This is a genomic window from Mesorhizobium delmotii (genome assembly GCF_900149755.1).
GTDB classification, from domain to species: Bacteria; Pseudomonadota; Alphaproteobacteria; order Rhizobiales; family Rhizobiaceae; genus Mesorhizobium; species Mesorhizobium delmotii.
The window spans coordinates 251,385-307,680 of record NZ_FUIG01000026.1 but is presented as its reverse complement, the minus strand read 5'-3'; the positions used below and the strand labels follow the sequence as shown (position 1 = coordinate 307,680).

Here is a 56,296-nt window from a genome sequence, read left to right as displayed (position 1 = left end):
GGCGGCGGTAGCATAGTTTCGGCGGCTATTTGCGCTACAGTCCTGCCGTATTTCTTGTCCTTCGTCAGTTGATCGGGGCTGATCTCTTCATTAGCAGACCAGCCCGCGGGTAATTTAGAAAATATGTAAAGCGCCGTCGGCAGGAGGGAGTGCTGTAGCGTCGAGCAACTTACAATAGGCGGATCTGCGTCGCGCCAATCGTCGTCGTATGATGAAGACCGGGCAGAAGAGCTGTGGCGGGCCAGCGAGGCCCTATCTGCGCAAAAAAAGACTCGCCGCTGTACCTGCCGCTTGGCCATACATCGCCTTGATGCGTGGCATTCCCTTTGCGCGCTCGGCCGCCGCCTCACACAGCCAAGCTCCCCTGCTCCGCCCCCTCGGCGTCCGGGTCGCCCGGTGCCGTCGCCCAGGCCAGCTCGACCAGCGTTACTGTTCGCCTTCCAACCCCGTCGAGCTGGCACACGATCAGCCCCTGTTCCTCGATATAGGTCAGCAGGCGCCGTGCGCGGCGTAGCGAGTGCGAGCCATAGGCGCGGGCGATCGCCGCGTCGCTGGGGCAGGGCCAGCCCTCCTTCGCCGCGCGGGCGATCATCATGAACACGCCCTGCATATCCTCGGGCAGCAGCGAGGCGCGGACCGAGACATCCTGCCAGGCGTCATCCCCTGCCATTTCGGAGCCGAGGCCGGCGCGGGCGCGCGTCAGCATGCGGCGGAAGGCGGGCAGGTCCGGCACGACCGAGGCGAGGCCTTCTATGCGGCAGCGGACCACGAACTCCTGATAGAGCACGCCGATGACCCGGAACCCCGCATCGGGCTGCGCCAGCACGGCGCGCAGGACACGGTCCACGCGCTCACGCCGCTCCGCCAGGTGCTCGGCGCTGATTGGCGGCTCCACCGGTTCGGGGCGGATTTCCAGCGCCGCCGACTTCGCCGCCATCAGCTGATCGAGCAGGTCCGGCGACGACCGGCGCTGCGGCCGGACAGTTTCCGGCGGCGGCGCTGCCAGGATGATCGCGCGGGCATCCTCCAACGCTGCTTCCGGCAGCGGCATCAGGCGCGGCGTGCCATTGCGCGGACTTGTATCGGTGGGGCCGATGCGCAAGCCCAGCGGACGGCGCGACAGCGCCGGGCCCAGCGCCATGAATTGCCCGCGCTCCAGGTCGCGAAACGCCTCCGCCTGCCGCCGCTCCATGCCCAAAAGGTCAGCGGCGCGCGCCATGTCGATATCGAGAAAAGTCCGGCCCATCAGGAAATTGGAAGCCTCGGCGGCGACGTTCTTGGCGAGCTTGGCCAGCCGCTGGGTCGCGATGATCCCGGCCAGCCCGCGTTTGCGGCCACGGCACATCAAATTGGTCATGGCGCCGAGCGAGAGCTTGCGCGCCTCGTCCGAAACCTCGCCCGCCACTGCCGGCGCGAACAGCTGCGCCTCGTCGACCACCACCAGCATCGGGTACCAGTGGTCGCGGGCGACCTCGAAAAGCCCGCCGAGAAAGGCAGCGGCGCGCCGCATCTGGTTCTCGGCGTCAAGCCCCTCGAGATTGAGCACCGTGGAGACGCGGTGGATGCGCGCCCGCTCGCCGGCGCTCTGCAGGCCGCGCTCGGTATGCTCCTCGGCGTCGATCACCAAATGGCCGAACCGGTCGCCCAACGACACGAAATCGCCTTCGGGGTCGATGATGGTCTGCTGCACCCAAGGCGCACTCTGCTCCAGCAGCCGGCGCAGCAGGTGGGATTTGCCGGAACCCGAATTGCCCTGCACCAGCAAGCGGGTCGCCAGCAGCTCCTCAAGATCCAGCGCCGCCGGGGCGCCTGCGGTCGTGTGGCCCATCTCGATCGCAACGGTCATGTCTCGACTCTCCTTGAGGAGAGGGCTTATCAACCGCATCACAGCCCGTCGAGCGCCCATGGCCGGCGGTTCGGTGTTGCACACAGCTCGACGCTGCCGGGACAGCAAGGGCTTGGTGATCGTTGTCAGTTCGCTGACGTAAGCATCACGGGCGCAAGGCGCTGCCGCCTGATCAGGATAATTGCCGAAAAAGCCAGTATGCCGAGCATGCCGACCGCAGCGGTCAACCAGAGCGTTGGTTGGACGCCGATTCCTGCCATCGCCATGGCAAGGGCAAATGGCGCAAGCGCCGAAAAGAACTGACGCGCGGCCGTCACCCAGCCGAGCCGGGCGCCGTAGCGCTCCCGTCCGAACAATTCAAGGGGCAGCGTGCCGCCGACGATGCTGGCGAGGCCCGAGCCCAATCCAAACAGGATGACGAAGGCGATGGCTCCGGGCACCGACGGTGTCGTCGCCAGCAGGGCGACAAGGCCGAGCGGCAGCAGTGTCGCACCGATGACCGCGAGCCAGGTCTGTGCCAGCCGGCCACCGAACAGCATGTTGATCAACCGGCTCGCCACCTGGGACGGGCCGAAAAGCGTGGTTACGACAAGCCCGGCCGAGCCAAGCCCGAGCGCCGTCGTCAGCGGGACCATGTGAACGAGGATCGAGGACAGCACGAAACCCTCGATCGCGAAGCCGCCAAGCATGAGCAGAAACACTCTGCTGCGGTCGCGCCGGGTGAAGGCAGCCGGGCCGCCGGCCAAGCCGATGGCAGCAGGTGTCGCCGAAGCGTTTTTGTCCACCCGACGCGACAGCCGTGCCAGCCAGGCATGGATGGGAAGGCAGATGGCGACATTGATGACGGCAAAGACCAGGTAGACCTCGCGCCAGCTCAGGTATTCGTGCAGTGCCGCCGTCAGCGGCCAGAACAGGGTGGAGGCGAAGCCGGCGATCAGCGTCAGATGGGTGATGCTGCGCTGCGCCTTCGCGCCGCCGATCTGGACGATCGCGACGAAAGCGGCGCTGTAGAGCACGAAGGCGGACGCCAGTTCCATCGCCATCAAGGCCAGCACGAAGGTCACCCGACCGGGTGCTACCGCGCAAGCGACAAGTGCTGCCGCGGCGGCAGCCGAACCAAAGGTCATCACGCGGCCGGCGCCGAAACGATCGGCCCAGCGCCCGGCTGTGGGTGCAAAAAGGCCACCCGCCAGCAGCGACGCCGACAAGGCACCGAAAACCCATTGTTCCGGCCAGGCGAACTCGAGCGCGATCGACGGCACCAGGATGCTAAAACTGTAATAGAGCGTGCCGTAGCCGATGATCTGCGTCAGCCCCAACGCCCAGAGTGCGGCAGCCGGGATTTTCCGGTCGCTCATTGAGCGGCGATCTCGAGATCGCCGCTGCGCACTGCTGCGATCGCTTGCGTGCTGCCGCAGCCGCATCCCGACTGGCCGCTCGCCTTCGCCTTGGCGTCGTCGACGCAACAGGCGTCGACAGCAGACGGCGCCGGTCCGCCGCAGCAACCCTGAGATGATGTGCCTGAATGAGACACGGGCACCGTGCAGACGCCGGTCTCGGGCAACACCAGCTGCACGGCATCGGCGGCAGCCATGTCGCCGGCGAGCGCCGCGGCGACCGAGCGGACCTGCTCATAGCCGGTCAGCAGAAGGAACGTCGGGGCCCGGCCATAGCTTTTGACGCCGACCGTGTAGAAATCGGGCTCGGGGTGGCTGAGCTCGCGATGACCATGCGGCGGGACATCGCCGCAGGAGTGTTCATTGGGATCGATGAGCGGCCCCAGCGCCTTGACACCTTCGAGCCACGGATCGAGGTCCAGCCGAAGCTCCCGGGTCAAGGTGAGATCGGGGCGCTGCCCCGTCGCGGCGATGATCCGGTCGACGGGTCCGAGCGTGCGCAACCCGTCCTTTGTCTGGCCTTCGACAGCGAGACGGCCGTCGACCTCACGGATGGCAACCGTGGCAAAGCCCCTCACCAGCCGCACGCGTCCGCTCTCGGCTAGCTGCCGGACATCCGAACCAAGCTCACCCCGCGCCGGCAGGGCGTCGGCATCGCCGCCGCCGTAGATGCGGACAAGGTCGGTGCTGCGCGTCACCCATAGTGCCGAGGTGCCCGGCTCGGTTTCCGCAAGCCTGTCCAGTTCCAGCAAGGCATTGGCGGCGGAATGGCCGGCGCCCACCACCAATGTCGTGCGGCCTGCATAGAGATGACGGTCGCGTCCCAGGACATTTGGGATGCCGTAGGCGATGCGGTCGCCAAATTCCGTCTCACCTTCGGCCGGTAAGCCGCCCGCACCGAGCGGGTTCGGCGTTTGCCAGGTGCCGGACGCATCGATGACGGCACGGGCGCTGTCCCGGCGCGTGCCTTTCGCCGTTTCCACCAGCAGCATGAACGGCCGCGTCTCCCGCGCCTTGCTCAGAACCTTGTCGGTCCCCCACCGGGAAATGGCGACAACACGGGCATTGGTCTCGGTCGACGGCGCCAGCTCGGGAAGCTTTGCGAGCGGCGCGAGGTACTGGGAGACGATTTCATCGGCCGTGGGGAATGCCTCGAGCTCCGGCATTTGCCAGCCGTGGCTCTCGAGAAGCTTTCGGGCAACCGCATCGACACAATAGCGCCACGGCGTGAAAACCCGCACATGGCCCCAGTCCAGAAGGTTCGACCCAACCGCGGAACCTGCCTCGTAGACCTTGACCGGAAGGCCGCGGCTGACAAGTTGGGCGGCAGCCGCCAGGCCGACAGGTCCGCCGCCGATGATGGCGACCGGGAGATTGCTGTTAGGAACCATGACGCACCTTCTAAATTTCTAGAATTATGGAAATTTGGCTCAAAAAAAGTTAAGCAGCCGCCTCGCCGACAGCCGGGCCGCATGCGGCATCGGCACAACATTCATCGGCAAGAAAGCCAAGGAGATCGTTCATCACAGGGTAATTGGCACGGCAGATCAGCGTCGTTGCCTGGCGTTCCTGGGTGACAAGGCCGGTCAGTATAAGCCGGTGGAGATGATGCGACAGGGTCGACGCAGCGATGCCGAGGGCTTCCTGCAGATAACCGACCGGTCGCCCGGCCTCACCTGCCCTCACCAGCGTGCGATAAAGATTGAGCCGCGTCGGATTGCCGAGCGCCTCGAGCTGTTTTGCTGCTTGTTCGAGTTTCATGGAAATAAGGTAGCCCCGAGACAACGCCGCGTCAATGCTATTTCGAAAATTATCGAATTAATCGTATACCAGTATCCAACCGCAGCCGCTTGTGAGACCGATCAGGATGATCGTCCGAGCGCGCCTGCAGGTCGATCGGCCGGAACTGGTCTTCGTCCACGTTCGGCAGGGAGTCTTCGGATATCCGGTCAGGCAACGCGCTTGCCCTGCTCGTCGATGACGACTTCGCCGTCTTCCTTGGTGAATGGCCCGATATCCGGATTGGGCAAAATTTCGAGAACGGCTTCGGACGGCCGTGCAAGCATGGTGCCGAGCGGTGTGACGACAATCGGCCGGTTGATCAGGATCGGATGCGCCAGCATAAAATCGACGATCTCGTCGTCGGTCCATTTGGGATCGCCGAGATTGAGCTCGGCAAACGGCGTGCCCTTCTCGCGCAGCAATTCGCGCGGCATCATCCCCATCGCCTTGATCAGCTCGACCAGCCGTTCGCGCGACGGCGGGTTTTTCAGATACTCGATCACATCAGGCTCTTCGCCGGACTGCCTGATGATGGCCAGCGTGTTGCGCGAGGTGCCGCAGTCCGGGTTGTGATAGATGGTGATGGTCATTTCGCGGCTCTCATCTGTCTGATTGGTTTGGGCTCACTGAGCAGCCATCCTGCCAAGGCCATGGCAAGCAGCGCGCCGAGGAGCTCGGCGACGATGAACGCCGGCAGGTCTATCGGCCGGATACCCGCGAAGGTGTTGGAAAGAGCGCGGGCGACGGCGACTGCCGGATTGGCAAACGAGGTCGAAGCCGTGAACCAATAGGCTGCGGTGATGTAGAGGCCGACCAGCCAGGGGATAGCATCCGAACGGAAGCGAAGACCGGCAAGAATGGTGAAGACCAGGCCGAAGGCGGCCACCAACTCCGCAATCCATTGTCCGTTTCCGGTCCGCACGGTTTGCGAGATCTGGAGAATCGGCAGTTCGAACATGGCGTGCGCCAGCAGCGTTCCGGCGACGCCGCCGACAATCTGGGCGATCACATAGGCCAGAGCTGCGGTTGCTTCGATTTCGCGCCTGAGGGCAAAAACCAGCGTCACCGCCGGATTGAGATGCGCCCCGGAAATCGGTCCGAGTATGGTGATCAGCACCACCAGGATCGCTCCAGTCGGCAGCGTGTTGCCGAGCAGGGAGAGACCCACGTCATCCGTCAGCCTGTCGGCCATGATGCCCGACCCGACGACCGTCGCGACGAGCATTGCCGTGCCGAGCGCTTCCGCGACGATGCGACGGGGAATGTCTGCCGCCATGAGGTTAGCCGGCCTTCGGTAGATCGCGGCCGATTTCATCCAGCCGTTTCTGTAGGGCGAGCTTGTCGATCGTATTCATCGGCAGGCTGACGAAGATCGAGATCCGGTTGTTGAGCATGCGATAGGCTTCGGCAAACGCCAGATGCTTTTCGGCGTCCGTGCCGTCCACGGCGGCCGGGTCGGGCACACCCCAATGCGCCGTCATCGGCTGTCCCGGCCAGACCGGACAGGATTCATTGGCGGCGTTGTCGCAGACAGTGAAAACGAAATTCATCTCGGGGGCGCCGGGAGCCGCGAATTCCTGCCAGTCCTTCGAACGGGCGAAGGACGTGTCGTGGTTGAGGGTTTTCAACAGCTGGAGCGCGTAGGGATGGACTTCTCCCTTCGGGTGCGATCCGGCCGAATATGCCCTGAATTTGCCAGCACCGACACGGTTGAGGATCGCTTCGGCAAGGATCGACCGTGCCGAATTGCCGGTGCAGAGAAAAAGCACGTTGTATGGCTCGCTCATGGCAGAGTTCCTCCCTTCTAACAGTTGCAAGTCACGGCCTGAATGACCGGCTGGCAGAGTTCTGGCGCGCCGTTGCAGCAATCCTCCATGAGATAGGCAAGCAGATCGCGAAAGCCGGTCATGTCGGCGACGTAGCGGATTGTCCGGCCGTCACGCTCGGCGCGGACGAGACCGGCATGGTCGAGAACCTTCAGATGCGCCGACATGGTGTTCTGCACCGTACCCAGGCGCGAGGCGATCTCGCCGGCGGGAACACCATCTGCGCCCGCCCGGACCAGCAGGCGAAACACCTCGAGCCTTGTGTCCTGGCCAAGCGCCGCCAATGCGAGAAGAGCGATGTTCTTATCCATGCATCCTAGAATCCGGAATTATGGATGCATACGGCGGACATATGACAGACAGATGACGATGGCTGGTCGAAAATCGTCGCTGGATGCTAACTGCAATGGTCCGCAACCGACTGACAGCCAAGACGGGCCAGTTCATGCCGAACGACCTAGTCCAGCTTGAATGTGAAAGGCGCCGCAACAGATGTACCCGCTTTTTCCGGCGGCGGCGCTGGCACTTTGGCACCCTGTAATGCGTCGAGCGCCGCGCGATCGAGATCCGGATAGCCGGAGGAACGAGCCAGCCGGGCGGATAGAACGCGGCCGGATCCGTCGACCGTAAAGGTCACTCGTGGACTACCTTCCTCGCGCCGGGCCTTCGCGGCTCTCGGATAACGCGTGTGTCGCCTGATCCACGCATGCAACTGCGAGTTCCACTTGGACGAGCTCACACCGGATCTCGAAGCCGCTGCTTTGGCCGATTTCGGTGCGGCCGCCCTGGCGGCGGATGTCGCAGCGACACTGGCCGTCGTCCGCGGCGGTGCGGCCTTTTCCTTTTTCGGACGCTTTTTGGCCTCTTTGACCGGCTTCTTCGCCTTGACCTCGGCCGGCTCCTTCGCCTTGGCCTTTGCCTGCTTCTTTGTCTTGGCCTCGACGGGTGCGTCGACCGGTTTCGGCTGCGGCAGCGGAATGACCACTTCCGGCGTGACGGCCTCGGCAACGTCGGGCACGACCTCCTCGAGCGGCGGCTGGTCGACCCGTTCGGCCATGGGCGGCGGCGTGGGCTCGACTGTGTCGGCTGGAGCGGTTTCCGACGGCTCGGCGACCGGTTCTGTCCGTTCGACGGGCGGTTCGGGCGGAGGCTCCGTTTCGACTGTCTCGGGCTCCTCGACCGGCTCCGGCTCATCGGGCGCGATCTCATCCGTCATCGGGGCCGGCATGGCCGGCGTGAGCGCCATCGGCGACAACTCGATCACCTGCGCCTGCGGCGGGCCGCCATCGGGCTCGGCCGGGCGCCAGCCCTGCATCGCATAGCCGATCGCGGCATGCGCCACCAGGACCAGCCCAGCCGCGCCCGCCCACCAGGCAATCTCGCGCACGCCGAAACGCCGCTGATCGGCCATCGGCAGGGCGGCCGCCGGCGACATTATTGGCCCGTCCCGACTTGCGGCGCCGCGGCATCGCCAGGCGCGGTCTCGAGGCCGACCAGCGCGATCTTCAGATAACCGGCGCCCCGCAAAAGGTTCATCACCTCCATAAGTTCGCCATAGCCGACCGCCTTGTCGGCGCGCAGGAAGATGCGCGTCTGCCTGTCGCCTTTTGTCCTGCCGACGAGCGTGGCGGCGAAGGCTTCGCGCGGCACGCTGTCGTTGCCGATCGCCAGGCTCATATCGTCTTTCAGCGTCAGGAACAGCGGCGTCTCCGGCCGCGGAGCCGGTGTCGCGGTCGAGCCCGGCAGGTCGACGTTGACGTCCACCGTCGCCAGCGGCGCTGCGACCATGAAGATGATCAGCAGGACCAGGATCACATCGATGAACGGCGTGACGTTGATCTCGTGGTTTTCCTCGAGATCGCCGTCGATGTTCTCTCGAATTCTAGCCGCCATGGCGTCGCTCCGTGTTCATTCCGCGGCCATCTGCTTTGCCGGCGCGACCGTGCGGAAATCCAGATCCCGGCTGACCAGCCGTTCGACCCCTGCCGATGCGTCAGCGAGGATCTGCCTGTAGCCGGCTATCGATCGCGCAAAGACGTTGTAGATGACCACCGCCGGGATCGCCGCGACAAGGCCCATCGCCGTGGCCAGCAAGGCTTCCGCAATGCCCGGCGCAACGACGGCGAGATTGGTGGTCTGCGCCTGCGAGATGCCAATGAAGGCGTTCATGATGCCCCAGACGGTGCCGAAAAGGCCGACGAAGGGCGCGGTCGAGCCGATCGTCGCCAAGACGCCGGTGCCGCGCGACATGCGCCGCGCCGCCGCCGCCTCGATGCGCGACAGGCGCGAGGTGACCCGTTCCTTCAGCCCGTCGCCGGACACGTGGTCGAGCGAGCCGGCCGAAAGCGCGGTCTCTTCTTCGGCTGCGCGCACCAGCAGGGCGCCAGGACCGTTATTGTGGCCAAGCGCGCGGCCGGCCTGGTTCAACGTCGCGGCATTGCCGATCGCTTGTGCCGCACGGCGGGCACGCAGCTTGCCGCCAAGAATCTCCAGCGATTTGGCCAGCCATATCGTCCAGGTGACGAAGGACGCAAAAGCCAGCCCGATCATCACCGCTTTCACGACGACGTCGGCCGCCATGAACATGCCCCACGGCGACAGGTCACGCGGCAGGGTCAGGGAGGTTGCCGTCGAAGGGCCCGTCTCGGTAGGCGTGGTCCCGGTGGGCGTCGTCGCGCCGGGCTGCGTCGCCGGAGGCGCGACCGCGTCTGGCGCAGCCTCTCCAGGCGCGGGCGCGGGAGTCTCGATCGCCGGGGCCGTGCCCGGTTGCTCCTGGGCGGCAGTGCCGCCGGCCGACAGGATGACGGATGCGATCAACGCCGCGAACAAACCATGTCTGGACAAGGGCTTCTTCCTCATTCTCACAGTGGCCTCATTGCACATAGCCGATGGGCTGGCCGGTGACGGGGTGCGCAAACACGCCCATCTCGACACCGAAAATTCCTCTAAGCACGTCGCCCTGCATGATCTGGTCCGGCGTGCCGCGCGTCAGCAGCCTGCCGTCCTTCAGTGCGATCAATTCGTCGCAGTAGCGCGCCGCCATGTTGGGATCGTGCAGCACGACGACGACGCACAGGTCGCGTTTGCGGCTGAGGTCCCTGACCAGCCCCAGCACCTCGACCTGATGGGCGATGTCGAGCGCCGAGATCGGCTCGTCGAGCAGCATGACGCCGGCATTCTGCGCCACCAGCATGGCCAGCCATGCGCGCTGGCGCTCGCCGCCGGACAATTCGTCGACCAGCCGGTCGGTGAAATCAGCCATGTCGGTCAGGACAAGCGCCTCGTCGACATGGCGCCTGTCTTCGTGCCCGAAACGGCCGAGCGCGCCGTGCCAGGGATAGCGCCCGAGCGTCGCCAGTTCGCGCACGGTCAGGCCGGTCGCCGCCGGCGTCGTCTGCGGCAGATAGGCGAGCGCGCGGGCGAGTTCGCGCGCGCCCCACTGCACCAGCGGCCGCTGCGCGAAGGTGATGCCGCCCGAGCTTGCCGGCTGCTGCCGCGCCAAGAGCTTGATCAGCGTCGACTTGCCCGAGCCGTTGTGCCCGATCAGCCCATAGACGCGCGAGCGTTGCAGTTCGAGTGTAACCGGCCCGAGCAGCGTTCGCTCGCCGACGGCGAACCGCACCGCTTCGACATGGAAGGCAGTCTGGGCATGAATTCCTGCCACGGTCTCGGCCTCGCTCCAGCTTTGCGCGCGCATTTCGAAATCCGGTTTTCGGCAATCCGGTTTGCGGCGCCGATGCCCGGTTGACTATGAAACATGAGTTTACTAGTCAACAATGAAGATGACTTTTTGAGTCAACAAAATGCCGGATTTGCGTCGAATTCGAAAAAGTGGAGCGCGCCGAGATGGGGACTGGTTTTGGTCGCGGAAGAATTCAAGATGAAACGACTGCGCACCGAAACCTGCTGATCGCGGCGATGTCGCTGCCGGTGATGTCGCTGCCGGTGCTGCTTGGCGGCGGCGACGCCGTCGCGCAGGAGGCGACCACCACTCTCGACCCGATCAACATTCAGGAACGCGTCGAAAGCGCCTTTGGGACGGTCGACGGCTATGTCGCCGCCCAGGGTTCCACGGCCACCAAGACCGACACACCGCTGATCGAGACGCCGCAGTCGATATCGGTCATCACCAAAGACCAGATGGAAGCGCAGGCGGTGGACAGCCTGAACAGCGCGCTGCGTTATACGCCAGGCGCCAGCGGCAATCTCTACGGCACCGACAATCGTGGCCACGGCTTGCAGATGCGCGGCATTTCGAACTCCAGCGGCGTCTTCTACAAGGACGGGCTGCAGCTCAAAGAGAGCAATTTCACGCTGTTCACCGCGCTCGATTCCTACGGCGCCGAACGCTACGAAATCCTGCGCGGGCCGGCGTCGGTTCTCTACGGCCAGGCAAGTCCTGGCGGCATCATCAACTATGTCAGCAAGCGCCCGACCGAGGAGAACCTCCGCGAGGTCGAACTCGGCGCCGGAAGCTTCAACCGCTATGAAGGAAAGTTCGACTTCAGCGGGGCTGTCAACGCCGACAAGTCGCTGCTGTTCCGCCTCACCGGCGCCGCTCACACCGGCGATACGCAAATAGACTTCGTCGAAGACGACCGCATCTTCATCGCGCCGGCGCTCACCTGGCAGCCCGATGCCGATACCAGCCTGACCATCCTCGCCAACTATCAACGCGACCGGTCTGGTTGGGCGATGCAGTACCTACCGGCATACGGCACGATCAGGCCGGGTAAGGACGGAAAATACCTGCCGAACAGCATGTTCGTCGGCGAACCGGGCTTCGACACCTACAACAACGACCAGGCGTCGATTGGTTACGAATTGGATCACCGCTTCAACGAGACATGGCAGGTTCGCCAGCATGCCCGCTACGTCTATCTGAAGCACTATGAGGAAGGCGTCTTCGGCGGCGAGCTTCTGAATGATGATGGCGACTATTCCCGCTATGCCGATGCAGGCGGCAGCAGGCTCAGCGGCGTGACCATCGACAACCAGGCGCAGGCCGATTTCGATACCGGGCCGCTCGCCCATACGCTGCTCGTTGGCCTCGACTACAAGCGCTACACCTATCGCGACTATGCCTCCGGAGGGTCCGTCGGTGACATCAACATCTTCGACCCGGTCTATGGCAGCCCAATCACTGATCTGACGCCCTACACAGACACGGACACGACGCAATCGCAGGTCGGCATCTACGCGCAGGAACAGATCAAGCTGGGCAACTGGCGGCTGACGCTGGGCGGCCGCCAGGACTGGGCGGACTCGAAAGTCTACGACAATCTGGCCGGCGCTTTCGATCCCCGCCAGAAGGACGACGCCTTCACCAGCCGCGCCGGTCTGCTTTATCTCGCCGACAACGGCCTTGCCCCTTATGTCAGCTATTCCGAATCGTTCCAGCCGGTCTCCGGCCCCGACAGCAACGGCAATCCGCTTGTGCCCGAAACCGGCAAGCAGTACGAGGTCGGCCTGAAATATCAGCCGGTTGGCTGGAACTCCTTCGTCACCGTTTCGGCGTTCGACCTGACCCGGCAGAATGTCGTGCGCTATGGCGGTGTTGGCCGGCCCGATGACATCTTCCAGACCGGCGAGATCCGCTCGCGCGGCATCGAGCTGGAAGGTGTTGCGAGCCTTGATTCAGGCTCCGATTTCCGGGCGGCCTATACCTGGCTCGACACCGAGATCACTAGTCCGACCAGCATCAACGAGGATGGAACGAGCAACCAGGGCAACACGCCTTTCGGCGTGCCGGCACACGCGGGCTCGCTGTGGGCAAATTACACTGTCGGCAGCGGCAGATTGGAGGGCCTCGGGCTCGGCGCCGGCATCCGCTATGTCGGCTCGACCTACGGCGACGACGCGAACACTTTCAAAGTGCCGGCCGTCACGCTCGTCGACGCAGCGCTGCACTACAAATGGCAGAACGCCGAGTTGAACCTCAATGTCAGCAATCTGTTCGACAAGCGCTATGTCGCCTCCTGTTTCGCAGAAAGCTTCGGCTGCTTTTATGGCGAGGGTCGCCGGATCAAGGGCTCGGTGAAGTATGCATGGTGACCCTAGCGTGCAGGCCCGGACCCAATTGGCCACCACTGACGCGGCGCCGGTGCCTTGCCGGCCTGGCCGCGACGAGCTTCGGCCTGCGCGGCGACCTGGCGCGCGCGGCGCGGCCGCCGCGGATCGCCTGCCTCGAATGGACCTCGGCCGAGATGGTCATCTCGCTCGGGATCGGGCCGGTGGCGGTCGCCGACACCAAGGGCTACCGAGACTGGGTCGCGGGTCCGGCTCTTCCCGCCGGCTGCATCGATCTCGGCTCGCGCGGCGAGCCCAATCTCGAACTGCTCCTCGAACTCAAGCCCGACCTTATCACCGGCGCCTATGGCTATGGGTTGGACGAAGCTCCGTTCAGGCGGATCGCGCGACTGCACACCGTGCCCTTCTACGATGGCACCGAAGCGCCTTATCGCCAGGCCGAGACTGAAACGCTGAAACTTGGCTCACAACTCGGCCGCGAGGCTGAAGCTCAGCGCCTCATCCAGGAGGCGACGGCGACAATCGCCGAAATCAGGGGGCGATTCTCAGAACGGACAAAGCGACCGCTCGCTGTGGTCAGCATGTTCGACGACCGTCACGTCCGTGTTTACGGCAAGGGCAGTCTGTTCCAGGACGTGCTCGACAGGTTGAGCCTGACCAATGCCTGGACGGCGCCGACCGATAGCTGGGGCTTTGCCGTGTTGGGCATCGAAGAGTTGGTTGCGATCGGCGAGGCACGGCTGATTTCCCTCGATCCGATCCCGCTGCATGTGAAGATCAGGATTGACCAGAGCAGCCTCTGGGCGAACCTTCCTTGCGTCAAAGCCGGCAACGTCAGGACAATCCCGCCGGTATGGCCGTTTGGCGGGCTTGCCGCCGCTGCCCGTTTTGCAACGTTTGTGGCCCGGGCATGACCGTCATGCAGTCCACGGCCGGCCATCGTGCTCGCTTCATGGGAGGGATGCTCGTCGCCCTCGTCGGCGTGCCGGCGGTGCTCGCCGCATATCTCACCGCGGCCGGGCTTTTGCGCCTGCTGCCCGCCGACATGTGGTGGCAGTCGCTCGGGGCGGCGGACTTTGCCGATCCGCGGCAGCTGCTTTACCGCCATGCCTTTCTGCCGCGTCTGGCGATCAGTCTGCTGGCCGGCGCGGCGCTCGGCCTGACCGGCACGCTGCTCCAGCAGGTGCTGCGCAACCCGCTCGCCGAGCCGACGACCATAGGCACCAATGCAGGCGCCATCGTCGCCCTGACGATCGCCACGCTCTACGCGCCGTGGCTGCTGGAGCACGGTCGCGAATGGGTGGCGCTCGCCGGCGGCGCCCTGTCGACGCTGGCGGTTTTGGCGCTAGCCCAGGGCCGGAGTTTCTCGCCGGTCGCGATCATCATTTCCGGCCTGGTGGTCAGCCTCACATGCAGTTCGGCGAGCGCCCTGCTGATGGCGGCCAATCGCGAATATTCCGAGGAACTTTTCATCTGGCAGAGCGGTTCGCTGATCCAGAACGGCGACGCGGTGGTGCTCGGGTTTTCGCCATGGCTCGCGGTGGCCGGCATTGCTGCCATCCTTCTGCTCCGGCCGCTGCGGCTTCTCGATCTGAGCGACGAGGGAGCGGAAAGCCTCGGCACAAAACCCGTGGTGACACGGCTGGCAGGGATGACTGTCGCCGTCGCGCTGAGCAGCATGGTGGTCGCAGCCGTCGGCGTCATCAGCTTCGTGGCGCTTGCGGCGCCGGCGCTGGTCAGGCTCGCCGGCGCACGGACCTTGCGCCAGCGCATGAGCTGGGCGCCCCTTGCGGGCGCCACGCTGTTGTGGTTGACCGACCGGCTGGTGCAGGTCCTGCCTTTTGCCTCCGAAATCCCGGCAGGCGTGGCGACTGCATTCCTCGGCGCGCCTTTACTGTTTCTTCTCCTGCCGAAGTTGCCCACCAGCCCGGATCGGGACGGCGCCATGCTGTCTTCCGTGCGCAGGCGAAGCGGGTGGGCCTATCTGCTGGCTGGGCTCCTCGCGATGGCGCTTCTTCTCTGCGCCGCGCTTGTGGTCGGGCGCGGCGCGACCGGCTGGCACGTGGCCTCGGCCGCCGAATTTGCCGACCTCCTGCCGCTCAGGGCGCCTCGCATCGTTGTCGCGGTTTCCGCCGGTATGATGTTGGGCGTGGTCGGCACACTGATGCAGAGGATGACCGGCAATCCGATGGCGGCGCCCGAGGTTCTGGGTGTTTCCGGCGGCGCCTCGCTAGGCATCCTGCTGCTCTTCGTCGCGACTTCTGATGTCAGCCGCCCGGCAATGATCGCGGCCGGTCTCGTCGGGGCTCTGGTCAGCCTGGCGATGATTTCGCAGACCGGCCGCCGGCAGTCCATCGCGCATGATCGATTGCTGCTTTCGGGTGTCGCCGTGGCGACGATGGCGTCGGCATTCTCGGCAGTGATGCTCGCCAGCGGCGATCCTCGGCTCGATACGCTCATCGGCTGGTTATCCGGCTCCACCTACCGCGCCACCGCCGCCGATGCCACAATCGCCGCTGTGACGGCGACTGCTCTGCTGGCCATCGTGCCCCTCACCATCCGCTGGCTGGAAATCCTGCCGCTTGGAGAAGCCGCCTCGCGCGGGCTCGGGCTTAGCCTCTTTCGCGTGCGGATCATCCTCCTGGTGCTTATTTCGGTGCCGACGACAATAGCTACGCTTGTCATCGGGCCGCTGAGCTTCGTCGGATTGATGGCGCCGCACCTGGCCCGCATGCTCGGCTTCCACCGCGCCTTGCCGCAGCTTTTCGCATCCGCGATGCTTGGCGGCATGATCCTTGTTTCGGCCGACTGGGGCGGCCGGATGCTGATTTTCCCATGGCAGATTCCGGCGGGTTTGCTAGCCGCTCTGGTCGGCGGGCCCTACCTCATGGTGCTGATGTGGAAAGGCCGGCAATGAGCGGCACCGCCAAGCGCTTCGGCTGGCGGCCACAAAGCGCATAGCACGCGCTCAGCCGGCACGTGCCTCCCGGATCGCGCGAGACGCAAACGCGCCGGGCTGAGGGACATCAGCCTCGCGGCGCGTCAGCGCATTGCGCAGCAGCGCGATCACCTCGCGGCCAGCCATTGCGATCTCGCGTGGCCTGTCGATACCGACGAGCATGAACTCCTGGATTCCCAGGGCCGCATAAGGAACCAGCGACAGCGCGACCTGTGCCGGCGGTCCGGCAATTTCGAGCGCCTTCTGGCAGGAGGCGTTGTCCTCCGAACGGATCCGGACGGGAAGCGCGAAACGCAGCTTGCCGGCCCGGCCGTGTTCGGCGGCGGCACTGCGCACCCGCTCCATCAGCTGCCGGATCTCGCCGAGCGAACCCGGCGCCAGTTCGAAGACATCGGCATGCCGCCCGGCGACCCTGAGCGCCGTTCCGGACTGTCCGCCCATGCGGATGGTCATGTCGGCGCCATGCGGGCCCTTGCGCGGCACATAGCCGCCTTTGACGCTGTAGAAGGCACCTTCATGATCGAACGGCCTGTCGTTCGACCACAACCGCTTCAGCAGCACCAGATATTCGTCGATCCGCTGCCAGACGAGCGTGTGGCCGACCGGACGTGCCTCGGCATCGTCGTCGCTCAGCGGTTCGCTGAGCATCCTGAGCGACAGCCGACCGCCGCTTTTTGCGTCGAGGCCCGCCAATTGCCGTGCCGCCACCGTCGGCTCGATCACACCGGCCCAATGCGTGAGAACGACCTCAAGCGATGAGGTGCGGTCCAGCGCCCGGGCGGCAATATCCATATTGGTCAGCAGCCCGGCCGGATCGTCGACGACGATCTTCTGGAAACCGATGTCTTCGATCAGCGACAGCTTTGTCGCGGTTTCCGCGAAATCGTAGAAAAACGGCACCGTTGAATCGGCAGGGTGAGTTTTACCGGGAACATGCGTGAACTCGATCGGCATTGCCATCTCCTCCATCACGTTGGGGTCAAGGGGACGCGCGCGAAAGCGCACCGGCACTCGGTCATTCAACTCCGATACTGCAGATCACTATCCCTGTAAGTCAGGACCCGATCACTCCGGGCTCCATGATCAGGGGATAAGGCCGAGGACGACTGCGCCGGTGAACACGAACGCAAGGGCAAAGACGAGATAGGCAAAAGCGCCCGCATAGGCCGGCCGCCAAGTCTGGTCAGAACCGAGCCTTTGGCCTTTGCGGGCAGTGTTGGCGTTCTGGAAATAGGACATATCGACCTCCGTCTCGGCGGTTAATCTATTAAATCAGTAGACTTTGTCGAGTGCTATTTTCCAACGATCCTTGGAATGTTTTTCTCCAACCGGATGACAATTTGGTTTGTTTGCTACTTAGCGCGGCACTTCCGAGCGCCGATCGGCCCGATGGCAAAAACCGCCAGGCCCATGCAGGCGGAAGACAGGGCGACGGAGCGGACGCCTATTTGGCGGGCGGCCTGTAAGCTTCCAGGCCGAACAGCATCAGCACGAGCGACACCAGGAAGAACCCGACCGCCACGCCGAGCGCGATCCGGGCGTAGAGTCTATAAACGTCGCTCATGATGGTGCCGAACACCCGTCGCGCCGGACCATCGGCTGGGCGCGATTTCTCGTCGAGGTAGAGCCAGACCTCGGTGTGCTTGGGATCCTTGCTGGCTGCGGTCGTGGCTTTCCACATCAGGGCCAAAACCATGGTCAGCGTGAGGAACGCGCCGGAGCGGAAGGCGGACACCGGGTTGAAGGAGAAGCCGACCATGACACAGCCGATGGCAAGCGATCCGAACATGACGGCGCGCCCGATGCACCCCACAGCAACCCGCCTGATCTCATCCATCGGCTGCCTCGGCAACAAACTCGCCGACAGTGCGCGAGCGCTGCGACCGTATCAAATCACTTTAAGGCGAATGTGCCGCCTGGACGGGTGTACCTCGGGATTCGGTATGGACGTACGGGCGTGCAGCTCGCCGGCGCATCGTTGCGAACGCCATAGCCTGAAATTCGGCCATCGACGCGGCCCGCCGCCGCGCTCTATGCTGCAGGGCAAGCAGGATCGAACCTTTCCGGCATCGACAGAGCGTTGTCTCGGCAAGCCGGGACATCCGGCAGAGGAAGGCAATCGGCCATGCCGAAGGGGACGAAATTGAAGCCGGCGACCAGCGCGACACCGCTGATAGCAATTGCGGCTGCGGCCGTCGACACCGAAACAACCGGGCCCGACGCCACGAAAGCGCGCGTGATCCAGATTGGCGCGATCGGCATCGCGCATGGCAAGGTCGTCAGGGAACCTCAGCTCGATCTCCTCATCGACCCTGGCAAAGCAATCCCGTCAGAGGCCTCGCTCGTCCACGGCATCACGGATGCCGATGTTGACGGAGCCGGGAGCTTCCTGGATGCATGGGCGCAATTCCAGGAGTTCGTCGGGGACCGCATCCTCGTCGGCCACTCGATCGGCTTCGACCTGGCGGTAATGGAGCGCGAATGCCGACGCGCCCGCTTGCCCTGGAAAAAGCCTCGGGCGCTGTGCGTCCGGCTTCTTGCAACCATAGCAAATCCCAATCTGGCAGACCATTCGCTGGAAACGATCGCCGGCTGGCTTCGCCTGGAGATCGCTGGCCGGCATTCGGCGCTGGGCGATGCGATCGCGGCGGGAGATATCTTTGCCGCGTTGATTCCGGAGTTGCGCAAGTGCAACATCCGAACACTCGGAGAGGCCGAGGTCGCCTGCCTTGCCCTTTCGGACGCTCTCGAAGCCGGCCATCGCGCCGGCTGGGTCGAGCCGGTGTCGCGACCCCAGGCTCCCGCGTTTCAGCCGGTCGATCCCTATGCCTATCGCCATCGCGTCGGCAGTCTCATGAGTGGCCCGCCAGTGGTGGTGAAGTCGACCAAACCGACAAGGCAGGTCATCGACCTCATGGTGAAGCGCAAGATCAGTTCGGTCCTGGTGTCCGACCGTGGAACGCCGGATCAACCGATTGAGGACTATGGCATCGTTACCGAGCGTGACGTGCTGCGCCGCATATCGTCCGACGCCGAGCGGGTTTTTGACGTGCCGGTCGGAAGCCTCGCAACGCGACCGCTGATAAGCATCCGCGCCGCCGCCTTCGCTTATCGGGCGATCGGCCGCATGGATCGGCTGAAAGTCCGCCACCTCGCCGTCCGCGACGACGGCGGCATGCTGGTCGGCGTGCTTTCGTCGCGTGACCTGCTGAGGCTCCGCGCCGCCGCTGCCATCGATCTCGACGACACGATCGAACATGCCAGGGACGCCGCCGAACTGGCGGCCACCTGGTCGATGCTGCCGGGCGTGGTACGTTCGCTCATCGGCGAAGCGATCGACCCGCGCGTGGTGGCGGAAATCATCAGCGACGAACTTTGCTCGCTTACCCGCCGCGCCGCGGTGCTTGCCGAGCAACAGATGCTAATCGAAGGCCACGGCCCGCCGCCCTGCGCCTACGCCGTGCTCGTGCTCGGCTCGGGCGGCCGTGGCGAAAGCCTGATGGCCCCCGACCAGGACAATGCAATCGTCTTCGCAGATGGCGAGCCGGACGGGCCCGAAGACAGCTGGTTCAAAAATCTCGGCGCCAAGCTCGCCGAAATGCTCGACATCTCAGGCGTACCGTATTGCAAAGGCGGGGTAATGGCCGCGAACGCCGCATTCCGCGGAAGCCTCGACACCTGGAAGGGGCGCGTCGAAGATTGGGTTCGCCGCCTACGGCCTCAGGATCTGCTCAACGTCGATATCGTCTACGATCTGCGGCCGGTTCACGGCGACACGACGCTGGCCGCGCAGTTCATCGAATATGCCTATGACCGTGGACAAGCCGAGCCGGTGTTCGCGAAGCTTCTCGGCGAGCAGATGACAACCGGTAATCCCTTCACTGTTTTTGGCGGCTTTCAGCTTGAAAATGGCCGGCTGGACATCAAGAAGCATGGCCTTTTTCCGATCGTCGCGACCGCACGCACGCTTGCAATTCGCCACGGCATCCGCGAGCGGAGCACGCGTGCCCGGCTCGAGAAACTGATCGCGCAGCATATTGGTGGCGAGCGCGACATGAAGGCGATGCTGGCCGGCCACGCCATGCTGATCGGCTTGCTGCTCGGCCAGCAGACGCATGACATCTACGCCGGTATACCGGTATCCAACCGCATCGAGATCAATGCCCTGACGCGCGAGCAGCAGGCAGAGCTCAAGAACCTCATCAAGCGCCTTCAGTCGGCACCCGACCTGGTGCGGGACTTGATGTTCGCATAGCCGGCGACGCTCGGACGGCGCGAGGCCGAAGGGGGAGCCTTCGATATCGGCGCCCCGGAACAAAGCTCAGACGCGCGCGGCACCAAGCAGCTCGTCGACGAGCGCGCCGCGGTCAGCCTGCGCAAGGAAATCCTCATGCGCGCGCAGCAGATTCATTCTCAGGAAGTTGAAGATATAATCGTAGTCGTTGGTCAGGAGGTTGGGGTGGATCGGGACCATCTCGAAAACCGTTCGCGCCAGCGGCTCGGGGATCTCGCGCACCGGCCGCGGCGGACCGATCTGCGTGGCGGCGAGGCGCTGACGGGTGAGCTCGGCGGCGTCCTCCCAGAAAGTGGGGGGCGAGCCCTCCGGAACGGCATATTTGGAGAAGCATGCCAGGGCCACTTTTTCCAGCGCCGCCGGCAGTCCCCGCTGGCGCAAGCCGGCGGGTTCGCGCAGCGCACCCTCCACCATTTCCGCCACGATGGCGTAGCACGCAGGGTAGGCGCGCCAGCGTGAATGGTTCAGCGCCGCCTGGAATTCCTTCTCGCTGAACAGCTTCTGCCAATAGACCCCTGCCCTGACCCGGCAGAACTCGACGATGCTTTTCTGCGCCAGGAAGGCGGCGCGCGAATCCATGAAGTCAGCCAGGTCGTCGACGCTGACGATCGGCTGCGGCTTGCGCAGGAACTCGGGCAACAGGTCGTTCAGCAGGCCCATGGCGCTCTCCCTTCGGTTTTGTTTCCAACCGATATTGACCGTGTAGCCCCCGCCACGCCGCACCGCCAGCCCTCTTGCCGATTCAAGTCCTCTCACTGATTCTCCAGTCCTCTCACCGATTCTAAAGTCGTATGAACAGCAGCGACAAGAAGTGATAGTCATACAAAGTTACGGTCGGCTGATTCTATACCTGGCCGCGACATATGCCGGAGGGCTTCCGCGTTAGCGGAAGAGGCAAGCTTTAAACGGCGCCTTGCGGTCGAGACGGTTCGCAAGCTGCCAACCAAGGGAGGGTTCAAGCTATGGCGACGCCAGACCGCGTAAGTTATTGGAACAAGACCAAGGGCCTCATGTTCGTCATGTTGGGCCTGTGGGTGTTCTTCGGTTACGTCATCCACATGTTCGTGGAGCAACTCAACAGCATCGTCATTTTTGGCTTTCCGCTCGGCTTCTACATGGCCGCTCAGGGTTCGCTCATCGCCTTCGTCGTCATGCTGTTCTGGTTCGCACGGCGCCAGAACGCGATCGACGAAGAGCATGGCGTCCATGAAGATTGATCGGGGGGAACGTCAATGGCTAATACGACATCTACCACCGCAGGCGGAGGCGACTTCACATCCAATCTCGGCCGCATCTACGGCATCTACACCGGCGGCTTCATAGCCTTCATCATCCTGATGGCTATCTTGAGCGCCATTGGCGTCGAAAATGTTGTAATCGGCTACCTGTTCATGGGCTTTACCATCGTCATCTACGCGGTGATCGGCGTCCTGAGCCGTACCATGCACGTCGGCGAATATTACGTCGCCGGGCGTCGGGTACCGGCGCTCTATAACGGCATGGCGACCGGCGCCGACTGGATGTCAGCGGCCTCTTTCATCGGCATGGCCGGCTCGCTCTATCTGCTCGGCTATGATGGTCTCGGATTCGTGCTCGGCTGGACCGGCGGCTACGTGCTCGTGGCCATCCTCGTTGCGCCCTATCTGCGCAAGTTCGGCGCCTACACCGTTCCCGACTTCCTGTCGGCGCGCTACGGCGGCAATCTTGCCCGCTTCATCGGTGTGATCGTTCTGTTCTCCTGCTCATTTACCTACGTGGTCGCGCAGATTTTCGGCACTGGCCTGATCTCGGCTCGCTTTCTTGGCATCGACTTCAACGTAGCAGTCTATGTCGGCCTCGCCGGCATTCTCGTCTGCTCGATGCTCGGCGGCATGCGCGCCGTCACCTGGACGCAGGTCGCCCAGTACATCGTGCTGATCATCGCCTACCTGATCCCCGCCATCTGGATGTCCACGGTGAAAACCGGCATTCCTATCCCGCAATTGATGCAGGGCCAGGCGCTGGCGAACATCACCGCGCTTGAGACGGCGCAGGGCATCACGTTGCATCACATCACCCCATTCGCGCATGGCGGCTATGATGCCAAGAACTACTTCCTGCTCATCCTCTGCCTGATGGTCGGCACCGCGTCGCTGCCGCACGTCCTGATGCGCTACTTCACCACCCCGTCGGTGCGTGAAGCACGCGTCTCGGTCGCCTGGTCGCTCCTGTTCATCTTCATCCTCTACTTCACCGCGCCCGCCTATGCGGCGTTCGCCAAGTGGACGATGCTCGACCTGGTGGCATCGGGCCTGACGCCTGAAAACATCGCCGAGAAAGCCGGATGGATGATGCGCTGGGCCGCAGCCGACAATACGCTCGTGCAGATCTGCGGCAAGGCGGCGACAGACACCGCGGCGATCGTCGCGGCCTGTGCCGAAAAGGGGGTGACGGCACTTTCGTTTGCCGACATCAACCTCAACGCCGACATGATCGTGCTGGCCACGCCGGAAATGGCCGGCATGCCTTACGTCATCTCGGGCCTCGTCGCCGCCGGCGGCCTTGCCGCCGCGCTGTCGACGGCGGACGGCCTGCTGCTGGCCATCGCCAACGCGCTCAGCCACGACATCTACTACAAGATGATCGACCAGAACGCGCCTACGTCGCGGCGTCTGATCGTGTCCCGCATCTTGCTGGTTATGGTCGCGGTGCTGGCCGCCTACGTCGCGTCGACCAAGCCGTCGGACATCCTGTCGATGGTGTCGTGGGCGTTCTCGCTTGCCGCCGGCGGACTCTTCCCGGCGCTGGTGCTCGGCGTCTGGTGGAAGCGGGCCAACTCGGCGGGCGCTGTTGCCGGCATGATCGCAGGCTTCGGCATCACCCTCTTCTATCTGGTGATGACCCAGTACGGCGCCGATTTCGACAAGGCGACGCCCAACATGGAACTGTGGTGGGGCGTGAAGAACATCTCGTCGGCGACCTTCGGACTGCCGGTGGGCTTCGCCGTAATGGTCATCGTCAGCCTTCTCACCAGGGCGCCGTCCCGGGCTATGCAGGATTTCATCGAGGAAATCCGCGTCCCTCGCGGCAAGCAGATGATGGAAGAAAAGACCGCCTGATCGCGCATAGCGATCGGCGCTCGAGGCGGGGTCCGGCGACGGACCCCGCTTTCATTTCGGGGGCGTCGCTGGCATAACGCGGCGCCGCCGCTGCTTGGGAAATCCCACATGAACGATTTCTGGTCCTATTGGTATTTCCACATACCGAATTTCATCCTTGCCGCGGTGATGTACACGCTGATGGGGCGTCTCGTGCTCGGCCTCTTCGTGCCCGAAAGCTGGGACAACTACATCTGGCGCTTCTTCAAGACCGTCACGGACCCGTTCCTGCGGATCGTGCGGACCATTACACCGTCGATCCTGACCCAGCCGGTGCTGATCGTCTTCAGCGTGCTCTGGCTTATGGCCTTGCGCGTGGGCTATCTCGTCTTGCTGATCAATTTCGGCGTTGCGCCGATGGCTTCACAGGGGGGTTGAGGCAATGGACAGAAGCGCTCTTGTGCCCGTTATGGCGGTCGCCATCGTCAACGGTATCTTTTCGCCATGGGTGCTGATGGTGTTCCTGCTCTATCCGATCTGGTATCCGGGCTGGGCGCCTCCCTTAAGCCAGATCGTTTACATGGCAAGTGCGCTGATCCTGTCAACGATGACCATCATGCTCGCTGGCGTGCCGGCCGCGCTCTATGAGCGCTGGTCGGCGCAGCCCAGGAGCATCGTCGTCTCGTCTATCTGGCTCGCCGGCACGGTTTTGTTGACGCTGCCGGCGCTGCCGAATATGATGCGGGCGCTAAGCGGCGGCTGAGAATTTCTGCACAGCCTGTCAGCGTTCTTCCCGGCGAAACGGCTTGAGCAGCGCCGAAGGCGCGACGGCATTGCGCGACATCACCGCCATGGCGACGATGGTAAAGATGAAGGGCAGCATCAGGAACGCCTCATAGGGAATATGGCCGAGCCCGCTCGCCTGCATACGCAACTGCAAGGCATCGACGAAGGCGAACAGCAATGCCGCTCCCGCCGAACGCCAGGGATCCCAGCGGCCGAAGACAACCAGCGCTATCGCCACCCAGCCACGCCCCGAGACAAGGCCGAAGGTGAAGGCGTTGAACTGCACCATCGACAGGAAGGCCCCGGCCAGCCCCATCAGCGCACCGCCGAGAATCACCGCCTGGAAGCGCGTGGCGATAACGCCGACGCCGGCCGAATCGGCGGCGCGCGGATTTTCGCCGACCATGCGCACCGACAGGCCCCACGGCGTCCGATAGAGCACGAAGGCGGCCAGGGGAACGGCTGCCATCGCAATGTAGACCAGCGAAAACTGGTTGAATACCGCCGGTCCGAGCACCGGGATGTCGGAGAGAACAGGGATCGGCAGCGTTTCGAAACTCTTGATGCTGGGCGGCACCGATTGCTGGCCGAAGATCAGCCGGTAGAGGAAATAGGCGAGGCCCGACGAGAACAGCGTGACGCCGATGCCGCAGACATGCTGGCTGAGGCCGAGCGCCACCGTGAACAGCGCATGCAGAGCACCCATCAGCGCACCGGTCAGCACTGCCGCAAGCACGCCGAGCCACAGGCTGCCGCTGAGGCTGGTCGCGGTGAAACCGGTCATCGCCGACAACAGCATGATGCCTTCGATGCCGAGATTGAGCACGCCGGCCCGCTCGGAGAACATCTCGCCGAGCGTCGCGAAAGCCAAAGGCGTGGCAATGCGGATGATCGCGGCGAGGAAGCCGACCTGAAAGATCTGTTCGAGCACGACGCTCATTTGGCTGTCCCCACCCGACGGATGCGGTAGGCGGTGAACAGCAGCGCCACCAGCATGGCGAGCAGCGCGGTTCCCTGGATGACATCACTGAGGAAGGCCGGGACGCCGGTCGCCCGCGACATCGCCTCGGCGCCGGTCATGACGGCGGCGAGGAAGAGCGCCGCAGGCACCACGCCGAGCGGGTTGAGCCTCGCCAGCATGGCGACGACGATGCCGGAATAGCCATAGCCCGGCGAGATGTCGCTCATCACCTGGAAACGCACGCCGCCGACCTCGCCGACGCCGGCAAGGCCGGCGAGCGCGCCGGACAGCAGCGCCGTCGAGATCAGCACCCGCTCGACATGGATGCCGCCATAGCGCGCGGCCTCGGGATTTTCGCCAATGACCCTGATCCTGAAGCCGAGCGTCGTACGCGCGATCAGGAACCAGATCACCGGCGCAGCAAGGAACGCCGCCACAACCCCGAGATGCAGCCGTGTGCCTTCGAGCAGCACCGGGAAATTCGCTGAATCCTCGATCGGCGGCGAGATCGGGTAGCCGCTGAAACTGTCTTTCCACGGGCCTTCGATCAGCGCCATCAGGGCATAGAAGATGACCGAATTGAGCAACAGCGAGCTGACCACGTCATCAACCCTAAATTTTACGCGCAGCGTGGCGGGGATAAGGGCGACCGCCGCGCCGGCAGCCGCACCCGCCACTGCCATGAGAAGCATGGCGAGCGGGCCCGGCATCGGGATGGCGCCGACCGCGCAGCTCGCCACCGCACCGGCCAGCAACTGTCCCTCGGCGCCGATGTTCCAGAATTTGGCGCGGAAGGCGACGGCGACGGCAAGCCCGGTGAAGATCATCGGTGTTGCACGCACCAGCGTTTCGGTGATCGCATAGCTGTCGCCGAGCGACGCCGAAAACATCACGCCATAGGCCTCGATCACACCGGCGCCGGCCAGCGCGATGAGTCCGCTGCACAGCACCAGCGTTGCCCCGATCGCCAGCAGCGGCAGGGCGAGATTGAACCAGGCGGGCGTGCTGGTGCGGGCTTCGAGACGGAACATCAACTATGGCCCTCCGCCCCGGTCATCATCAGGCCGAGCCGCGCGATGGTGGCGTCGGCGCTGTCGAGCGTCCCGACAATGCGCCCCTCATACATCACCGCGATGCGGTCGCAGAGCATCAGCAGCTCTTCGAGATCCTCGCCGATGACGATGATGCCGCAGCCCCTGGCGCGCATGTCCAGGAATTTTTCGTGGATGAAGCGCGCCGCACCAATGTCGAGGCCGCGCGTCGGCTGCGACACAATCAGCACCTTTGGGTCGAAGGCGAGCTCGCGCGCCAGCAGCGCCTTTTGCAGATTGCCGCCGGACAGTGCTCCGGCCCGCGTCATCGGTCCGGGGCAGCGTATGTCATAGGCCTTGATCTGCGCTTCGGCGAAGGCGCGGATCGCGTCGGGCCTGAGCAGGCCGTTGCGGCTGAATGCCCCCGTGCCGATGCGCGGCAGCACCATCGAATCGGCAAGCGGCAGGTTGGTGACCAGTCCCGTCGTCATCCGGTCTTCCGGGATGCGCCCGAGACCGAGCGCCTGCACCTCGCGCGGCGAGAACCGCGAGACAATTTTGCCGGCTATCGTCACCCGGCCGGCATCGGGCGCGCGAACGCCGGAGATCACCTCGGCCAGCGCCCGCTGGCCATTGCCCGCGACACCGGCAATGCCGAGGATCTCGCCTGCACGCACAGAGAGCGAGACGTCGCGCAGCGCCATGCCGGAATGGCGCGAGGTCGAGATGCCGTCAAGGGTCAGCACCGCCTCACCCGGCGTCGATGGTCCCCTGGCCGGCGGAACGATCTCGTGGCCGCACATCAGCCGCGCCATCTCCGAGGATGTCGTGCTTGCGGGGGTATCGACGCACCCGGTCACGCGGCCATGCCGCAGCACCACGCAGCGATGGGTCAGCGCGCGCACCTCGTTGAGCTTATGCGAGATGAAGATGATGCCGAGGCCCTGGGCCGCCATCGACCGCAGCGCCGAAAACAGCCCGTCGACCTCTGTCGGCGCCAGCACCGCCGTCGGCTCGTCGAGGATCAGCAGCCTTGCACCGCGAAACAGCGCCTTGACGATTTCGAGCCGCTGCTGCTCGCCGATCGATAATGCCGAGACGGGAAGGTCCGGATCGAGCATGAGCCCGTGCTGCCGGCCGATCTCTCTCAGTCGCGCCAGCCCGCCGGCGCGGTCGATCCGGCCCGATTTGCCGGGAATGCCGATCAGCAGGTTTTCCAGCACCGAAAGCCGCGGTGCGAGATGAAAGTGCTGGTGCACCATGCCTATGCCGGCGGCAAGCGCATCGGCCGAGCTGTTGATCGTCACCGGCCGGCCCTGGACCAGGATCTCGCCGGCGTCCGGCGCATAAGCGCCGAACAGCACGTTCATCAGCGTCGTCTTGCCGGCACCGTTTTCACCCAGCAGCCCGAGAATCTCGCCCGGCGCAACGCTGAGATCGACGGCTTCATTCGCCTTGACGGCGCCGAAGCTCTTGGAGATGCCGCGCATTTCGATGAGAGGGGCAGGCATTGACAAGGGTGCTCCTGGTGGGAGATGGCGCTGATATCCCTCCCCCTTGAGGGGAGGGTGCCGAGCGAAGCGAGGCGGGAGGGGTCATCTCAACTGCCTCGACCTTTAGACCGATAAGGATGGAGCGCGTCACAGCGGACCCCACCCGGCCCTTCGGGCCACCCTCCCCTCAAGGGGGAGGGCTGCGCCACTCAATCCGAAACCGGCGTGTCCTCGTCGACGTTGACGCGGAAATTGCCGTCGAGGATTTCTGCCTTTTTCTTCTCGACCAGCTCCTTGACGTCGGCGGGCAGCGTCTTGTCGAATTTGTGATACGGCGCCAGAAAGGAACCGCCCTTGGCCATGCGCGAGAAATCGCCATAGTCCTGCGCGGTGAAGACGCCGGCCTTGACCAGCTTGATCGCGTGCTCGACCGTCGGATACATGTCCCAGACCGGGCCGGTGATCACCGTGTCCGGGCCGAGGCTCGACTGGTCGGACATGTTGGAGATGGCGAGGATCTTCCTCTCGACCGCCGCTTCGATGACGCCGAAACGTTCGGCGTAGATCACGTCGACGCCGGCGTCGATCTGGGCGATAGCCGCTTCCTTCGCCTTTGGCGGGTCGAAGAAGGAGCCGATGAAAGCGACCTTCCTCTTGATATCAGGATTGACCTCCCGGGCGCCGGCAAAGAAGGCATTGACCAGCCGATTCACTTCCGGAATGCCCATCGCCGCGACGGCGCCGATCGTGCCTGATTTCGACATCTTTCCGGCGATCAGCCCGGAGAGATAGGCCGGCTCGTGGATCCAGTTATCGAAGACTGCGAAATTCGGCTCGGCCGGCCCGGCGCCGGAGCCGAACAGGAAGGCGACCTTCGGAAACTGCTTGGCCGTGCGGCGGGATTCGCGCTCGGCCGCGAAAGCATCGCCCAACACCAGCTCATAGCCGCCCTGCGCATATTCGCGCATGACACGGCTGAAATCGGCCGTCTGCACTTTCTCCGACCATTTGTATTCGATGCCGAGTTCCTTCTCGGCCCTCTGCAGAGCGACATGGATCTGGTGGACCCATGGCTCCTCGGTCGGCGTGGCGAAGATCGCCGCCACCTTCAGCTTCTTGTCCTGCGCCAAGGCACTGCCCGGCAGCATGGCTGCCGCCAGGCCAAGCGCGCCGAGTTCCAGCAAATTGCGTCGCGAAAGTCCTTCGCGTTTCGATTGCATTTTGCTCTTCCCATTTTCCATTGCATGCCCCTCTGATCGGCGCCGCGTCGAGCCGGCTTTGTTCTCTGGAATATCAGCCAGAGAACTATGGAACGGAGCCTCACCTTTGTCCACATAGTCAAATTTGTCGGCGGGAAGCTGCAGCCCGCCGCCCTCCGTCGCAAAACCACGGCGGCAGTGGATCGCTTGCGATCAATGCTTGATGCGATCGCGCATGGCGTACCAGAGCATGCCGAGCACATAGAGCGGGCCGCGCAGCGCAGTGCCGCCGGGAAACGGCATTGGCCTCAGCGTCGAAAACAGATCGAGCCGCGAAGCATCGCCGGTGATCGCCTCGGCAAGCAGCTTTCCCGACAGCGTCGACAGGATCACGCCCTTGCCGGAATAGCCATGCGCAAAATAGACCTCGCCATAGTGGCCGACATCCGGCAGGCGCGATGTCGTCACCGAGACCAGCCCGCCCCAGGCATGATCGATGCGGCGGCCGCGCAATTGCGGAAAGGTCTTTTCCATATGCGGCCGCACGAAGCCGGCAATGTCTGCGGGCGGCGACGGCGTGTAGCGCTCGCCACCGCCGAACAGCAGGCGGCCGTCCGCCGACAGCCGGTAGTAGTTGACGACGAAGCGTGTGTCGGAGACGGCGACATTGCTTGGAATGACGTCGCTGGTGTCATCCAGCGGCTCGGTCGCGACGATGTAGTTGCCGACCGGCATGATGCGGCTGTTGACGCGCGGCTCGAGCCCCTGGAGCAGCGCATCGCCGGCCAGCACGACATGCCTGGCCCGGACCGAGCCCTTGGCCGTCGAAACCCGGATGGAGAGCTCCCGCTCCAGCCGCAGCGCCACCGAATTTTCGTGGATGGTGACGCCCGCCGCTGCTGCCGCGCGGGCAAGACCCAGCGTATAGTTCAGCGGATGCATGTGGCCGCCGAGCTTCTCGTACATCGCGCCGTGATAGGGCGTGTTCACCATTGCGCGCGCCTGCTCCGCCGACAGCATCTCGACGTCATGAAAGTTCATCACGGTGGCAAGGCACTCGACCTCTTCTTCGAGATCGCGCAGGTCGGAGCCGTTGACCGCACCGGCCAGATGGCCGGTCAGCCTGAGGTCGCAATCGAAGGCGTGACGCTTGATCAGGTCGAGCACCAGTCCGCGCGCCTCGAAGGCGAGATCGAACAGCGCCCGCGCCCGTTCGGGCCCATAAAGCTTGACCAGACCCTTGGCGCCCTTGCGCAGGCCAGGGATGATCTGGCCGCCATTGCGCCCCGACGCCCCCCAGCCGATCTTGCCGCCTTCCAGGAGCACGACCTTCAGCCCGCGCTCGGCCGCATGAAGGGCTGCGGACAGGCCGGTACAGCCGCCGCCGACCACCACCAGATCGGCGTCGACGTCGCCTTGCAACGCCGGATGATCCGGAGCCGGACTGGCCGTCGCGACATAATAGGATTTGCCGATATCCAGGCCGGAGTTGAAGCCCCCAGAATTAAAGCCCATCATCATACCTTGAGCAGCAGATGATCGCGTTCCCAGCTGGTGACGACGCTCTGGAACAGGTCGAGCTCGACGCTCTTGACGCGCAGATAGGTCTGGAAGAAATCCTCGCCGAGCAACTCCCGAACCGGACTGCACGCAGCGAAACGGTCGAGCGCCTCCTCCATGGTTTTCGGCAGCGTGCTCTTGCTGCGATAGGCATTGCCCGATGCCTCGGGCGAACGCGAGAGCTTTTCCTCGACGCCGAGATAGCCACAGAGCAGAGAGCCGGCCATCGCCAGATAGGGGTTGGCATCGGCGCCGGGCAGCCGGTTTTCCACCCGCCGCGCGGCCCGCCCGCCGGCCGGCACGCGCAGGCCGCAGGAGCGATTGTCATGCGACCACTCGATGTTGGCGGGGGCGCTGTGGTTCGGCCGGATGCGGCGGAACGAATTCACGTTCGGCGCAAGCAGCGGCATCACCTCGGGAATGTATTTCTGCAGGCCGCCAATGAAATGCCCGAACATCTCGGTGTCGGCATCGTCACGCCCGGCAAACAGCGTATTCCCGGCCTCGTCGATGACCGACATGTGGAGATGCATGGAGCTGCCGGCTTGCGCGGCGATCGGCTTGGCCATGAAGGTCGCATGCATGCCACCTTCCTGCGCGGCCTGGCGCGTCAACCGCTTGAACAGCAGCACCTTGTCGGCCAGCGGCAGCGCGTCGCCATGCAGGAAATTGATCTCCAGCTGCGCCGTGCCCGATTCGTGGATCAGCGTGTCGAGCGGCAGCCCGGCCGCGGCGGCATAGCCGTAGAGGCGCCGGATCACCGGCTCGAATTCCTCCAGCGCCGCCATGTCATAGGGATGCTGTACGGTTTCGGAGCGGCCATTGCGCCCGACCGGCGCGCTCAACGGCCGATCGGGATCGGGATTGGGCGCGGTCAGGTAGAATTCGAGCTCCGGTGCCACCACCGCCCGCCAGCCGCGCTGGCGATAGAGATCGAGCACGGCCCTCAAGACATGACGTGGCGAGGCCATCCACGGCCGATCGTCCATGTGAAACGCATCGGCAAAGACATAGGCCTTGCCTGCTCCGGCGCCAGGCGCAAGGCAGAGCGTCGCAACATCCGGCACCATCCGCATGTCGGGGTCCTGATAGCCAAAACCCTCGTCGTTGGAACCGGAATAGCGGCCGTCGATGCAGACCAGGAAGGCGCTGCTCGGCAGGTAGAGCGCGCGATCTTCGAGCGACTTCAGGAACTTGGCGGTCGGCAAGGCCTTGCCACGCAACACGCCATTCACATCCGGCACCAGGCACTCGACTTCCCTGATCCCCTGCTGCTCCAGCCATCCCTTCGGATCCTCCGTTGGGGTCATTTGCGGTGCATCCGTTGTCGTGGTGTTGAGCATCAGGTCACGTCCTTACGAGGGCGAGAATGGATTCGGCGGCGATTTCGGTTCCCGGCACCCGTGCCATGGTGGCCGCATTCTCCCTGAGGCGAAAGCGCATTTCGCCGTCGGCCATTAGGCCAAGGATGGCGTTTTCCAGTTCGTCGTCGCTCCAGCCGTCGCGGCTGATGTGGCGGCCGACGCCGGTTTCCTCGGCGCGTCGCGCATTGTCGTGCCCGTCCCAGCAATAGGGCATGATCAGCGACGGCACGCCGAAACGCAGCGCTTCGCAAAAGCTGTTGTTGCCGCCGTGATGGATGAAGAGATCGGATTTCGCGACGACCGACGGCTGCGGAAACCAGGCATCGAGATAGACATTGTCCGGAACCGCGCGGTAGGTGTCACGCAGACCGCCGGCATTGACGATGAAGCGGGCCGGAAGCCGGTCGAACAAGGTGAGCATGCGCTCGATCAGGCCGACATCCATGGCGCCCAGGCTGCCGAAGCTGAGATAGACCAGCGGCCCCTTATTGCGCGGAAACACCGGCACGTCGAACGGCCCTTCCGAGCGGACACAGCCTTCGAGATAGACGAAGCGGGCCGGGTCGAGCGGCTCGGCGCGCTGCCTGCGCACCATCGTTGGAGTCAGCAGCAAATTGAGGGCCGGCGAAGCTTCTAGAAAAAGACCCTTCGGCAAGGGCGCAAGTCCGGCGTCGGTCCGAAGCCGGTTGAACCGGTCATGGGCCGGGGCGACCGCTGCCAGGTAACGCGACTCGAAGGCAGCACGGCTCGGGTCGTCGGCGGCGAGCCCGGACAGATAGGGCGGTACATCGGCGTCGGGCAGCTCGGTCTCGGCGCAGGAGACGACGCGCACCCAGGGGCAGCCGGCGGCAGCCAGCGCCGGAAACATGATGACATTGTCGAGCACCACGGCGTCCGGCTTCAGCCGCGCCAGCAATTGGCGCAGCGGCGCCTCGGCATTGACCGCGGTATCGACGATCGCTTCCCAGGTCGGCGCGACATAGGTTTCGAGCTGGTCGATCGGGCTCAGCCTGAAATGCGGCAGATGCCGGCGCACGAAAGCCTGCCAGTAGCTCTGGCGTTCGCTGTCGGTCAGAGGATCGTCGGTCGGCAACTGGTATTCCTGAAAACCATAGTCGGCAAACACGCCGGAAAAGCCGGCGTGGCAGATGAACACCGGCCGGGCGCCACGGGCGCGCAAGGCCTGTGCGATGCCGACGCAATTGAGCGCGGCGCCGAAGCTCGCTTCGGGAAACAGCGCGATGGTCGGGCTGGCTTTACGCATGTTCCTCGTTATTCCGGCCGGCTGATCATGCCGAACAATGCGGGGGCCCCGCGACTGGCCGCCTGCGGCCGCTGGCTGCGGGACAACCGCAGGTGGACGCGAAGCAGATCGGCTGCAACCTCATACTGCCGGCTTTCCAATTGGTCGAGTATGATCAGGTGCTCGCGCAGCGATTGCTTCAACCGGAAGACGTTGACGCCGGCATAAGTCCCCGGCAGCCGGCGCAGCCTGAGATGATCGGACAGCGCGTCGGTGACGAACCGATTGGCGGCGCCGTCGGCGATTAGGCCGTGAAAGTCGATGTCCAGCCGCTGGAACTCTTTGATATCGAACGCGGCGTCGGGCAGCGCCAGCAGTGTTTCCATGCCATGGCGCAAGGCTGCCGCGCGGGTCCCGTCCAGCCGAAAGCCAGGCGCCAGAATGGCGGCGGGTTCGAGCAGCAGGCGGAACTCGTAGCTTTCCCCTTGTGCCTCCGGATCGTCAGGCGCCCGCCTGAACAGCCAGGCCTGTCCCGGTGCCCGGTCCAGAAGATTTTCATCTGTCAGTTTCTTTAGCGCTTTTAGTACCGTATTCCGCTCGGCATCATACCGCCGCATCAGCGCGCCGATAGTCACCGTCTGATCCAGTCGGCGCGCCGACCGGTCACGCAGGATCATCTCCGCGAGTTCGTCTTCTTCGGCGCTCGGCAGGTCGGCGGCAACGGTCGCCTGGTTGGTGAGGTCGACGGCCAGCCGATAGCCGGATTCAGCTTCCCAGCGCACCACGCCTTTTTCGGTGAGCAGGCGCAATGCGGCCCGCACCGGGGTCCGCGAGACGTTGCAGAGAGAAGCGATCTGCTGTTCCGGGAGATGAGCGCCGGCCTCGAAGCCGCGTTGCCGGGCCACATCGAGAATGCGCTGAGCGAGATCGAGATGGTTGGTACGTGGTCGTCTGGCAACGGCTTGCATGGTGATTCTCATGAACGGGCATGACCGCTGCGGTTTGACCGATCGCCCTTGTAGACACAATCGGCGATTTCGCAGCGATCTGGCAGATTATGGATTGACGTACTTTTTTCTGCAATAGTACTGTGACGTCAATCGGCAACAAAAAAAGACCGGGGAACAGGATCGAAGCGGCGGCATGATCGCAAGCGCTGGTCCGACGATTGATTGAATTCGACGATCAACCAGAATGGGAGTCTGTCATGACCGCCACCACCCTGCGGCACCGTTCGTTAAAAACATCCTCGATCGCGCTTGGCCTCGCCATGGCGCTGTCGGCGCCAGCGGCCGCCGCCGACCTCGTCATTTCCAACTGGGACGGCTACATGGCGCCGGATGCCATGGCCGCCTTCAAGGCGGCGACCGGCGTTTCCGGCGAGGTCGTCGTTCACGCCACCAATGAGGAGATCATGGGCAAGCTCGTCGCGTCGGGCGGCAAGGGCTATGACGTGGTTTTCGTCTCCTCGCCCTTCGCCGAAGTGCTGAACAAGCTCGGCCTGATTGAGACGATCGACCACGCCAAGGTCCCCAACCTCGCCAATCTCTATCCCGAGGCGGCGAAGCTGCCGCACGACGTCGGCAACAATTTTTCCGTGCCTTACACCTGGGGCACCACCGGCCTCTGCTACCGCTCGGATCTGGTCAAGACTGAGCCGGCCAGCTGGAACGATCTTCTCGCCCCGTCCGATGCGCTCAAGGGCAAGACCACCATGCTGGCAACCGACCGCTGGCTACTTGCCGCCGGCCAGCTCGCCAAGGGCTATTCGGTCAACGAGACCGATCCGACCAAGCTCGCCGAGGTCAAGGACCTGCTGATCTCGGCCAAGAAGACCTTGCTCGCCTATGACGACACCACCTTCTATTCGAAGCTGGTCTCGGGCGAGGCGCTGATGGTGCAGGCATGGGATGGCTGGTGCAATTACGGCATCGCCGAAAATCCTGAGATTAAATACACCATACCCAAGGAAGGCTCGGACCTGTGGGTCGACACGATGGTGGTGATGAAGGCGTCGGCCAACAAGGACGCCGCCTTCCAGTTCATCAACTTCATGCTGGACGCCAAGAACCACGCCTGGGCAGCCCAGAACATCGACTACAAAGTGCCGAACAAGCCGGCTATGGAAAGCCTGCCGGCCGATTTCCTCGCCAAATTCCCCAATATGGCCATGCCGGTGGCCGAGCTGGTCAAGTTCGAGCAGTTGCGTGATGTCGGCGACGCCCAGCGCGACTATTCGAAGATCGTCAGCGAGATCAAGGCCGCGCAATAGCTTCGGCATCTGGAATCAGGCTTGCGTTCCTTCACGCCCCCCTCTGGCCTGCCGGCCATCTCCCCCTCAAGAGGGGAGATCGGCTGGATTGTGGCCTGTCGCCAATCGCGGGCGCAGCACCGCCTCATCCGGCCGCGGAGCCTGTCCTCGGGCTTTGCCGGAGGCAAGACCCGTGGGTGGCCACCTTCTCCCTGCTGGAGAGAAGAGGCAGGCGCCAGCGCCGACGACCTCCTCTCCCCTCCGGGAGAGGTCGGATTGCCCCGAATGGCCCTTCGCAATTCGGTTGGAAATCCGGGTGACGGGGCGCCTGTCCAAACACAAATTCGATGCCTTTGAGATGGCCGGCAGGCCAGAGGGGGTACTCCTCAATGAGATCTTTCGTCCCCTCTCGCTCCTCTTTGCTGATGGCGCCGGCGCTGGCCTGGCTCACCGCCTTGATGGTGGTGCCATGCGCGTTGGTGCTGGCGCTCGCCTTCTTCCGGCGCGGCATCTATGGTGGCATCGAATACACCTTCACGCTGGAGAATTTCGGGCTGGTCTTCGACCCGCTCTATGCCGGCATCTTCCTCAATTCGGCGCGCATCGCCGGCACGGCAACCCTGATCGCCGTGGTGATCGGCTATGCCGCCGCCTATGCGATCGCTGCGGCACCGCGCCGGCTGCAGCCGGTATTCCTGTTCTTCGCCGTATTGCCGTTCTGGTCCAACTACCTGATCCGCACCTATGCCTGGATCGTGCTGCTCAACCGTGAAGGCCTGATCACCCAACTCTTGCGCTGGTTCGGCTACACCGGCGAGCCGCCGTCGATGCTTTACACCGAAGGCGCCGTCATCGCCGGGCTGGTCTACAATTATCTGCCCTTCGTCATCCTGGCCTGCTACGCGCCGCTGTCGCGGCTCAATCCGGAGCTCGCCGAGGCATCGCGCGATCTTGGCGCTTCGGCCACGACCACATTTCGCCGGGTCATCCTGCCGCTGACGGTGCCGGGTATCGCCGCCGGGGCGGTCTTCGTCTTCGTGCTGTCGATCGGCAATTTCGTAACGCCCGCACTGCTCGGCGGCGGCCGTTTCCAGATGATCGGCAATCTCGTCTACGACCAGTTCCTAACCGCCAATGACTGGCCGTTCGGCGCAGCACTGGCGATGGCGCTGATCGCCATCATGCTGCTGGTGCTGACGGCGCAGGCCTTGGCAGCCGATCGCGCCGCCGGCCGTATCGCCGAAGCGAAAGGAGGCGCCGATGGCTGAGCGCTCCCCCGCCACACGGCGCACCCTCTGGCTCATGCTTTCGCTGGTCTTCGCCTTCCTCTACATTCCGATCGCCGTGCTGGTGGCGCTGTCTTTCAATCAAGGCGGGCTGCCGACCGTCTGGTCGGGCTTTTCGCTGAAATGGTATGCCTCGCTCGCCGGAAACTCCGCGATCCTTTCCGCCGCCCTCAATACGCTGATCGTGGCACTGGTCTCGACCGCCATCGCCACGCTGCTCGGCACGCTGCTGGCGATCGGCGTCGAAATACGCCGGCAATATGGAAGCGGCCTCGAGGCGCTGATCTTTGCGCCGATGATCATTCCTGACATCGTGCTGGCGATCGCGCTGCTCAGCTTCTTCTCTTTGCTCGATTTCACCCTGGGCCTGCACACCATCATCCTCGCCCATGTCGTCTTCAACCTCGCCTTCGTCTGTTCGGTGGTACGCGCGCGGCTGAAGAGCTTCGACTGGTCGATCGTCGAGGCCTCCGCCGATCTCGGCGCTTCCGCAATCACCACCTTCAGGCGGGTGACATTGCCGGTCATCCTGCCGGCGGTCGTCGCCGGTGCGCTGCTCGCCTTCACGCTTTCGGTCGACGAGTTCATCATCGCCTTCTTCACATCAGGCGCCGGCCGTGCCTCGACCACGCTGCCGATGCAGATCTATTCGATGATCCGCTTCGGCATCACCCCGGAGATAAACGCATTGGCGACCATCGTCATGGCGGTCTCAATCACCGCGCTGACCCTGTCGCAGCGGCTCAACCGCGGGGTGATCGGCCAATGAGCGCACCCCGCACGCTGCTGGCAATCGACAAGGTGTCGAAGAATTTCGGCCGGGTCACGGCCGTGGACGGCATCTCGCTCGATATCCGCGAGAACGAGTTCTTCGCCTTGCTTGGACCTTCGGGCTGCGGCAAGACCACGCTGCTGCGCATGCTGGCCGGCTTCGAGACGCCCAATCACGGGCGCATCCTGCTCGACGGCCGCGACATCGCCAAAACCCCGCCCAACAAGCGGCCGGTCAATCTGATGTTCCAGTCCTATGCGCTGTTTCCGCATATGAGCGTCAGGGCCAATGTCTCCTACGGCCTCGAAATGGAACGTTTGCCGGCAAATGAAATTCGCTCCCGCGTCGACGCCATCCTGGCGACGACCGAGCTCATTCCTTTCGCCGACCGCAAGCCGGAGCAATTGTCGGGCGGCCAGAAACAGCGCGTCGCGCTTGCCCGGGCGTTGGTCAAGCGGCCGCGGCTGCTGCTGCTCGACGAGCCGCTCGGCGCGCTCGACAAGAAGTTGCGCGGCGCCATGCAGCTGGAGCTGAAGCGCCTGCAGCACGAGGTCGGCATCACCTTCGTCATCGTCACCCATGATCAGGAGGAATCGCTTGTCATGGCCGACCGCATGGCGGTGCTCAGGGACGGCAAGCTGCTGCAATGCGACACACCGCACGCTGTCTACGAGCGTCCGGCCGACCGTTTCGTCGCCGACTTCATCGGCGTCATGAATTTCGTGCCGGGCAAGGCCACCGCCGACGGGGTGATAGCAGCGGACGGCACACGGATCGCCGGCACGGTTCCCGCAATACTTTCACCCGGCGCTGCGGCGGTCGCTTCGGTGCGGCCCGAACGCATCCGGCTTTTCCCGTCGCCAGAGACAGCCAACCGGATCGCCGGCACCGTCGAGGCGCTCGCCTATCACGGGCTCGACCTGCAGCTGCATGTCCGCACCGCTCTGTCGCCAAAGCTATTCCTGGTGCGCGTCACCGCCGACGCCGCCGACCGGCGCCCGGTCTCGTCAGGCGATGCGGTCGAACTCGGCTGGGATGCCGCCGACGTCAGAATTTTCGCAGATTGATCGAAGGAGAACTTTCATGGCGCAGAAGACGATCGCGTTTTTTCCGGAAGCGGCCTACGGCCCGGCGCTCAATTCCGTCGGCATCGCCCAGGCGGTCGAGGCGCGCGGCCACAGAGCGGTATTCCTGTCGGACCCTGGCTTCGTCGACGTCTACAAGGGCTACGGCTTCGAGGCTCATCCGGTGAACCTGTCCGAGCCGATGCCGCCCGAGCAGATGGCCAAGTTCTGGGAAGACTTCATCAACGGCCATATCCCGAACTTCCGCAAGTCGCCCTACGACCAGATCGACAACTACGTGAAGGACTGTTGGACGGCGATCGTCGACAGCGCCAAATGGGCTGAGAAGGATCTGCCTGGCGTGCTTGCGACGATCAAGCCCGATGTCATCTGCGTCGACAATGTCATCCTGTTTCCGGCGATCAAGCAGTACGGCAAGCCGTGGGTGCGCGTCATCTCCTGCTCGGAAAACGAGATCGAGGACGAGGATATCCCGCCGCATCTGTCCGGCTGCGGCGAGAACGACCACGCCTGTCATGAGCGCTACCGCAACCATTTCAACGCCGTCATCAAGCCGATCCATGACGACTTCAATGCATTTTTGAAAGCGAGCAACGAAGCGCCTTATCCGATCGGCCAGTTCTTCGAGGCCTCGCCCTACCTCAACCTGCTGCTCTATCCCGAGGCGGCAAAGTTCAAGCGCCGCCGTCCGCTCGACCCGGCAAAGTTCCAGTATCTGGAAGGCTGCGTGCGGCAGGAGAAGCCCTACACCGTGCCGACCTTCGCGAAAAACAATGACGGGCCGCTGCTCTATGTTTCCTTCGGCAGCCTTGGCGCCGGCGATGTCGACCTGCTGAAGCGCATCATCGCGACGCTGGGCAAGACGCGCTACCGGGCGCTGGTCAATGTCGGCGGCTACAAGGACCAGTACGCGCAAGTGCCCGAAAACGTCATCGTCGAGAGCTGGTTCCCGCAACCCTCGGTCATCCCGCAGATCGACGCTGTAATCCACCATGGCGGCAACAATTCGTTCACCGAGTGTCTCTACTTCGGCAAGCCGGCGATCATCATGCCCTATGTCTGGGATGGCCACGACAACGCAACGCGGGTCGAGGAAACCGGCCACGGCTTCGGCATGCCGCGCTACGACTGGACCGACGCCGAGCTGATCGCCAGGATCGAAATCTGCCTGACCGACCCGGCAATCAAGGCCAAGCTGGCGAAGACGTCGGCGCAGATGCGGGCGCAGAACGGCCCGGAGAAGGCAGCGGGGCTGCTGGAGAAGCTGTTGTGAGCGGGCTGATGGGTATGGCGTTCCTTCGCGCCCCCCTCTGTCCTGCCCTCTTTGCTAAAACTTGGCATCTCCCCCACTTGGGGGGAGATTGGCCGGCATCACTGATTTCGCCAATCACAAAGGTCGCAAGAAGAGTGCCGTCGCCGGAGCTGCCAATCTCCCCCCTCGTGGGGGAGATGGCCGGCAGGCCAGAGGGGGGCGCCGTAGGGCGAAGGCCTCTCGAAAATGAGCGCCGCGCTGGCGGAGCACCCGCATGACCTCCTCTGTGCCACATCTCCACCAAGCCTCGACCGGCACCGACCTCGTCGACTGGGGCGCACAGCCGGATGCGCTGGAAGGCGCTTCGCACTCCACCGGCAGGCTCGTCCACAAGGGGCCGAACAACCAGCCGGAATCCGGCATTTGGGTCTGCACGCCCGGCCGCTGGCGGCTGGCGATCCCGCGCGACGAATTGTGCCATTTCGTTGCCGGCCGCGCGACCTACCGATCGGACGACGGCGAGGTGATAGACGTCTCCGCCGCCACGGTGGTCATGTTCCCGGCCGGCTGGGCGGGCGAATGCACCGTCCACGAGACCATCCGCAACATTTACATGCTGGCCTGAAGCCAGCCACTGGAGCTTTACGACATGCCGACACCGATCATGAAATCGCCGCTCGCCCTCACCGACCTCGTCGACTGGGGCGTCATCCCAACCATGATCGAGGGCGAATCCCGCACCTCCGGCAAGCTGCTGCACAAGGGACCGGAGGGCCGCTCCGAATGCGGGCTGTGGGTCTGCACCCCGGGCAAATGGCACTGCCACGTCACCCGCGACGAGTTCTGCCATTTCCTCGAAGGCCGCTGCACCTATGTCCACGAATCCGGCGAGGTAATCGAGATCGAACCGGACACAGCGGCGTTCTTTCCGCAGGACTGGAAAGGCGTCTGCACCGTCCACGAGACGATCAAGAAGGTCTACATGATCCGCTGAGCCTTCTCGACAATTCTACCCTGCCGGACACCTGACGCGGTTTTCTCCGCTTCCGATGCTCACGGACCCAAATGTCCGCCCGCTTCAGTTCTCGAAAACCACGCCATCTGTCTCGGCAGGGCGAATTCTCAAAAAGGCTCCGTGCACACGGGAGGACAGAATGGATTTTTCACCTGACCGGCCGACCTTCTTCGTCAATCCGGATTATCGGCCGATGACCGGTGCGGCAAAACCGGTGATCGATCCGGCGACGCTGGAAACCGTCGGCGCGATTACCGCAGCCAGCGATGGCGAGGTCGACGCCGTGCTGACCGCGGCGACCAAGGCGCAGGCGGCGTGGAAAAAACTCGACGCCAAGAGCCGCGCCAGGCATCTGCACGCACTCGCCAACGCCATCGAGGCGGCCGACTTCACGCGCTGCGCCGAACTGATGGTGCGCGAGATGGGCAAGCCGTATCCGGAAGCAATCGGCGAGATCGCCAACTGCGCGCCGATCTTCCGCTACTGCGCCGAAATGGCGCGTGACGACGCCGGCAAGATTGCCGGCACGACGCAGACCGGTTCGTTCCAATATGCGCGCTACGAGCCTTACGGCACGTCGGTGCACATCATGCCCTACAATTTCCCGATCCTGTTGATGTGCTGGACCGTCGCCGCCTCGCTCGCCGCCGGCAACGCCTGCGTGATCAAGCCGGCCGAGGCGACGACCTTGTCGACGCTGGATTACATGACGGTGTTCCGCTCTCTGCCTGAAGGCCTGGTTTCCTGCCTGCCGGGTGGTGCGGCTACCGCGCAGGCGCTGATCGCTTCGGACCGCACGCATGCGGTCGCCTTCACCGGCTCGGTTGCCGCCGGCAAGGCTGTAGCCGTCGCTTGCGCCGAACGCATGAAGCCTTGCGTTATCGAGGCCGGCGGCAGCGATCCGCTGATAATCAGCCAGCACGCCCCGCTGGAGGTGGCGGCGGCCGGCAGCGTCACCGCCGCTTTCCATCTTACGGGCCAGGTCTGCACCTCGGCCGAACGGTTCTTTGTCGTCGATGCCGTTCACGACCGTTTTGTCGAGCTGTTTGCCGAGAAGACACGTGCGCTGCGCATCGGCAACGGGCTGGACAATACCGAGATCGGACCGCTGGTCAGCGACGCGGCGCGGGCGAAAGTCATGCGGCTGGTCGATGATGCGATCCGCAGCGGCGCCAAGGCGGTCACCGGCGGGCGCATTCCACCGGCGCATAATGTCGGCTGGTTCTACGAGCCGACGATCCTGGCCGGCGTCACGCCTGATATGGCGATCGTGCGCGAAGAGTGTTTCGGGCCGGTCGCCGCGATCTGCCGGGTCAAGGATTTCGATGAGGCGATAGCGCTTGCCAATGATAGCCCGTTCGGGCTCGGCGCCTCGGTCTTCACCACCGATCTCGCCGAAGCGCATGAGGCTGCGGAGCGGCTCGAGGCCGGCATGGTCTGGATCAACAATCCGCTGATCGACAATGACGCGCTGCCGTTCGGTGGCTGGAAGGCGTCGGGCCTCGGCCGCGAGCTTGGGCGCCAAGGGCTGGATGCCTTCCGCCGCTCGAAGATGGTGATCATCGACCACAAGCCAGCGATCCAGGGCTGGTGGTATCCTTATCCCGACAGCTGGTTCCGTGAGGCCGGCGGCCGCAAGCACGTGTGAGGTGACACGGAAGGAGCGTGGTCAGCGCCGCCCTTCATTGATCGTCGGATAGAGCGTGATCTGATCTCGTGGTCGCCGATCGCGCGGCGCGATGCCCTTCTCTGCGGCCTTGTCAAGGATCAGCGCTCCGACATCGGGGGTGACGCCACTTCAGCGCAACGCCTTCTGGCCGCCCGCGGCGGTGATGACGCCGACGATGATCAGTCCGGTCAGCAGCAGCCGGACGCCGGCGCTGACGCCGAACGTGTTGAGCATGGTCAGGAGCAGCACCAGGAACAGGGCGGCGCCCCAGACGCCCGGCACGTTGGCCTTGCCGCCGGCCACCGACGTGCCGCCAATAACGACGACGGCGATCGAGGCCAGCAGGTACTCATTGCCGATATCGACATTGGCGCCGCGGAAATAGCCGGCGAGCAGCGCCCCGTCGAGGCCGCCGAGCGCGCCCGACAGCGTGTAGGTAAGAAAGCGGATGCGGCCGACATTGACGCCGGCCAGCCACGCCGCGCGGATGTTCTGGCCGATCGCCAGCACCGAACGGCCATAGATCATGCGCTGCAGCGCGATCGCAGCGCCGATGGTGAACAGAACGGTGAGGATCGCCAGTACCGGAATGCCCAGAATCTGCCGGTTGGTGAAATCGGCGAAGCCTGGCGGCGGCTTGATCTGCAAGCCGCGTCCGTAGCTGATGTCGATCGACTGGATGATGAAGCTGGCCGACAGAGTGGCGATGATCGGCGGAATGCGCAGCGCCCAGATCAAGAGAAAATTGGCGGCGCCGATCGCCATGCCGCAGGCCAGCGCCGCCAGCAGCCCGACGGCGATCATCGAATCATTGCCGTCCATCACCTTCATGGCGACGGCGCTGGCGAGGCCGATATTGGCCGGCAGCGACAGGTCGACATTGCCCGGCCCGAGCGTGATCACGAACATCTGGCCGACACCGACGATGACAGTGAAGACGGCGAGCGAAAGTGCTGCCGTGATCATGCCGCCGCCGCCATATCCGCCGGTGAAGGTGACCGTCGCCAGCCACACCAGCAGCGCGCCGATGAAGGACCAGATCCAGGGTTTGGCGAGCAGCAATCGCAACGACGCCATCGCTCACCTCTCCCTGCGGCTGATCAGCACCCGGGCCGCCAGCACAATGATGAGGATGGCGCCATTGGCGGCCACCTGCCAGTCGGGCGGGATGTGCATGAAGGTCAGCAGCGGCGAGGCGGCGAGCGCCAATGTCAGCGCGCCGATCACTGCGCCGATCGGCGATACCCGGCCGCCGACGAATTCGCCGCCGCCGAGGATGACGCCGGCGATTGAAAGCAGCGTGTAGCCATTGCCGATATTGGCATCGGCCGAGGTGGTGATGCCGATCAGGGCCATGCCGGACAAAACGCCGAACAGGCCGGTCAATGCGAACAGCACGACCTTGGTCTTGAGCAGCGACCAGCCGGCACGGCTGAGGGCCGCGGCATTGCCGCCCGATCCGCGCAGGATCACGCCATAGGAGGTTCGCATCAGCCCGAAATGAACGACCGCCGCGATCAGCAGCGCCGCAATGATCGGAAAGGGAACAAAAGGCGGCTTGAAGGCCATCAGCGACAGCAGCCAGTCCGGCGCCTTGCCGCCGGGCTTCGGCAGGATGAGGATGGCGAGGCCCTGCCAGACAAAACTCATGCCGAGCGTCACCACGATCGAAGGCAGATTGCGCAGGTGGATCAGCGCGCCGAGCAGCGCATAGACGCCGATCGACCCGAGCAGGATCAAGACACCGACCAGCGGCGCCTCCTTCAGCCACGTCGCCGTGACGCAGCCGACGAAACCGACGAACGTGCCGATCGACAGGTCCAGCTCGTTGCCGGCGATGACGAACATCTGCGCGATCGTCGCCAACGCGATCGGGATCGCCAGGTTGAGCATCAGGCTGAAGCCGAAATAGCTGATGGCGCGCGGGTTGAGCCAGGCGATCGCCAGCAGCACCAGCACCAGCGACAATGCCGGCAGCAGCCCGCGCAGCAGGCGCGCCCGCGCCAGCGCGCTGCGCTCGGAAGAACTCTTGGGGCCGGTCTCGACGGGTGCTGCCGTCATCTCAGGCCGCATCGCCGAACGAGGACTGGATGATCTTTTCCTCCGTCAGCTCGTCGCGACCAAGGTTGGCGACGATCCGGCCGTTCTTGAAGACACAGATATGGTGGCAATTGTCGAGCTCTTCGGTTTCCGTGGTGTACCAGAGGAAGGTGCGGCCGCGGCCGGCCTCTTCGCGCACAAGGTCGTAGACCTCGAGCTTGGTGCCGATGTCGACGCCGCGCATCGGGTCGTCCATCAGCACGATCTTCGCGTCGGAGCCGAGCGCCCGGGCAAACAGGGCCTTCTGCTGGTTGCCGCCGGACAGCGAGAAGATGTTGTTGTTCATGTCGGGGGTGCGGATGCCGATTTTCCTTTGCCAAAAGGTTGCGAGTTCGGCTTCGCGCTGCGGCGAGATCAGCAGGCCGTTGCGCAATCGCGCCAGCGAACGGATGCCGATATTTTGCGCAATCGACCATTGCGGAAAGATCCCGTCAGACTGGCGGTCGCCGGCCACCAGCGCCACCGGCGCGGTGACCTCGATGCCGGTTTTAGCGCGCGCCGCGGCGGCGAAGATCGCGAGCAGCAGGTCCGTCTGTCCATGGCCGGCAAGCCCGGCAAGGCCGATGATCTCGCCGGCATGCGCCACAAGTTCGTTGCCGTCCTCTTGCCGCGCCGGGCGGGCCCGGACCCGCAACGGGCCGGTCTCCGGCTTCTGGGTCGCGATTTTGGCTGCGATCTTCTCACGCGCTTCCGCTCCACCCATGGTCGTCACCAGCCTGTCGCGATCGAAAGCGTTCGCCGCATCTGACGCAACGACCTTGCCGTCGCGCATCACCACGATGCGGTCGGCATTCCCGAGCACCTCGCCCAGAACATGCGAGATCAGGATGCAGCTCCGGCCAGCGGCGACAAAGCGCCGGACGAAGGCCAGCAACTGGCCGGCCGTGTGCGCGTCGAGCGAGGACGTCGGCTCGTCGAGGATGACCAATTCGAGCGGATCCTGAGTCACCGTGAAGGCGCGCGCCACCTCGACCATCTGCCGTCTGCCGATGGACAGGTCGCTGGCGATATCGGAGGCGGAGATGCTGTGGCCCGGGAATATCTCGTCGAGCTTGGCAGCGATGAGATCGGCCGCCTTGCGCCGCCAGCCGAGGCCGCTCAGCGCCGGGTGGTTGATGCGCGTGTTCTCGGCTACGCTGAGGTTAGGGCACAGCGACAGCTCCTGAAACACGCAACGAATGCCGAGCTGTTGCGCGCGAGGCACCGAATAGTGGTCCTCGATGGCGCCACGCACCGCGATCCGACCGCTGTCGGGCAGGAGCGTGCCCGCCACCATATGCATGAGCGTCGACTTGCCCGCGCCATTGTGGCCGACGAGGCCGACGCATTCGCCGGCACCAACGTGGAAGTCGACGCCGGCGAGCGCCCTGACGGCGCCGAAACGTTTTTCGGTGCCGTCCAGTCTGATGATGTCGATATTGGCGGCGCCGAAATGTTTCTCGGCGCCGTCCAGCCTGACGATGTCGGCGTTACCCCTAGGCATCCCTAGCGATATCCAGTTGGCGATGCAGCTGGCAACGTGCCACGCTCACTTGATGTTGGCTTTGATCGCCGCGATGGCGTCTTCCTGCGTGTATTCGTGGCTGGCGACACCACCCTTGGGGATTTTCGGCAGCGCAGCCTCGAAATCATCCTGGGTGAAGGCGAGGTAGGGCACCAAGAGATCATGCGGGACGTCAGTGCGGCCGTCGAGCACCTGCTGCGCCACCCAGAAGGCCAGCGACGATACGCCCGGCGCGATGGACGCCGACCAGGTCTGGTAGCCGTCCTTGTCCTTCTGTTCCTTCCACCATTGCAGCTCGTCCTGACGGTTGCCCATGATGATGGTCGGACGCGGTTTGCCGGCTGCGGCAAAGGCTTGCGCCGCGCCATAGCCGTCGCCGCCCTGATCGACGACGCCGACGATTTCCGGCAGCGATGGCAGGATCGTCGCGACCGCCTTCTGTGCTGTGGTCTGATCCCAGTCGCCGGTTACCGAACCGACGATCTTGAACTCGGGATGAGCGGCGACGCCCTCCAGAATTCCGGCATGGATGGCGTCATCGATCGAGGTGCCGGCAAGGCCGCGGATTTCCAGCAGATTGCCGCCCTTAGGCTGGAATTTGGCCATCTGCTCGACTTCCTGCCTGCCCATGTCCTTGAAGTCGACGACCACGCGGTAGGCGCAGGGCTCGGTGACGATGCCGTCGAAGGAGACGACGACGATGCCGGCGTCGCAGGCCTGCTTGATGGCGCCGTTGAGTGCGTCCGGCGAGGCGGCGTTGATGACGATGGCGTCATAGCCTTGCAGGATCAGGTTCTGGACCTGGGCTGCCTGGGTCGGCACTTCCTTGTCGGCCGTCGTGAAAATGTCCGCGGCTGCGACCACCCCGTCGGCGACCGCCTTCTTGGTGACGATGCCATAGCTGTCGAGCATCGCCTGTCGCCACGAATTGCCGGCATAATTGTTGGAAAAGGCGATCTTCTTGTCGCTGGTGTCGGCAAACGCGGTGCCTGACGCGAGCATCGCCGCAAGGGCACTCAAGACGAGTATCTTCTTCATATGTTATCCTCCCATGGATTGCTGGTCGTTGTTGGCTGCTGGTGGCTGTTATGACGACCCTCGTTTCAATATTGTCAGACAAATTTAGAAGGGCGCACTTGTCAACAGCGATCGGTGACGGTTTGACGATCAACTTGCGGTGCAATGATTGAAAAGGCTTCGGCTCCTGGTCTAGGGGTGGGGGCAGGAGACCGAAATCGAGATGGCAGCGACGCCGACTGATGCGCTGGGCGCACCCGGAATTCCGGCGCGCTGGACGTCAAGCGCCAAGAGCGGGGTCGGAACCGCGCTGTCTCCGGCCTGCCCTATCTGGTTCACGATCAGCCACGGCATTCTCAACGAGGTCTATTACCCCGGCCTCGACAGCGCCTGCACCCGAGACATGGGGCTGGTCGTCACCGGCCCCGGCGGCTATTTCTCGGAAGAAAAGCGCGATGCCGTGCACAGCGTCGAGCCGTTCGAGGATGGGGTGCCCGCCTACAGGCTGGTCAACACCGCCGCCGATGGCACCTACCGGATCGAAAAGCGTATCGTTACGGACCCGGAACTTCCCGCTTTGCTGCAGGAAATCAGCTTCACGCTGCTGACAGGCGCGGTTGCCGACCACCGCGTCTACGCACTGCTGGCGCCGCATCTGGTCAACGCCGGCATGGCCAACACCGCCTGGGTCGCCGACTACGAGGGAAAGCCTGTCCTGTTTGCATCGGGACGTGGCGTCTGCCTGGCGCTCGCCTCGTCGCTGCCCTGGGGAGCATGCTCCGCCGGCTATGTCGGTGTCTCCGACGGCTGGCAGCAGCTCCGTCGCGGCGGCCGGCTCGACCCGGCCTGCCGCAGGGCCGACGACGGCAATGTCGCGCTGACCGGCGAGATCGGCTTTTCGGCTGCGAACCCGAAGGCGTTGCTGGCGCTGGGTTTCGGAACGACGCCGCAAGAGGCGGCGGAAAATGCCTCGGCCTGCCTGAAGTGGGGTTTTGAGCCCGCGGCCAAATCGTATGTCGAGAAATGGCGGGATTGGCAGGCTAGCTTGCTGCCGTTGGACCGGCATATAGCAGGGATAAACACCTATCGCGTCAGCACGGCGGTTCTGGCGACACACCGCTCATCCACCGGAGCGGCCGTCGCCAGCCTGTCGATTCCCTGGGGCTTCAGCATGGGCGACGACGATCTCGGCGGCTATCATCTGGTCTGGCCGCGCGACCTGGTCGAAACCGCGGGCGGCTTCCTCGCCGCCGGCGATCCGGCGCAAGCGCTTGAGATCCTCGCCTATCTCCGCTCGATCCAGCAGCCGGATGGGCATTGGCCGCAGAACGCCTGGCTCGACGGATCAGCCTATTGGCCGGGCATCCAGATGGACGAATGCGCGTTTCCGCTGCTGCTCGCAGACGCGCTGCGCCGGGCTGGGCATCTGGCAGACGCCGCGTTGCGCTCCTTCATGCCGATGGTCGAGCGCGCCGCTTCCTACGTCGTGCGCAACGGTCCGGTCACCGGCGAAGACCGCTGGGAAGAGGATGCCGGCTACAGCCCGTTCACGCTGGCCGTCGAGGTCGCCGCTCTGCTGGCCGCGGCCGACATGTTCGAAACTTGCGGCAAAGCAGAGCCGGCAAACTATCTGCGTGAAACCGCCGATGTCTGGAACGACCAGATCGAGCGCTGGACCTATGTCACCGGCACCCCACTCGGCGAAGAGGTCGGCGTCGAGGGCTATTACGTCCGTATCTCGCCGCCCGACACCGCCGGCGCGGCCTCGCCGAGGGACGGCTATGTGCCGATCAAGAACCGGCCGCCCGGCGACGCGGACCGGCCGGCCGAGGCGATCGTCAGCCCGGATGCGCTGGCGCTCGTCCGCTTCGGCCTCAGGGCCGCCGACGATCCGCGCATCGTCGACACAGTCAAGGTCATCGACGCGCGGCTGCGCCGCGACCTGCCGCAGGGCCCCGTCTGGTATCGCTATACCGGCGACGGCTATGGCGAACATGCCGACGGCGCGCCCTTCGACGGGACCGGCCAGGGCCGGCCCTGGCCGCTGTTGGTCGGCGAGCGCGCCCATTACGAACTGGCGGCGGGGCGCAAGGACAAAGCAGCGAGCCTGCTCAAGACGTTCGAAGGCTCGGCCGGGCCTGGCGGCCTGATGCCCGAGCAGGTCTGGGATGGTCCCGACATGCCGGAACGCGAACTGCGGCACGGTGGACCGTCGGGCAGCGCCATGCCGCTGGTCTGGGCACATTCGGAGCACATCAAGCTGCTGCGTTCGCTCAGTGAAGGCGCCGTCTTCGACATGCCGCCGCAAGGCGTGAAGCGCTACATCGAGGACAGGACCGTGGCGCCGCGCCGGACATGGCGCTTCAACCACAAGGTCCGCACCATGCCCGCCGGCAAGATGCTGCGCGTCGAACTGCTGGCCCGGGCGGTGGTCCATTGGAGCAGCGACGGGTGGGCGACCATCCATGACGCCGCGACGACTGGGAACGCCTTCGGCCTTCATCTTACGGACCTGCCCGTTGCCGATGTTCCGCCGGGCAGTACGATCGTCTTTACTTTTTTCTGGCCCGATGCCGGCCGTTGGGAGAATGTCGACTTTTCCGTCGGTGTCGACAAAAGCATGATCCCGAACCGAAGGTCCGCGTTAGCGAAAAGTGGCAACCGGTTTTCGGAAAAGGTCATGCTCCAAAGATAGAGCAAGTAGATCTTCTATCCCTCAAGAACCAGGACGAGAAACATGCAGATCGGAATGATGGGACTGGGCAGGATGGGCGCCAACATGGTGCGGCGCCTGCTGCGCGATGGCCACGAATGCGTGGTCTACGACATCAACCCGGCCAGCGTTGCAGCCCTTGTGACGGCTGGCGCGATCGGAGCGGCTTCGATGGAGGAGTTCGTCGGCAAGCTGACCAAGCCGCGCAGCGCCTGGCTGATGCTGCCGGCGGCAATCACCAGCCGGATCGTCGATCAGGTGGCCGACCTGATGGAGCCGGGCGACATCATCATCGACGGCGGCAATTCCTATTATCACGAGGCTGTCGACCACGCAGCGCGCCTGGCATTGAAGGGCCTGAGCTATGTCGATGTCGGCACCAGCGGCGGCGTCTGGGGCCTCGAGCGGGGCTACTGCCTGATGATCGGCGGCCCCGACAGCGCGGTCCAGCATCTCGACCCTGTCTTCGCCACCTTGGCGCCGGGCGCCGATGCCGGGGTGCCCGCCCCCGGCAAGGCCGCAGGAACCGCCCCCTTCGGCTATCTCCATTGCGGACCGAGCGGCGCCGGCCATTTCGTCAAGATGGTCCACAACGGCATCGAGTACGGCGTCATGGCCGCCTATGCCGAAGGCATGAACATCCTGAAGTCGGCGAATGCGGGCAAGAGGCAGCGGACGGCCGACGCCGAAACCAGCCCGCTGGAAAACCCTCAATATTACCAGTTCGACATCGACATCGCCGAGGTGGCCGAGGTCTGGCGGCATGGCAGCGTCATCGGCTCCTGGCTGCTCGACCTGACGGCGGGCGCGTTGAAGGCCGACTCGGCCCTGACGCAGTTTGGCGGACGGGTCTCGGACTCCGGCGAAGGCCGCTGGACGCTGAAGGCGGCGATCGACACCGGCGTGCCGGCGCCGGTTCTGTCCTCGGCCCTGTTCGACCGGTTCTCCTCGCAAGGCGAATCCGAATTCGCAGACAAGCTCCTGTCCGCCATGCGCTACGCTTTCGGCGGCCATGTGGAAAAGCCGAAGACCGGCTCGTGACGGGGAAGACACGCTCATGAACCAGGAACGATCCGACACGCTGGTGCTTTTCGGGGCGACCGGCGACCTCGCCCACAAGAAGATCTTCCCCGCACTTTACGCCATGGTCGCCAAGGGAACGCTGACCGAGCCGGTGATCGGCGTCGCTTTCGACGCCTGGGACCTGAAGCAGTTGGAGGCGCGCGCCCGCGACGGCATCGTCAAGGCCATCGGCAAGATCGACGAAAAAATCTTCGCGAAACTCGCCTCGCTGCTTCGCTATGTCAGCGGCGACTACCGCAGCGCCGCGACATTCGAGAAGCTGAAAAACGCGCTCGGAACCGCGCAGCACCCGCTGCACTATCTGGCGGTGCCGCCGACCATGTTCGAGACGGTCATCCAGGGGCTGGAGCAGTCGGGCGCAGCCCAGGGCGCGCGCCTGATGGTGGAAAAGCCTTTCGGTCACGATCTGCAATCGGCGCGCTGGCTGAACCGGGTCCTGCACCTGGTATTCGACGAGCAGTCGATCTTTCGCATCGACCACTATCTCGGCAAGGAGGCGATCCAGAACCTGCTCTATTTCCGCTTCGCCAATTCCTTCCTCGAGCCGATCTGGAACCGCAATTTCGTCGAGAGCGTGCAGATCACCATGGCCGAGGATTTCGGCGTCGAGGGCCGCGGCCGCTTCTACGACGAGGTCGGCTGCATCCGCGACGTCATCGAGAATCATCTGCTCAACATCCTGCTGCTGCTTGCCATGGAGCCGCCCGTTGGTCGCTCGGCCGACGATCTGATCGACGAGAAGGTACAGGTGCTGCGGGCGATCCGGACGCTGACCAAAGACGATGTCGTGCGCGGCCAATTCAAAGGCTATCTCAGCGAGCCGGGCGTCGCGCCAAACTCGCCGGTCGAGACCTTCGCGGCGGTGCGGTTTTTCGTCGACACCTGGCGCTGGCAGGACGTCCCCTTCTTCATCCGCGCCGGCAAATCAATGCCGGTGCACGCCACCGAGGTCATTGTCCGGCTGAAGCGGCCGCCGCTCGACGTCTTCGACCCGATCAAACTGGGCGACGCCAACTACGTGCGCTTCCGCATCGACCCGCAGGTGGCGATCTCGATCGGCGCCCAGCGCAAGGCCGCCGGTGACGACATGATCGGCGAGCAGGTCGAACTGACCGCGCTCGACGACAGCAAGGGCGACATGCCGCCCTATGAGCGGCTGATCGGTGACGCCATGAACGGCAACGGCCAGTTGTTCACCCGCCAGGATGCCAGCGAGCTTGCCTGGCGGATCGTTGGCCCGGTGCTTGGCGACACCACGCCGCCTCAGCTTTATGAGCCGGGGACATGGGGCCCTGCCGATGCGATGGCCGGGTTCGGACCGCCGAACGGCTGGATCAATCCGGCAAAATGAACTCGAGAGGCGACGCAATGGCTAAAGCGGCGAAAAAGCCGGCACAGGACAGCGAAAAGATCGTGCTTGCGATCGATATTGGCGGCTCCCATGTCAAGATCCTCACCAGTGCCGGCGGCGAGGAGCGCAGAACCGATTCCGGACCCGGCCTGACGCCGCAGCAGATGATCGCGACCGTGCAGACGCTCGCCGATGGCTTGCCCTATGACGTCATCTCGATGGGTTATCCCGGCCCGGTGCACCACAACAGGCCGCTGACCGACCCCGCCAATCTCGGCAAGGGCTGGGTCGGATGCGACTTTGCAACGCAGTTCGGTAAACCGGTGAAAATCGTCAATGACGCGCTGATGCAGGCAGTCGGCAGCTATGAAGGCGGGCGCATGCTGTTCCTAGGTCTGGGAACAGGCTTGGGTGCGGCGATGATCGTTGACAACGTCGCCCAGCCGATGGAACTCGCGCATCTTCCCTACAAGAAGGGCGGCAGCTTCGAGGACTATGTCGGCGAACGCGGTCTTGAAAAGCGCGGCAAGAAGAAGTGGCGCAAACACGTCTTCGACGTCGTCGAGCGGCTGCGCGCCGCCATGCAGCCTGACTATGTGGTCATCGGCGGCGGCAATGTCGACGAGTTGGACGAATTGCCTGCCGGTTGCAGGCGCGGCGACAACACACGCGCCTTCGAAGGAGGATTTCGACTGTGGCGCGACAAATCCCTGATTATCTGATATTATAATGGTTTGGGATCAGACCTGTTGATCTGGCCCGGGCGTTAGTATTGTTATTCAAAATAATGTGTGGCGTGGTGCGGCGTCATTGCGTTACGCAGATTTGCCGACTAGGAATTCTGCGACCCCACTAACGGAGAAAATAGATTGACCGACGACAGCAACAAGGCCCGCAAGGACATCGACCTTCTCGAGCTGACCGCTCACATCGTGTCCGCTTACGTCGAGAAGAACCGCTTGCCCGCTTCCGGCCTCGGCGATCTCATCGCCAGCGTCAGCGCGTCGATAAGTGGACTCGGACAACCCGCCGCTCCGGTGGCAGCGCCGCTGATCCCCGCCGTCAATCCTAAGAAATCGGTGACGCCGGACTACATCATCTGCCTCGAAGACGGCAAGAAGTTCAAATCCCTGAAGCGCCATATCGGCGTTCATTTCGGGCTGACGCCGGATGCCTACCGCGCCAAATGGGGCTTGCCTGCCGACTATCCGATGGTTGCCCCCAATTATGCGGCCTCGCGCTCGCAACTGGCGAAGGCGATCGGCCTTGGCCGCAAGGCCGCCCCGCCGGCGCCGGTCAAGAAGGCCAGGAAGCCCAAAGCCACGGTCTGACACGTCGTTCGAAGCCCGGCAAACGCAAGCTTCAAAGATTGGCGAGCCAGAGAGGGCGCGAAGGAACTCGACCTGCGCGCCCAATAGCCTCTCCACCTCCGCCGAGCGCGTTTGCCCCCATGCAATTAGCATGGTAGCCCGGAAATCCTCGATCCAGAGCCGATTTTTGCGCGCGCCCCGCACCGAACTGCGATAAAAGCGCTGTGGTTGGACCAGCGCCCTTCGTGGAAGAGCCCCGCCGGCCGATACACAATCTCGTCGGGGCCATTCACAAATGACAGCCGAACAGACATCGCCCGACCGGCGCTATGCCGCCTTCCGCCACAAACCCTTCCTGAGTTATTGGGCGGCACGCTTCCTCTCCACATTCGCCACCCAGATCGTATCCGTCGCCGTCGGCTGGCAGGTGTACGACCTGACCCGCGATCCATTCGATCTCGGCCTTGTCGGCATTGTCCAGTTCTTGCCTTCGCTGCTGCTGGTGTTGGTCACCGGGGTGGTCGCCGACCGTTTCGGCCGCCGCCTGATCATGGCGCTGACCGCACTGCTGGAGGCGATCTGCGCGTTGGTGTTGCTGCTGCTGACGCTGCGCGGCCTTAGCGGGCCGGGGTTGATCTTCGGCGTGCTCGCCATGTTCGGCATCGCGCGCGCCTTCTTCGGACCGGCGGCAGCGTCGCTGTTCGCCAACCTCGTGCCACCTGAGGATTTCGGCAACGCGATCGCCTGGAATTCGTCAGCCTGGCAGACGGCGACCGTCGTCGGACCGGTCGCCGGTGGCTTGCTCTACGGGCTTTCGGCGGAAGCGGCATACGGCACCGCAGCCGTTCTGATGTTTGTCGCCGCGGTGCTGGTCTTTACTATCCCGAAGCCTGCCCAGCGCAGCGAAACCGACAGGCCGACGATGCAGACCCTGTTTGCCGGCTTCGGCTATATCTGGAGCGAGAAGATCGTGCTCGGCGCCATTTCGCTCGATTTGTTCGCCGTGCTTTTGTCCGGCGCCACGGCACTGCTGCCGGTCTATGCGCGCGACATCCTCGATCTCGGCCCATGGGGCCTGGGACTGTTGCGCTCGGCACCGGGCATCGGCGCCATCTGCGTTGCCATCTGGCTGGCCGGACATCCGATCCGCAACCATGCCGGCGTGGTCATGCTCGGCTTCGTCGCGCTGTTCGGCGCCTCTACCGTGCTGTTCGGCCTCTCCACCATCACCTGGCTGTCGATCGCAGCGCTCGCCTTGCTCGGCGCCACTGATATGTTCAGCGTCTACATCAGAGAGACGCTGATCCAGCTGTGGACGCCGGACCAGGTGCGCGGCCGCGTCAACGCCGTCAATCAGGTTTTCGTCGGCGCCTCCAACGAGCTCGGCGAATTTCGCGCCGGCACCATGGCGGCATTGATCGGCACCGTGCCTGCGGTGGTGATCGGCGGCGTCGGGGCAGTCGTTGTCGCCGGGCTGTGGGCGGTGCTGTTCCCGCAACTGCGCAAGGTGCGCCACCTCAACGGGCGAAACTGATCCAGGGCATACTGACCCAGACGCTGCCCCCCCCGACGTCTCAGCACTCATCGATCGGGAAGGATGCTATTCGGGTGTAGCAACGCGAATCGCGCGGGTGCCGATCTTTGCCCCTGTGACGGCATCCACGGCCACCGGCTCGATTTCTGCTCCTGTCTCAGCGTCGATGTATCGCGCCAACCTGCCTTCGCCACGGTACTGGCGTCCCCACGCACCCAGTAAGATCAGCACCGGCAAGAAATCGCGTCCGGCGGCGGTCAGCACGTACTCATCGCGCGGAGGCCGCTCCGAGTAGCGTCGCTTTTCCAGAAGTCCCTCCTCCGTCAGCGTCGCCAGCCGCCGGTTCAGGATGGTTGGGGCGATGCCCAGACTTTTCCGGAATTCGTCGAAGCGGGTGAGGCCCAGGCTCGCGTCGCGAAGGATCAACATGCTCCACGCATCGCCGACGCAGGTCAGGCCGCGGGCGATCGGGCAAGAGGCATCGGAAAGATTTTTCATGTTCATATCATTTTGATAGTGACTTCATATCGAAATGATAGTAACTTCCTTTTGAAATGCAATCCAGCAGAAAGAAAGGAGTGACTTCCATGAACAGGACCAACCTTGGCATCCCCCATCCGGAACGCAACCGTCAGCGCGTGCAATCGGCACATCATGTCGCCGCGGGCCAGCCGAGATCGGCATCAACCAAACGGAGCGTCGCAATGATCAACCTCATCGGTGGCGTGGCGGCATTCTTCCTGGCCGCGTCTCCGTTGCATGCCGGCGAGCTGTCGGTCATGGCCGGGGAGAGTATCGATCTCGGCGGTTTCGCGGCGTCTTACACTACACCGACGAAAATGACGGCTATCGGGTGATCGCAACGATAGCCGATGGTGAGGCCGGGCTCCCGGTGCGTTTCTCGGCCACGCTCGCCGAAGGGCAGTCGGCTAGGATATCCGTGCCGCGGAAATTGGGCGAACCTGAGCAAAGCCTCGAGATTTCGCGCTCCGGCGACAAGCTTACCGTCACCGAGCTGGGGTCGGTGTCCAACCAGCGAACTGGGGCCCTTGCCGACTAATGCCGCTCATCGGATCGCCGAGGCGTGCGCCACATCTCCATTTGGCGCGCATGCCTGCAGCCGCCAATCCAACACAAAGAAAGAAGTGACTTCCATGAACAAGACCAATCCTGGCGTCGCCCTGGTGACAGGGGCATCCACCGGCATCGGGCGCGCAACGGCCATTGCTTTGCAAACCGCCGGCTTTCGCGTGTTCGGCACCAGCCGTCGCGCGGTCGCCGATCGATCCGACGGCGTTACCATGCTGACCTGCGACGTCACCGATGACGCGTCGGTGGCGAAACTGGTCGATGACGTGTTGGCCGAGGCCGGGCGTATCGACCTGCTCGTCAACAATGCCGGCATCGGCCTGCTCCGCGGCGCGGAAGAGTCCTCGACCACTCAGGCTCAGGCACTGTTCGATGTGAACGTCTTCGGCGTGCTCCGCGTGACCAACGCGGTCCTGC

53 protein-coding genes are annotated in these 56,296 nt (G+C 64.1%); 24 read left to right on the top strand and 29 right to left on the bottom strand.

What is annotated here, in order from left to right:
- Positions 1–346: 346 nt before the first annotated feature.
- From BQ8482_RS18195 to BQ8482_RS18140, 12 genes are all read right to left on the bottom strand, one after another.
- Positions 347–1,846, bottom strand: coding sequence for a helicase HerA domain-containing protein (locus tag BQ8482_RS18195; protein WP_123148888.1), 1,500 nt, complete (start codon positions 1,844–1,846; stop codon positions 347–349).
- A 125-nt stretch (positions 1,847–1,971) separates the two neighbouring features.
- Positions 1,972–3,204 carry an arsenite efflux MFS transporter ArsK gene (gene arsK, locus BQ8482_RS18190; RefSeq protein WP_123148887.1) on the bottom strand — a complete coding sequence of 411 codons (1,233 nt, stop codon included), beginning with the start codon at positions 3,202–3,204 and terminating at the stop codon, positions 1,972–1,974.
- Entirely contained in the window at positions 3,201–4,634 is a 1,434-nt protein-coding gene (locus BQ8482_RS18185; RefSeq protein ID WP_123148886.1) for an NAD(P)-binding domain-containing protein, read from the bottom strand. The genes arsK and BQ8482_RS18185 overlap by 4 nt, the downstream gene beginning before the upstream one ends.
- Positions 4,635–4,683: 49 nt before the next feature.
- The gene (locus BQ8482_RS18180) at positions 4,684–5,004 is read right to left on the bottom strand and encodes an ArsR/SmtB family transcription factor (protein WP_123148885.1); all 321 of its coding nucleotides are present in this window, start codon (positions 5,002–5,004) and stop codon (positions 4,684–4,686) included.
- 188 nt (positions 5,005–5,192) lie between these two features.
- Positions 5,193–5,615, bottom strand: coding sequence for an arsenate reductase (glutaredoxin) (arsC, locus tag BQ8482_RS18175; protein WP_123148884.1), 423 nt, complete (start codon positions 5,613–5,615; stop codon positions 5,193–5,195).
- Positions 5,612–6,301 carry an aquaporin gene (locus BQ8482_RS18170; protein ID WP_123148883.1) on the bottom strand — a complete coding sequence of 230 codons (690 nt, stop codon included), beginning with the start codon at positions 6,299–6,301 and terminating at the stop codon, positions 5,612–5,614. Before BQ8482_RS18170 ends, arsC begins: the two co-directional genes overlap by 4 nt.
- A gap of 4 nt (positions 6,302–6,305) precedes the next feature.
- Entirely contained in the window at positions 6,306–6,812 is a 507-nt protein-coding gene (locus BQ8482_RS18165) for an arsenate reductase ArsC (protein WP_123148882.1), read from the bottom strand.
- A 17-nt stretch (positions 6,813–6,829) separates the two neighbouring features.
- On the bottom strand, positions 6,830–7,162 hold the full coding sequence (locus tag BQ8482_RS18160) for an ArsR/SmtB family transcription factor (protein ID WP_123148881.1): 333 nt from the start codon (positions 7,160–7,162) through the stop codon (positions 6,830–6,832).
- A 146-nt stretch (positions 7,163–7,308) separates the two neighbouring features.
- The gene (locus tag BQ8482_RS18155; protein ID WP_123148880.1) at positions 7,309–8,286 is read right to left on the bottom strand and encodes a TonB family protein; all 978 of its coding nucleotides are present in this window, start codon (positions 8,284–8,286) and stop codon (positions 7,309–7,311) included.
- Complete coding sequence (gene exbD, locus BQ8482_RS18150; protein ID WP_123148879.1) at positions 8,286–8,744, bottom strand: TonB system transport protein ExbD; 459 nt, start codon at positions 8,742–8,744, stop codon at positions 8,286–8,288. Before exbD ends, BQ8482_RS18155 begins: the two co-directional genes overlap by 1 nt.
- 15 nt (positions 8,745–8,759) lie before the next feature.
- On the bottom strand, positions 8,760–9,695 hold the full coding sequence (exbB, locus tag BQ8482_RS18145; protein ID WP_123148951.1) for a tonB-system energizer ExbB: 936 nt from the start codon (positions 9,693–9,695) through the stop codon (positions 8,760–8,762).
- Positions 9,696–9,723: 28 nt separating this feature from the next.
- Positions 9,724–10,548, bottom strand: a complete 825-nt coding sequence (locus tag BQ8482_RS18140; protein ID WP_123148878.1) for an ATP-binding cassette domain-containing protein — start codon at positions 10,546–10,548, stop codon at positions 9,724–9,726.
- Between the two features lie 149 nt (positions 10,549–10,697).
- Between BQ8482_RS18140 and BQ8482_RS18135 the strand changes: the two genes are divergently transcribed.
- Genes BQ8482_RS18135 through fhuB form a run of 3 tightly spaced genes read left to right on the top strand, consistent with a single transcriptional unit; the run spans position 10,698 to position 15,798 of the window.
- Complete coding sequence (locus BQ8482_RS18135; RefSeq protein ID WP_123148877.1) at positions 10,698–12,905, top strand: TonB-dependent siderophore receptor; 2,208 nt, start codon at positions 10,698–10,700, stop codon at positions 12,903–12,905.
- Entirely contained in the window at positions 12,899–13,795 is an 897-nt protein-coding gene (locus BQ8482_RS18130; RefSeq protein ID WP_123148876.1) for an ABC transporter substrate-binding protein, read from the top strand. The genes BQ8482_RS18135 and BQ8482_RS18130 overlap by 7 nt, the downstream gene beginning before the upstream one ends.
- Positions 13,792–15,798, top strand: coding sequence for a Fe(3+)-hydroxamate ABC transporter permease FhuB (gene fhuB, locus BQ8482_RS18125; protein WP_244602855.1), 2,007 nt, complete (start codon positions 13,792–13,794; stop codon positions 15,796–15,798). Before BQ8482_RS18130 ends, fhuB begins: the two co-directional genes overlap by 4 nt.
- A 51-nt stretch (positions 15,799–15,849) precedes the next feature.
- Here fhuB and BQ8482_RS18120 read toward each other — a convergent pair whose 3' ends face one another.
- The 3 genes from BQ8482_RS18120 to BQ8482_RS18110 form a co-directional block, all read right to left on the bottom strand.
- A complete protein-coding gene (locus BQ8482_RS18120; protein WP_123148949.1) occupies positions 15,850–16,794 on the bottom strand; it encodes an LLM class flavin-dependent oxidoreductase in 945 nt (314 codons plus the stop codon).
- A gap of 129 nt (positions 16,795–16,923) precedes the next feature.
- On the bottom strand, positions 16,924–17,079 hold the full coding sequence (locus BQ8482_RS18115) for a hypothetical protein (protein WP_123148875.1): 156 nt from the start codon (positions 17,077–17,079) through the stop codon (positions 16,924–16,926).
- Between the two features lie 205 nt (positions 17,080–17,284).
- Entirely contained in the window at positions 17,285–17,677 is a 393-nt protein-coding gene (locus BQ8482_RS18110) for a hypothetical protein (protein WP_123148874.1), read from the bottom strand.
- A 288-nt stretch (positions 17,678–17,965) separates the two neighbouring features.
- Here BQ8482_RS18110 and BQ8482_RS18105 point away from each other — a divergent pair, with 288 nt between their 5' ends.
- A complete protein-coding gene (locus tag BQ8482_RS18105; RefSeq protein ID WP_244602854.1) occupies positions 17,966–20,095 on the top strand; it encodes a DUF294 nucleotidyltransferase-like domain-containing protein in 2,130 nt (709 codons plus the stop codon).
- A gap of 66 nt (positions 20,096–20,161) precedes the next feature.
- Here BQ8482_RS18105 and BQ8482_RS18100 read toward each other — a convergent pair whose 3' ends face one another.
- Positions 20,162–20,794: a hypothetical protein gene (locus tag BQ8482_RS18100; RefSeq protein ID WP_123148873.1), complete on the bottom strand. Its 633-nt coding sequence runs from the start codon at positions 20,792–20,794 to the stop codon at positions 20,162–20,164.
- 302 nt (positions 20,795–21,096) lie between these two features.
- Here BQ8482_RS18100 and BQ8482_RS18095 point away from each other — a divergent pair, with 302 nt between their 5' ends.
- The 4 genes from BQ8482_RS18095 (at position 21,097) to BQ8482_RS18080 (ending at position 23,974) form a co-directional block, all read left to right on the top strand.
- A complete protein-coding gene (locus tag BQ8482_RS18095) occupies positions 21,097–21,351 on the top strand; it encodes a DUF4212 domain-containing protein (protein WP_123148872.1) in 255 nt (84 codons plus the stop codon).
- A 15-nt stretch (positions 21,352–21,366) separates the two neighbouring features.
- Complete coding sequence (locus BQ8482_RS18090; protein ID WP_123148871.1) at positions 21,367–23,232, top strand: sodium:solute symporter family protein; 1,866 nt, start codon at positions 21,367–21,369, stop codon at positions 23,230–23,232.
- A gap of 108 nt (positions 23,233–23,340) precedes the next feature.
- Positions 23,341–23,649, top strand: coding sequence for a YggT family protein (locus tag BQ8482_RS18085; protein WP_123148870.1), 309 nt, complete (start codon positions 23,341–23,343; stop codon positions 23,647–23,649).
- Between the two features lie 4 nt (positions 23,650–23,653).
- Positions 23,654–23,974, top strand: a complete 321-nt coding sequence (locus BQ8482_RS18080) for a hypothetical protein (protein WP_133254784.1) — start codon at positions 23,654–23,656, stop codon at positions 23,972–23,974.
- Between the two features lie 18 nt (positions 23,975–23,992).
- Here the strand turns inward: BQ8482_RS18080 and BQ8482_RS18075 are convergent, their stop codons facing one another.
- From BQ8482_RS18075 to BQ8482_RS18040, 8 genes are all read right to left on the bottom strand, one after another.
- A complete protein-coding gene (locus tag BQ8482_RS18075; RefSeq protein ID WP_123148868.1) occupies positions 23,993–24,937 on the bottom strand; it encodes an ABC transporter permease in 945 nt (314 codons plus the stop codon).
- A complete protein-coding gene (locus tag BQ8482_RS18070) occupies positions 24,934–25,989 on the bottom strand; it encodes an ABC transporter permease (protein ID WP_123148867.1) in 1,056 nt (351 codons plus the stop codon). The genes BQ8482_RS18075 and BQ8482_RS18070 overlap by 4 nt, the downstream gene beginning before the upstream one ends.
- Positions 25,989–27,500, bottom strand: coding sequence for an ABC transporter ATP-binding protein (locus BQ8482_RS18065; protein ID WP_123148866.1), 1,512 nt, complete (start codon positions 27,498–27,500; stop codon positions 25,989–25,991). The genes BQ8482_RS18070 and BQ8482_RS18065 overlap by 1 nt, the downstream gene beginning before the upstream one ends.
- Positions 27,501–27,691: 191 nt before the next feature.
- Positions 27,692–28,723 carry a BMP family protein gene (locus BQ8482_RS18060; RefSeq protein ID WP_123148865.1) on the bottom strand — a complete coding sequence of 344 codons (1,032 nt, stop codon included), beginning with the start codon at positions 28,721–28,723 and terminating at the stop codon, positions 27,692–27,694.
- Positions 28,724–28,894: 171 nt separating this feature from the next.
- Positions 28,895–30,199: an NAD(P)/FAD-dependent oxidoreductase gene (locus BQ8482_RS18055; RefSeq protein WP_165848615.1), complete on the bottom strand. Its 1,305-nt coding sequence runs from the start codon at positions 30,197–30,199 to the stop codon at positions 28,895–28,897.
- A complete protein-coding gene (locus tag BQ8482_RS18050; protein WP_123148947.1) occupies positions 30,199–31,551 on the bottom strand; it encodes a glutamine synthetase family protein in 1,353 nt (450 codons plus the stop codon). Before BQ8482_RS18050 ends, BQ8482_RS18055 begins: the two co-directional genes overlap by 1 nt.
- A gap of 37 nt (positions 31,552–31,588) precedes the next feature.
- Positions 31,589–32,869 (bottom strand): glycosyltransferase, encoded by a 1,281-nt coding sequence (locus BQ8482_RS18045; RefSeq protein WP_123148863.1) that lies wholly within the window; start codon positions 32,867–32,869, stop codon positions 31,589–31,591.
- A gap of 8 nt (positions 32,870–32,877) precedes the next feature.
- Positions 32,878–33,816, bottom strand: a complete 939-nt coding sequence (locus tag BQ8482_RS18040) for a GntR family transcriptional regulator (RefSeq protein WP_123148946.1) — start codon at positions 33,814–33,816, stop codon at positions 32,878–32,880.
- 239 nt (positions 33,817–34,055) lie between these two features.
- Between BQ8482_RS18040 and BQ8482_RS18035 the strand changes: the two genes are divergently transcribed.
- The 8 genes from BQ8482_RS18035 to BQ8482_RS17990 all read left to right on the top strand — a co-directional run bounded on the left by BQ8482_RS18035 (position 34,056) and on the right by BQ8482_RS17990 (position 42,157).
- Complete coding sequence (locus BQ8482_RS18035; RefSeq protein WP_123148862.1) at positions 34,056–35,120, top strand: polyamine ABC transporter substrate-binding protein; 1,065 nt, start codon at positions 34,056–34,058, stop codon at positions 35,118–35,120.
- 404 nt (positions 35,121–35,524) lie between these two features.
- Entirely contained in the window at positions 35,525–36,367 is an 843-nt protein-coding gene (locus BQ8482_RS18025) for an ABC transporter permease (RefSeq protein WP_123148861.1), read from the top strand.
- Complete coding sequence (locus BQ8482_RS18020) at positions 36,360–37,154, top strand: ABC transporter permease (RefSeq protein ID WP_123148860.1); 795 nt, start codon at positions 36,360–36,362, stop codon at positions 37,152–37,154. Before BQ8482_RS18025 ends, BQ8482_RS18020 begins: the two co-directional genes overlap by 8 nt.
- The gene (locus BQ8482_RS18015) at positions 37,151–38,224 is read left to right on the top strand and encodes an ABC transporter ATP-binding protein (RefSeq protein WP_123148859.1); all 1,074 of its coding nucleotides are present in this window, start codon (positions 37,151–37,153) and stop codon (positions 38,222–38,224) included. The genes BQ8482_RS18020 and BQ8482_RS18015 overlap by 4 nt, the downstream gene beginning before the upstream one ends.
- Positions 38,225–38,240: 16 nt before the next feature.
- A complete protein-coding gene (locus tag BQ8482_RS18010) occupies positions 38,241–39,515 on the top strand; it encodes a glycosyltransferase (protein WP_123148858.1) in 1,275 nt (424 codons plus the stop codon).
- A gap of 253 nt (positions 39,516–39,768) precedes the next feature.
- Positions 39,769–40,119: a cupin domain-containing protein gene (locus tag BQ8482_RS18000; RefSeq protein ID WP_123148857.1), complete on the top strand. Its 351-nt coding sequence runs from the start codon at positions 39,769–39,771 to the stop codon at positions 40,117–40,119.
- Positions 40,120–40,143: 24 nt separating this feature from the next.
- Positions 40,144–40,488, top strand: a complete 345-nt coding sequence (locus BQ8482_RS17995) for a cupin domain-containing protein (protein WP_023800538.1) — start codon at positions 40,144–40,146, stop codon at positions 40,486–40,488.
- 160 nt (positions 40,489–40,648) lie between these two features.
- On the top strand, positions 40,649–42,157 hold the full coding sequence (locus BQ8482_RS17990) for an aldehyde dehydrogenase family protein (protein WP_123148856.1): 1,509 nt from the start codon (positions 40,649–40,651) through the stop codon (positions 42,155–42,157).
- 150 nt (positions 42,158–42,307) lie between these two features.
- Here BQ8482_RS17990 and BQ8482_RS17985 read toward each other — a convergent pair whose 3' ends face one another.
- Genes BQ8482_RS17985 through BQ8482_RS17970 form a run of 4 tightly spaced genes read right to left on the bottom strand, consistent with a single transcriptional unit; the run spans position 42,308 to position 46,820 of the window.
- The gene (locus BQ8482_RS17985) at positions 42,308–43,255 is read right to left on the bottom strand and encodes an ABC transporter permease (protein WP_123148855.1); all 948 of its coding nucleotides are present in this window, start codon (positions 43,253–43,255) and stop codon (positions 42,308–42,310) included.
- Positions 43,256–43,258: 3 nt separating this feature from the next.
- Positions 43,259–44,239: an ABC transporter permease gene (locus BQ8482_RS17980; protein WP_165848607.1), complete on the bottom strand. Its 981-nt coding sequence runs from the start codon at positions 44,237–44,239 to the stop codon at positions 43,259–43,261.
- Position 44,240: 1 nt separating this feature from the next.
- Positions 44,241–45,761: an ATP-binding cassette domain-containing protein gene (locus tag BQ8482_RS17975; RefSeq protein WP_123148853.1), complete on the bottom strand. Its 1,521-nt coding sequence runs from the start codon at positions 45,759–45,761 to the stop codon at positions 44,241–44,243.
- A 45-nt stretch (positions 45,762–45,806) separates the two neighbouring features.
- Positions 45,807–46,820: a substrate-binding domain-containing protein gene (locus BQ8482_RS17970; protein ID WP_123148852.1), complete on the bottom strand. Its 1,014-nt coding sequence runs from the start codon at positions 46,818–46,820 to the stop codon at positions 45,807–45,809.
- A 202-nt stretch (positions 46,821–47,022) separates the two neighbouring features.
- Between BQ8482_RS17970 and BQ8482_RS17965 the strand changes: the two genes are divergently transcribed.
- From BQ8482_RS17965 to BQ8482_RS17940, 6 genes are all read left to right on the top strand, one after another.
- Positions 47,023–49,494, top strand: coding sequence for a glucan 1,4-alpha-glucosidase (locus BQ8482_RS17965; protein ID WP_123148851.1), 2,472 nt, complete (start codon positions 47,023–47,025; stop codon positions 49,492–49,494).
- A 42-nt stretch (positions 49,495–49,536) separates the two neighbouring features.
- Entirely contained in the window at positions 49,537–50,553 is a 1,017-nt protein-coding gene (gene gnd / locus BQ8482_RS17960) for a phosphogluconate dehydrogenase (NAD(+)-dependent, decarboxylating) (RefSeq protein ID WP_123148850.1), read from the top strand.
- A gap of 16 nt (positions 50,554–50,569) precedes the next feature.
- Positions 50,570–51,946, top strand: a complete 1,377-nt coding sequence (gene zwf, locus BQ8482_RS17955) for a glucose-6-phosphate dehydrogenase (RefSeq protein WP_123148849.1) — start codon at positions 50,570–50,572, stop codon at positions 51,944–51,946.
- A 17-nt stretch (positions 51,947–51,963) separates the two neighbouring features.
- Positions 51,964–52,668 carry an ROK family protein gene (locus tag BQ8482_RS17950; protein WP_123148848.1) on the top strand — a complete coding sequence of 235 codons (705 nt, stop codon included), beginning with the start codon at positions 51,964–51,966 and terminating at the stop codon, positions 52,666–52,668.
- Between the two features lie 147 nt (positions 52,669–52,815).
- Positions 52,816–53,277, top strand: a complete 462-nt coding sequence (locus BQ8482_RS17945; RefSeq protein ID WP_123148847.1) for a Ros/MucR family transcriptional regulator — start codon at positions 52,816–52,818, stop codon at positions 53,275–53,277.
- Positions 53,278–53,551: 274 nt separating this feature from the next.
- Positions 53,552–54,790: an MFS transporter gene (locus BQ8482_RS17940; protein ID WP_123148846.1), complete on the top strand. Its 1,239-nt coding sequence runs from the start codon at positions 53,552–53,554 to the stop codon at positions 54,788–54,790.
- Between the two features lie 66 nt (positions 54,791–54,856).
- Here the strand turns inward: BQ8482_RS17940 and BQ8482_RS17935 are convergent, their stop codons facing one another.
- On the bottom strand, positions 54,857–55,288 hold the full coding sequence (locus tag BQ8482_RS17935) for a winged helix-turn-helix transcriptional regulator (RefSeq protein ID WP_208867736.1): 432 nt from the start codon (positions 55,286–55,288) through the stop codon (positions 54,857–54,859).
- Positions 55,289–55,494: 206 nt separating this feature from the next.
- On the opposite strand from BQ8482_RS17935, the gene BQ8482_RS39350 reads away from it, so the two are divergent.
- Positions 55,495–55,647: a hypothetical protein gene (locus BQ8482_RS39350; RefSeq protein WP_244602853.1), complete on the top strand. Its 153-nt coding sequence runs from the start codon at positions 55,495–55,497 to the stop codon at positions 55,645–55,647.
- Between the two features lie 297 nt (positions 55,648–55,944).
- Positions 55,945–56,296, top strand: a 352-nt coding sequence (locus BQ8482_RS39345; RefSeq protein WP_244602852.1) for an SDR family NAD(P)-dependent oxidoreductase, incomplete at its 3' end; no start/stop codon positions are given.

What these genes read in the sequence shown, in the direction of transcription:
- BQ8482_RS17985 (WP_123148855.1), bottom strand. Translation starts at nt 43,255, where the DNA reads ATGGCGTCGTTGCGATTGCTGCTCGCCAAACCCTGGATCTGGTCCTTC.
- arsC (WP_123148884.1), bottom strand. Translation starts at nt 5,615, where the DNA reads ATGACCATCACCATCTATCACAACCCGGACTGCGGCACCTCGCGCAAC.
- BQ8482_RS18080 (WP_133254784.1), top strand. Translation starts at nt 23,654, where the DNA reads ATGGACAGAAGCGCTCTTGTGCCCGTTATGGCGGTCGCCATCGTCAAC.
- BQ8482_RS17950 (WP_123148848.1), top strand. Translation starts at nt 51,964, where the DNA reads ATGGCTAAAGCGGCGAAAAAGCCGGCACAGGACAGCGAAAAGATCGTG.
- zwf (WP_123148849.1), top strand. Translation starts at nt 50,570, where the DNA reads ATGAACCAGGAACGATCCGACACGCTGGTGCTTTTCGGGGCGACCGGC.
- BQ8482_RS18100 (WP_123148873.1), bottom strand. Translation starts at nt 20,794, where the DNA reads ATGGGCCTGCTGAACGACCTGTTGCCCGAGTTCCTGCGCAAGCCGCAG.
- BQ8482_RS18065 (WP_123148866.1), bottom strand. Translation starts at nt 27,500, where the DNA reads ATGCCTGCCCCTCTCATCGAAATGCGCGGCATCTCCAAGAGCTTCGGC.
- BQ8482_RS18195 (WP_123148888.1), bottom strand. Translation starts at nt 1,846, where the DNA reads ATGACCGTTGCGATCGAGATGGGCCACACGACCGCAGGCGCCCCGGCG.
- BQ8482_RS18130 (WP_123148876.1), top strand. Translation starts at nt 12,899, where the DNA reads ATGGTGACCCTAGCGTGCAGGCCCGGACCCAATTGGCCACCACTGACG.
- exbD (WP_123148879.1), bottom strand. Translation starts at nt 8,744, where the DNA reads ATGGCGGCTAGAATTCGAGAGAACATCGACGGCGATCTCGAGGAAAAC.
- gnd (WP_123148850.1), top strand. Translation starts at nt 49,537, where the DNA reads ATGCAGATCGGAATGATGGGACTGGGCAGGATGGGCGCCAACATGGTG.
- BQ8482_RS17970 (WP_123148852.1), bottom strand. Translation starts at nt 46,820, where the DNA reads ATGAAGAAGATACTCGTCTTGAGTGCCCTTGCGGCGATGCTCGCGTCA.
- BQ8482_RS18170 (WP_123148883.1), bottom strand. Translation starts at nt 6,301, where the DNA reads ATGGCGGCAGACATTCCCCGTCGCATCGTCGCGGAAGCGCTCGGCACG.
- BQ8482_RS17935 (WP_208867736.1), bottom strand. Translation starts at nt 55,288, where the DNA reads ATGAAAAATCTTTCCGATGCCTCTTGCCCGATCGCCCGCGGCCTGACC.
- BQ8482_RS17965 (WP_123148851.1), top strand. Translation starts at nt 47,023, where the DNA reads ATGGCAGCGACGCCGACTGATGCGCTGGGCGCACCCGGAATTCCGGCG.
- BQ8482_RS18040 (WP_123148946.1), bottom strand. Translation starts at nt 33,816, where the DNA reads ATGCAAGCCGTTGCCAGACGACCACGTACCAACCATCTCGATCTCGCT.
- BQ8482_RS17995 (WP_023800538.1), top strand. Translation starts at nt 40,144, where the DNA reads ATGCCGACACCGATCATGAAATCGCCGCTCGCCCTCACCGACCTCGTC.
- fhuB (WP_244602855.1), top strand. Translation starts at nt 13,792, where the DNA reads ATGACCGTCATGCAGTCCACGGCCGGCCATCGTGCTCGCTTCATGGGA.
- BQ8482_RS39350 (WP_244602853.1), top strand. Translation starts at nt 55,495, where the DNA reads ATGATCAACCTCATCGGTGGCGTGGCGGCATTCTTCCTGGCCGCGTCT.
- arsK (WP_123148887.1), bottom strand. Translation starts at nt 3,204, where the DNA reads ATGAGCGACCGGAAAATCCCGGCTGCCGCACTCTGGGCGTTGGGGCTG.
- BQ8482_RS17975 (WP_123148853.1), bottom strand. Translation starts at nt 45,761, where the DNA reads ATGCCTAGGGGTAACGCCGACATCGTCAGGCTGGACGGCGCCGAGAAA.
- BQ8482_RS18015 (WP_123148859.1), top strand. Translation starts at nt 37,151, where the DNA reads ATGAGCGCACCCCGCACGCTGCTGGCAATCGACAAGGTGTCGAAGAAT.
- BQ8482_RS18090 (WP_123148871.1), top strand. Translation starts at nt 21,367, where the DNA reads ATGGCTAATACGACATCTACCACCGCAGGCGGAGGCGACTTCACATCC.
- BQ8482_RS18135 (WP_123148877.1), top strand. Translation starts at nt 10,698, where the DNA reads ATGGGGACTGGTTTTGGTCGCGGAAGAATTCAAGATGAAACGACTGCG.
- BQ8482_RS18120 (WP_123148949.1), bottom strand. Translation starts at nt 16,794, where the DNA reads ATGCCGATCGAGTTCACGCATGTTCCCGGTAAAACTCACCCTGCCGAT.
- BQ8482_RS17990 (WP_123148856.1), top strand. Translation starts at nt 40,649, where the DNA reads ATGGATTTTTCACCTGACCGGCCGACCTTCTTCGTCAATCCGGATTAT.
- BQ8482_RS18070 (WP_123148867.1), bottom strand. Translation starts at nt 25,989, where the DNA reads ATGTTCCGTCTCGAAGCCCGCACCAGCACGCCCGCCTGGTTCAATCTC.
- BQ8482_RS18025 (WP_123148861.1), top strand. Translation starts at nt 35,525, where the DNA reads ATGGCGCCGGCGCTGGCCTGGCTCACCGCCTTGATGGTGGTGCCATGC.
- BQ8482_RS18050 (WP_123148947.1), bottom strand. Translation starts at nt 31,551, where the DNA reads ATGACCCCAACGGAGGATCCGAAGGGATGGCTGGAGCAGCAGGGGATC.
- BQ8482_RS18165 (WP_123148882.1), bottom strand. Translation starts at nt 6,812, where the DNA reads ATGAGCGAGCCATACAACGTGCTTTTTCTCTGCACCGGCAATTCGGCA.
- BQ8482_RS18110 (WP_123148874.1), bottom strand. Translation starts at nt 17,677, where the DNA reads ATGGATGAGATCAGGCGGGTTGCTGTGGGGTGCATCGGGCGCGCCGTC.
- BQ8482_RS18095 (WP_123148872.1), top strand. Translation starts at nt 21,097, where the DNA reads ATGGCGACGCCAGACCGCGTAAGTTATTGGAACAAGACCAAGGGCCTC.
- BQ8482_RS18105 (WP_244602854.1), top strand. Translation starts at nt 17,966, where the DNA reads ATGCCGAAGGGGACGAAATTGAAGCCGGCGACCAGCGCGACACCGCTG.
- BQ8482_RS18000 (WP_123148857.1), top strand. Translation starts at nt 39,769, where the DNA reads ATGACCTCCTCTGTGCCACATCTCCACCAAGCCTCGACCGGCACCGAC.
- BQ8482_RS18045 (WP_123148863.1), bottom strand. Translation starts at nt 32,869, where the DNA reads ATGCGTAAAGCCAGCCCGACCATCGCGCTGTTTCCCGAAGCGAGCTTC.
- BQ8482_RS18055 (WP_165848615.1), bottom strand. Translation starts at nt 30,199, where the DNA reads ATGATGGGCTTTAATTCTGGGGGCTTCAACTCCGGCCTGGATATCGGC.
- BQ8482_RS18020 (WP_123148860.1), top strand. Translation starts at nt 36,360, where the DNA reads ATGGCTGAGCGCTCCCCCGCCACACGGCGCACCCTCTGGCTCATGCTT.
- BQ8482_RS17940 (WP_123148846.1), top strand. Translation starts at nt 53,552, where the DNA reads ATGACAGCCGAACAGACATCGCCCGACCGGCGCTATGCCGCCTTCCGC.
- BQ8482_RS18075 (WP_123148868.1), bottom strand. Translation starts at nt 24,937, where the DNA reads ATGAGCGTCGTGCTCGAACAGATCTTTCAGGTCGGCTTCCTCGCCGCG.
- BQ8482_RS18140 (WP_123148878.1), bottom strand. Translation starts at nt 10,548, where the DNA reads ATGCGCGCGCAAAGCTGGAGCGAGGCCGAGACCGTGGCAGGAATTCAT.
- BQ8482_RS18035 (WP_123148862.1), top strand. Translation starts at nt 34,056, where the DNA reads ATGACCGCCACCACCCTGCGGCACCGTTCGTTAAAAACATCCTCGATC.
- BQ8482_RS17980 (WP_165848607.1), bottom strand. Translation starts at nt 44,239, where the DNA reads ATGACGGCAGCACCCGTCGAGACCGGCCCCAAGAGTTCTTCCGAGCGC.
- BQ8482_RS18060 (WP_123148865.1), bottom strand. Translation starts at nt 28,723, where the DNA reads ATGGAAAATGGGAAGAGCAAAATGCAATCGAAACGCGAAGGACTTTCG.
- BQ8482_RS18160 (WP_123148881.1), bottom strand. Translation starts at nt 7,162, where the DNA reads ATGGATAAGAACATCGCTCTTCTCGCATTGGCGGCGCTTGGCCAGGAC.
- BQ8482_RS18180 (WP_123148885.1), bottom strand. Translation starts at nt 5,004, where the DNA reads ATGAAACTCGAACAAGCAGCAAAACAGCTCGAGGCGCTCGGCAATCCG.
- BQ8482_RS18085 (WP_123148870.1), top strand. Translation starts at nt 23,341, where the DNA reads ATGAACGATTTCTGGTCCTATTGGTATTTCCACATACCGAATTTCATC.
- BQ8482_RS18185 (WP_123148886.1), bottom strand. Translation starts at nt 4,634, where the DNA reads ATGGTTCCTAACAGCAATCTCCCGGTCGCCATCATCGGCGGCGGACCT.
- BQ8482_RS18115 (WP_123148875.1), bottom strand. Translation starts at nt 17,079, where the DNA reads ATGTCCTATTTCCAGAACGCCAACACTGCCCGCAAAGGCCAAAGGCTC.
- BQ8482_RS18010 (WP_123148858.1), top strand. Translation starts at nt 38,241, where the DNA reads ATGGCGCAGAAGACGATCGCGTTTTTTCCGGAAGCGGCCTACGGCCCG.
- BQ8482_RS18155 (WP_123148880.1), bottom strand. Translation starts at nt 8,286, where the DNA reads ATGTCGCCGGCGGCCGCCCTGCCGATGGCCGATCAGCGGCGTTTCGGC.